The following is a 56,685-nucleotide window of genomic DNA, read 5'->3' on the forward strand; positions in this document are numbered from 1 at the left end:
ACACGCGGGCCGAATCCACCAACAAGAGGAATGTATTTTTCACGCTTAACTTAGCGGCATTGCGATGTGGTGTGCGGTGCAGCGCGGCACCGGCATGTCACAGCCCGGGAACGCGCAGCCACCGTCGCGGAGGGTCAACGTATACTTCTGAGCCAGGGACACGGTGCGTTTCGACCGGCCGATGTCCAAGGGTTCGCCCGCGGTGCCGAGGACTCCGGGCCGGACCCGGGCATCGCAGGCGAGGATGCGGGCATCGGTCGCGCTGATCGGCCCGACCAGATCCAGATGCGCTTCACCGATGTCCCGGATCAAATCCTCATACGACATGGTCACCAGGATGTGAGTGGCTTCCCCGGCTTGCCCGGGGAGATTCCGACTCGTCGTCTTGAGACGCACATAGTCGGTGAAGGCATCGCCGTAGCGTTCGTTCTGGGTCCGCGAGTCCCGGACTCCATCGATGGCTTTGTGGGGTTTGGCCATCGGGTCGAGGTCGGACTTCAGGCGTGCATAGGTTTCCAGGTCCAACGTGGCTTTGAGGCCGAGGGTGCCGTCACGGTGTTTGACGAACCGCAACTCCGGCCGCACATCCTTCGGATCCTCGTTCCGCGGCTCCTTCCCGTCCGGGTCCAGCTCGTCCAGCAGACGACGGCCGGCCCGGGCGAGCTGCCGGGGACCCGCCCGGCGGGCCAGATCGACCAGGATCTTCTCCCCACCCCGCACCTTCTCCTCGGGGACGGTGGACGGGATCCTGGCGAGGATGCGGATGATCGCGTCGACCTGCGCACCCCCGATCGCGCCTTCGGCGGCGGCGTCGGCGGTCAAGGGCGCCAGAGGCGGTACGACCTCACCACCCACCACCACGTTGGGATACAACGCCAGCACCCGATCGGCACGAGCAGACGCTTCCTTGTCCGTGACCAGGAAGTCCTCAAAAATCATCGCCGCCAACGTCGAATGACCACTACATCCACGAACACCCCGGTTATTGATTTCCGCCAGAATCGCATTCTGCTCCGCATCCAACCGACGCTGCAGAACTTCCAATTCCTGCTTGCGAGCATGCAGCGTCGCCGTATCCACACGCCACCACTCGTAGCGCATCGTCTCGGGTCTGTTATCGCTGGCCACGACCTCAACGCTACCCGCGTTCGAACACTTGTGCTAGCCCCATTTGCGTAGCGAACCCGGTCCGGAAATTCACCCGATAGGAGAGCGCGACAACCATCACGCGAATACGCAGAGAAACGAAATCCCGCCAACTTCCGCATTTAGCCGACTGAATGCGGTGGCGCCGCATGGAGGGCGCCACCGCGTGAACAAAGGGGATCAGACGGCCGCAGGCTGGATGACGATGTCGTCGCGCCGTGTGCGGGCGAAAACCCTGGTACCGCCCACGCCATCCGTACCGAAGGAGTTCCGCACCGAACCCTTCGTGCTCTCGGCGTCCACCGTCGCGGCATCCCTGCCGATGCCGACCTCGATGCCGCCGGACGCGTTCACCAGGTAGGCCTCCTTGCCCGACAGTCGTCCGATCCGGATCGGGCAGTCGGCCGCCTTCGCGACAACGTCGCCGTCGGCGTGGTCGATGTCGAAGGTCCCGCTCGCGCTGGAGAGGTCGACGGCGGACCGGGCGTGCCCGATCCAGACCTTCCCGGTCGAACCCGCGCACCTGACAGAGCCCTCGGCCTCGCCGATCCGCACGACGGCCGCGCCGCTTTCGACGTCCACGGTCCCGGCGACGTGCCCGATCTCGACGTCGCCGGCCGCCACGTTCCCTCGCACCGCCGTGACGCGCTCGACCTGGACGCGGCCCGAGGCCACCTCCAGTACGCAGTCACCGAACCGGCCGTCGGCGTTGACGTCCGACCAAGCCGTGTTCAGGACCAGTTCCGAACCGGTGGGCACCTGGATCGTGATCGCGACCGAGCCGGCCTTGGCACCCGCCTTCTTCGTCTCGATCGTCAGCACGCCGCCGGTGAGGTCGACCTTGGTGTTCTCGGCGACCTTCACGTCCGACTTGCTCGTGCCGTCGATCGGTTCGACCAGCACCACCGTGTCCGGGCGTTCGCTCGCGGAGACGCGCACCCGCGCTCCCGCGGTGGTCAGGGTGGCGGTGATCGGCTTCGGCGTGGTGAAGACGGACATTTCGTTCTCCCTCGTGGTGGTGATCTCTCGGTGTTGAGAGCAACGATCGCCGACCGGACTGACACGGCACCGCCACCGCGCTGACACGCCGGAGACATCCACAAAGGACGGACGCCCGCCGGCCACCGCAGTTAGCCGACTAAACGCGACCTGCGGGACAGGGCACCCCGCTGACACCGCGTTTAGCCCGCTAAACGCGGTGGAGTGGGACGGGACACCTCGCCGCGTTTAGCCGACTAAACGCGACGTGTGTGACGGCACGCGGCCGGCACCGCAGTTAGCCGACTAAACGCGACGGGGTGGGGCGGGGCACCCCGCCGACACCCGCATTTAGCCGACTAAACGCGATGAGGGGCACCCTTCGGGCAGGCGTTTAGCTGGCTAATGCCGTGGGTGGGGCGGGTTAATTCGGGGACGGGAGTACGACGTCCTCGGGTGCCTTGTCCGCCCGCAACCCCCGCCACGTCGTATGCCGCAGCCGCCCGTCCGGGGTCCAGTTCCGGTGCACGACCTCGCCGACCAGCTCCGGCGACACCCAGCGCACGCCCCGGGCCCGGTCGCGCGGGACCTCCGAGTCGAACGGCGGCTTCTTCCTGGCCAGCGGGGCGAGCCGGGTGTGCAGGTCTTCGAGGACCTTTTCGCTGAACCCGGTCCCCACGTCGCCGATGTACCGCAGCTCGCCGGATTCGTCGTGCGCCCCCAGCAACAGGGCCCCGAGCGTCCCCGAACGACGTCCTTCGCCGGGCCGCCAGCCGCCGATCACGACCTCTTGGGTGTGCCACAGCGCCCGTTTGATCCATTGCCGCGTGCGCTTACCGGGGTAATAACGGCTGTCGAGCTTCTTCGCGACCAGCCCTTCGAGGCCGTGCTGCCGGACGACTTCGAGGAGCTGATCAGGCGAGATGTCGTCGTCGGTGTAGCCCGGTGGGATGACCAGACGGCCACCCGGCGTCACGGAGGCGAGCAGTTCCCGCCGGGCACTGTAAGGCTCGTCGAGGAGGACGGTGCCGTCGAGAAGCAGCACGTCGAAAGCGAAGAAATGCACCGGGCTGCGCTCCAGCAGCGACGCGTCCGGCGTGCGGAGGTGCCGTGTCTGCAGCAACGGGAAACTCGGCCGTCCCTGGTCGTCGAGGACCACTATCTCGCCGTCGAGGACGGCTTCGCGGCCGTCGAGGGCGTCGCCGGTGACGTCCGGGTACGTCGCGGTGATGTCGAGGCCGCGACGGCTGGTCAGGCGCGTCTCACCGTCGCGGGCGACGCGCAGGCAGCAGCGGTAGCCGTCCCATTTGTATTCGTACCCCCACCCGCCGGTGGGCAGGTCACCGTCGGTCGCCAGCATCGGGGCGATCGCGTCCGGCACGGTACTCATGCCTCACGGTACCCCGGAAACGCCGCCGGTGATCTATCGTCGAGGGGTGCCTGAAGAGCGGATAACGGTCGAGGTCGAGGGACGGCGGCTGGGGCTGTCCAATCTGGACAAGGTGCTCTACCCGGCGCACGGTTTCACCAAACGCGAGGTCCTCGACTACTACCGTCGCATCGCCCCCGCCATGCTCCCGCATCTACGCGACCGCGCCGCCACGTTCCGCCGGTTCCCGGACGGCGTCGACGGCGAACCGTTCTACGAGAAGAACGTTTCCCGGCACGCGCCCGAGTGGGTGCGCACCGCGCGGCTGACCAACCGCGGCCGCCGGGGCGGGGAGGAGACGCTCGACTACCCGGTGGTCGGCGACCTCCCGACACTGATGTGGGCGGCCAATCTCGCCGCGCTGGAGCTGCATGTTCCACAGTGGACGGTCGGCCCGCGCGGCGCTCGGAAATCACCCGATCTGCTGGTGTTCGATCTCGACCCCGGTCCGCCCGCGGACGTCGTCGACTGCTGCCGGGTCGCCGAGACGCTCAGCGAACTGCTCACCGACGACGGCTTGACGGTGTACGCGAAGACCAGTGGCAACAAGGGAATGCAGCTGTACTGCCCGGTGCGCACCCGGTCCGACGAACGCACTTCCGAGTACGCCAAGGCGGTCGCGGAGGAACTCGCGCGCCGGTCACCGGAAAGCGTGGTCGCCCGGATGACGAAGGCGATCCGCCCCGGCCGGGTGTTCATCGATTGGAGCCAGAACAACACCGCCAAGACCACCATCGCGCCCTATTCCCTGCGCGGGCGCGCCATCCCGACCGTGTCCACCCCGGTGACCTGGGAGGAGGTCGAGGCCTGCCGGAAGGCGGCCGATCTGTTGTTCACCGCCGAGCAGGTGATCGAACGTGTCGAGGAACTGGGTGACCTGTTCGGGGACATGGCCGAGCACCGCGCGCCCGTGCCCGTCCGGTGAGCGCCCCGAACGGCCGGTTGACGCGGTCGCGGCGCCGCTCCTAAGGTCGCGATCGACACCAGTTCAGTGCGGCTCCGGGTTCCGCCTCCCCGGCCCGTACGCGAGTCAAGGGACAGCACCCATCATGAGGCGTCGATCCGGCGGTGCGTTGTGCACCGTCTTTTCACTCGTGGCCGGTCTGGCCGTCGCGCTCCCGGCCGGAACGGCCGCCGCGGCCACTTTCAACGTCAAGGACTACGGGGCCAAGGGGAACGGCACGACCGTGGACTCCCCGGCCATCGACAAGGCGATCACCGCCGCCAGCGCGGCACGCGGCGGCGTCGTCGACTTCCGCCGGGGACCTACCTGGCCAGGACCATCCACCTCAAGAGCGACATCACGCTCAACCTGCGCGCCGGGGCGAAGATCATCGCCTCGGGCAGCGGGATGGACGCTCCCGAACCGAATCCGTACGACGCCTACCAGGACTTCGGCCACAGCCATTTCCGGAACGCGCTGATCGCCGGTGAGAACGTCGAGAACGTCGCGTTCACCGGCACGGGGACCATCGACGGCGACGACGAACTCGAGACGGGTGAGAACATCCCCGCCGGTGTCGCCGACAAGCTGATCTCGCTCAAGCTCTGCAAGAACGTCAGCCTCACCGACGTCACGCTCCGCCGCGGCGGCCACTTCGCGCTGATCGCCAACGGCTGCGACGGGCTGAAACTCAACCGGGTCAAGGTCTTCAGCACCGATGACCGGGACGGCATCAACTTCATCAACAGCTCGCGGGTCGAACTCGCCAATTCCCGGATCGAGGCCAGTGACGACGCCGTCGCCTTCAAGAGCGACTACGCGCTCGGCAGGACCTTCGTCAGCGAGAACAACATCGTCCGTGACTCCACGATCCTCTCGACCGAGAACAACGCCGTGCAGTTCGGTTCCGAGACCTGTGGCGGCTTCCGGAACACGCGGTTCCGGAACCTGACCATCACCGGCGCCGCCAAGGCCGGCCTGGGCATGGTGTCGATGGACGGCGCGGTCATCGAGGACATCAGTTTCACCGGTATCACGCTGAGGAAGACCGCCTCGCCGATCTTCCTGCACGTCGGCAAGCGATCCCGCTGCCCGGGGAATCCGCCGGCCGGCCGGATCCGAAACATCACCTACCGCGACATCAGCGGCACGGACCTGGTCGCGCCCCGCGACATCCCCGGTGACCCGGAGTACGCCAGCACCATCTCCGGCCGCGCGGACGCGCCGATCGAAAACGTCACCTTCGACAACGTGAAGCTCACCGTCCCCGGCGGGCATCCGGCCGCCGAGGCCGATCTCGTCCCGCCGGAGGCGTCGACCACCTATCCGCCGCGGATCTTCGGCAAGCGCCCGGCGTACGGCTTCTGGATCCGGCACGCGGCCGGGATCCGGTTCACCGGCGGTGAGTTCCGGTTCGCCAAGGCCGACGGTCGCCCGGCGTTCCTCACCGACGACGTCCGCGGCGTCGCGCTGGACGGGGTGCGGGTGGACCGCAGCAACGGCGGCTACGACGTCGTTTGGCGGAACACGAGCGGCCAGAGCATCACCGGCAGTACGACGACCGGAGGCCAGGCGCTGCGCGTCCGGACGCGGTGACCCCGGCCATGTTTCGACCCCCGGAAGACGGGAAATCCTCAGGTCAGAGGAGTGACCCCGAATGACTGAGAACACCAAGGACCCCGAAGGCTTGTCATACCGAGCCCAGGCGATGCTCAGAGCCGTGGCACAGGGCCGCGCTGAAATCACCGTCAGCCGGGAACCGGATCTCTACGTCGACGGCCTGCCGTGCAGCGACCAGATCACCGCCCATCTGCTCGCCCACGCCGGCCTGATCCGGCCGGCCAGGGACGGCACCCCCGGCGGCCGCGTCCCCGCGGAGTTGTCCGAAACAGGACAGGATCTGGTGGAGCCCTTGGTCGCCGCGGCCTGACGGCCCTCACCCGGCGAAGACCCCGGAAAAGACCACTGTGGACCCCGTCCCGTTCCGCCTACGATCGGCGGAACGGGCGCGCGGGGGTGCGCGCCACCGTACGGGTACCTCCGGGGCCGGTGAGGATGTGGCTGTTGACCGGGTATCACACTCTGGCCGAGACCGAAAACGCCGTGCGGGCCAAGCTGGGCGGGATCCCGTTGCTGTGGGAGCGGATGGAGGCGGTGGCCAACCTCCACCGCGCCGCCACGGCGGTGCGGCTGCACTTCGAGAACTCCGTCCTGCGCACCGCGGGCCTGACCTGGACCGCGTTCGTGGTGCTCTGGGTCGTGTGGATCTTCGGGGAGAAGGAGACCCGGCACGTCGCCGCGGAATCCGGGATCACCAAGGGGACCTTGACCGGGGTGATGAAGACGCTGGAGGCGCACGGGCTGGTCACCCGGCGCAAACACCCCGTCGACGGACGGCTGGTGCTGCTCGCGCTGACCCCGGAGGGTGAGCGGCTCATGCGGGAGCTCTTCCCGGAGTTCAACCAGGAGGAGGCCTTCGTCACCGACAGGCTCACGCCCGCGGAGTGCACCCAGCTGGCCGCTTCGCTGCGGGAGATCGTCAAGCAACTGGAGGAGAAGGGCGAGGAACGGCGCCAGGCGGCGGCGACCCGGGAGGGCTGACCCCTACCGAAGACGGTTGCGCGAGTACTCCGGCGACTCCTACGTTTTTTGGAGCCGAACGATCGAAGGGCGCCCCGATGGACTTCCGGTACTGGCTCGGTCAGGCGTTGACGTCGAACGAGGCGTGGGCGGAGACGTTCACCCCCGTCCGGCCGCATCCCTCCCTGGACATCCCCGACGGGCGGTTCGAGACCGCGTTCGAGGAACTCACCGAGCGGCTGAAGGACAACTACCCGTTCTTCCACCCGTCCTACGCCGGCCAGATGCTCAAACCGCCGCATCCGGCCGCGGTGGTCGGCTACCTCACCGCGATGCTGGTCAATCCCAACAACCACGCGCTCGACGGCGGCCCCGCGACCGCCGAGATGGAACGCGAGGTCGTCCGTCAGCTGGCCACGATGTTCGGCTACCAGGAGCATCTCGGGCATCTGACCACCAGCGGCACCGTGGCGAACCTCGAAGCGCTGTTCGTGGCGCGGGAGTCCCATCCGGGCAAGGGGATCGCCTACAGCGCCGAGGCGCACTACACGCACGGCCGGATGTGCGGCGTGCTCGGCGTCGAGGGACATACGGTCCCGGTCGACGGCCGGGGCGCGATGGACCTCGACGCGCTCGAAGACCTGGTGCGCACCGGGAAGATCGGCACCGTGGTGCTCACCGCGGGCACGACCGCGCTCGGCACGGTGGAACCGGTCCACGAGGCGCTGGCCCTGCGCGAACGGTACGGCGTCCGCGTGCACGTCGACGCGGCCTACGGCGGGTTCTTCCGTCTCCTGTCCGGTTTGGACGGTCCGGAAGGGCTGCCCGAGGCCCCGTGGCTCGCCATCGCCGAGGCCGATTCGATCGTCATCGATCCGCACAAGCACGGCCTCCAGCCCTATGGCTGCGGCGCGGTGCTGTTCAAGGATCCCGACGTGGGCCGGTTCTACCTGCACGATTCGCCGTACACCTACTTCACCTCGGACGATCTGCACCTCGGCGAGATCAGCCTCGAATGCTCCCGCGCCGGTGCGGCCGCCGCCGCGTTGTGGCTCACCTTCCGGGTGCTGCCGCCCACTCCCGACGGGTTGGGCCGGGTGCTCGCGGCCGGTCGCCGCGCGGCGTTGCGGTGGGCGAAACTGCTGGAGGACTCCGAGCGCTTTGACCTGTACCAGCGGCCGGAACTCGACATCGTCACCTACTTTCCGCGCACGGAACCGTTTTCCCTGTCGAAGATCGACGCCGACAGCGCGCGGATCCTGCGCAACGGCATGGCCGCGGCCAAGGATCCGGTGTTCCTCAGCACGCTGCGGGTGAGTGACCGGCAGTTCGGTCTGCGTCACACCGGCGCCGAGGCGGACGCGGACGGCGCGAGGATCCTGCGTAGCGTGCTGATGAAGCCCGAAAGCGAGGACCACGTCGACCGGCTCCACGAGCGGCTGGAAGAGTTGTCCCGCGGTTGAGCGCCGCGTACCGCCGCAGACGAATGGATCCGCCATGCCCGCACCAGGTCCCGCCACTCCCGTGACCGCACTGGAGACCCGGTCGCTCGGCACCGGATTCCGGCGGCGGCACGTCACCATGCTGGCCATCAGCGGGGCGATCGGCGCCGGCCTGTTCGTCGGCACCGGCGCGGGGATCAAGACCGCCGGACCCGGCATCCTGCTGTCCTATGTGGTCGCCGGGCTGCTCATGGTGCTGGTCATGCGCATGCTGGGCGAGATGGCGGCCGCCGAGCCGAGCAGCGGCTCGTTCTCGGTGTACGCGGAGAAGGCGCTCGGCCGCTGGGCGGGGTTCACCGTCGGCTGGCTGTACTGGTCGCTGCTGGTGGTCGTGGTGGCCGCCGAGGCGACCGCGGCGGCGGGGATCGCGAACGGGCTCCTGCCGGTGATTCCACAGTGGACCTGGGTGCTGCTGTTCATGGCCGTGCTCACCGTGGTGAACCTGTTCGCCGTGCGCTCGTTCGGCGAGTTCGAGTTCTGGTTCGGCGCGATCAAGGTGACCGCGGTGGTCGCCTTCCTGGTGCTCGGCACGCTGGCGGTGTTCGGGATCCTGCCGGGGACGTCTCCGGTCGGCCTGAGCAACCTCACCGGGCACGGCGGGTTCCTGCCCAACGGCCTGCAAGGAGTGCTGACCGGGCTGCTCGCGGTCGCGTTCTCCTTCGGTGGCATGGAACTGGTCACCATCGCCGCGGCGGAGTCCGAAGACCCGGCGGATTCGATCCGCCGCACCACGCGGACGGTGATCGTCCGGCTGCTGCTGTTCTACGTCGGTTCGGTCGCGCTGATGGTGCTGTTGCTGCCGTGGGAATCCGCTTCGGCCAACACCAGCCCGTTCGTGACCGTCCTGGAGCAGGTCGGGGTGCCGTCGGCGGCGTTGCTGATGAGCTTCGTCGTGCTGACGTCGCTGCTCTCGGCGCTGAACGCGAACCTTTACGGTGCCTCGCGAATGGTGTTCTCCTTGGCCTCGCGGGGTGAGGCGCCGCGCGCGATGCTGCGGCTGTCCGGCGCCGGGGTCCCCCGGACGGCGGTGCTGGCGTCGGTCACCTTCGGCTTCGTGGCCGTCCTGCTGAACTTCCTCGCGCCGGACCGGGTCCTGCCGTTCCTGTTGAACGCCATCGGGGCGAACATCCTGCTGGTCTGGATCTTCGTCGCCGTCTCCCAGTTGCGGCTGCGGAAAGCGGCGGAACGCGACGGCACGGCCGCCGAGCTGCCCGTGCGGATGTGGGGTTTCCCGTGGCTCAGCTGGGTCGCGCTGCTCGCGATGGCGGGCGTGCTCATTCTCATGTGGACGGACGCCGACGCGCGTACGCAGCTGTTCACCAGTGGCGCGGTCGCCGTGCTGATCGTGGTGATCAGCCTGCTCAGGCGACGTCCGCGACGCTGAACAACTCGTGCTCGACGCGGCTGAGCGCCAGCCGCACCGCCCCGAGGGCCACCGAGTCGTCGCCGAGCGCCGAGGTCTCCACCCGCACCGGGAACAGGCAGAGCCTGGCCAGTTCTGCCCGCAGCGGCGTCGTCAGCAGGTCATCCGCCCCGCCGATCACCACCAGTTGCGGGTCGACGGTGAGCACGGTGGCGGCGACGAGTTCGACGAACCTGTCGGGGAACGCGTACCGGCCTGCCCGCCGCAGGACCCCGATCTCGCCCGCCGCGTCGTGGTGCCCCGAGTGCAGCTTCCCGCCGAGCAGCAGGCCCAGCGACACGGTCCGGCCGGCCTGCACGTAGACCATGTCGTCGATGCCGCGCGCGGCCCCGCGCCAGTGCTCGGCCAGCGTCGCGAGCTTGGTGTCGCCGGCCGCCAGCACCGGGCAACCGCCGCCGAACTCCGCGGGCAGGTCGAGACCGGTCCAGCCGGGAAGGCGTGCGCCGCGGACGACCTTGCCGCCGGACACCACCCCGATGGTGCCGACACCGAGGACCCGCAGATTCGTGCGGCCATCGAGGGCGGCACCGAGCACCCGGTGCGCGACGCCGAGCCGATCGGGGGCGGGCATGTCCGGGGTGAGGTCTGCCCCGGCCCGGCCGACGACGTCGCCGCGCAGGTCGGCGACCAGGCACAACGCCTTGTGCGGGCCGACCTCGAGCCCGGCGACGTGCCCGGCCTCGGGCCGGAACCGGTACCGCTTGGCCGGCCTGCCCACGGGCCGCGGCGCGCCGGGGGAGAGCGGGACCTCCTCGACCAGCCCCTGCTCGCCGAGGTCGGCGGCGATCTCCTCGACCGTCGGCCGGGAGACCTCGCTCGCCTTGACCAGTTCGGCGAGCGTGAGTTCTTCGGCCGCGTACAACGCCCGCAGGACCGCTATGGCGTTGAGCCGCCGCAGCAGTGACGGATCCCCGCCCGACAGCCTGGCCATGCGGCTCCTCAGGCGCCGACGCGCCGGTCGTACCGGGCGCGCGCGACGGCGATCTCGTTCTGGTGTTCCTCGGTCCAGGTGACCAGCGACCGGATCGTCTTGTGCAGCGTCATGCCCAGCGGCGTCAGCGCGTACTCGACCCGGGGCGGCACGACCGGGTAGACGGTCCGCTCGACGAGCCCGTCGCGTTCGAGGTGCCGCAGCGTGGTGGTGAGCATGCGCTGGCTGATGCCGTCGATCTTGTCCTTCAGCTCGGTGAACCGGAGGGTGTTCCGGTCGAGCAGCGCGATGACCAGCAGTGACCACTTGTCCGCCACCCGGTCCAGGATCTGGCGGACCTCACAGTCCTCGCGGGTGTCCCACTGGAAGGCCTCGTAGTCCGCCTCGGTGAGTTCACAACGACTGGGTGAGTTCAAAGTGCCTTCTTCCATGGTCATCGATGGTGACGGAAGATCCCCTTGGTTACAAGAGGGAACTGACCGGCCGATGAGTAACCGTCGGTCGTGTGTCCACTGAGGGAGATCCGACTTGATCACAACGCGAACACCGCCGCGCGCCGCCGACCGGATGAGCGGGCGGGCCTGGGGTGTGCTTCTGGTGCTGTGCGGCGCCATCTTCCTGGAGGGCATCGACGTCGCGATGCTGAACGTGGCGCTGCCGTCCATCCGGGCCGAACTCGGCCTGTCGACCGCGACACTGAGCGGCGTGGTGAGCGCCTATGTGCTCGGTTACGGCGGGTTCATGCTCCTGGGTGGCCGGGCCGCCGACCTGTACGGCCGCCGCCGCATGTTCCTGCTGTGGCTGGTGGTGTTCCTCGTCTTCTCGGGGCTGGGCGGATTCGCGACCGAGGGCTGGATGCTCCTGCTCGCGCGGTTCGCCACCGGGGTCGCGGCGGCCTTCATGACCCCGGCGGGTCTGTCGATCATCACCACGAGCTTCGAAGAGGGGCCGAAGCGGAACAAGGCGCTGCTCTTCTACGCCGGTACGGCCGCGGGTGGGTTCTCGCTGGGCCTGGTCATCGGCGGGTTGCTGGCCAGGATCGACTGGCGGTGGGTGTTCTTCACGCCGGTCATCCTCTCGGCCTTCATCCTGCTCGCCGCGCTCTGGCTCATCAAGGAACCCGCCGGACGGGATCGCGTGCCGCGGCGCCTGGACCTCGCCGGAGCGGCCACCGTGACCACGGCGATGCTGCTGATCGCCTACGCCGTGGTCCGGCTGGAACATCCCGGACAGGGCTGGGGCTGGACGATCGTGTCCTTCGCCGGGGGAGTGGCCGCGCTCGCGGCCTTCGTCGCCATCGAACGCCGCTCACCCGCGCCGCTGGTGCGGCTGGGCATCCTGAAGTCGGGACGGCTGGTGCGGGCGAACGCCGCGGCGCTGCTCTTCGCGGGCTCGTTCTTCGGGTTCCAGTTCTTGGTCACGCTGTACCTGCAGGAACTGCGGGGCTGGACGACGCTCGAAACGAGCCTGGCGCTGCTGGTGGTGGGGATCGACGCCGTGCTCGCACCGACGCTGACCCCGCGGCTGGTGGCCAGATTCGGGAACACGCGGGTGATCTTCGGCGGCCTCGTGCTCGCCACCGTGGCGTACGCGCTCTTCACGCCGTTGGGCCTCGACTGGACGTACGCGGCGATGTTCCCGTCGATGATCATCCTCGGGCTCGGGTTCGCGCTGGCCTACGGTCCGCTGACGATCGTCGCCACCGACGGGATCGCCGAGGACGAACAGGGACTGGCGGGCGGCCTGCTGTACACGGCCTTCCAGTTCGGCGCGGCGCTCGGGCTGTCCGCGGTGACCGCGGTGAACGTCGCCGTCCTCGGCGCGGGTGATTCCCCGGAGGCCGCGCTCGGTGGTTTCCGCGCGGCGCTGACCGTGCCGCTGACGTTGGCCGCCGTCGCCGCGGCGATCATCGCCGCCGGGTGGAGGTCCGGTTCGCCTGGGAGGGAGCGGGACCGTGTGGCGCGGGCGTGAGAAAAGGGACCATGGTGACGACCGCGCTGTTGATCAGCAGGCAAGTGTCCACTGTGTACTTGTCTCGGTGGAGGTCGTGGGCTGGGCCCCGGCTCACCTGGCTTCGACGTAGGCGGCCAGGTTGGCCAGCGAGGACGCGATCCCGGCCTCGTGGTCGGCTTGGCCGATGCCCGGCGGGACATCCGTGGCGGTGACGGTCACCTCGGTGCCGTCACCCGCCGCGGCGAGGTCCCAGACCATCGTCATGGTTCCCGCGAAAGCCGGGTCCTCGGCCTCGAACACCGCCCGCTGCACCACGCGCTTGGGCGGCACCAGTTCGGCGAAGGCGACCTCGACGACGTCGGTGGCGTCCGAGGATTTGCCGGGGCTTTCGGAGGCGTCGAGATAGGTGAGGGTCATCCGGAAACCGCCGCCAGGACGGGGATCCCACCGGCCGATCCGGCCGCGCATCCCTTGCGGCGGCAACCACGACCGCAGGGCTTCGCGGTCGAGCAGGGCGTTGTAGACGGTCTCGGGTGCCGCGTCCATCACCCGGCTGCCGCGGTCGATCCTGTCCATGGTCCCGAGTCTAGGCGCGGCCCGCGGTCGGTCGTGAGTGGTAATGACGGTTCTAACCGTCATTACCACTCACGAGCCGCTTCACACATCGCGGGGAATACGCCTCACCGTGCTGATCCCGGGTGACGAGGACTGATCGTGTCGCGGGTGATCGACTCGACCTTTTCCTGCGCCTTCTTCGCGTCGGTCACCCAGAGCTTGTAGAAGTCGAACGGGCAGTCCGCGACTCCCTTGTCGCCCTCGTCCGCGTCCTGAACGCCGGTGTAACCGCGGTGCAGCAGCTTGAAAATGTGGTTCTGCGACTGGTCGTAGGTCCGTGCGTCCCGGATCGCCGAAACGGACAGCTGCGCGTACTGGATCCCGTATTCCTCCTCGCCGGTCTCGCCGAGTGTGCGGCCGTCGAAGCCGATGATCGCGGAATGGCCGAAGTACGAGTACACGCCGTCGAATCCGGCGGCGTTCGCCACGGCGACGTAACAGTTGTTGGCCCACGCCATCGCCTTGGCCATCAGCACCTGCTGCTCCTTGGCCGGGTACATGTACCCCTGGCAGCGGACGATCAGCTCGGCGCCCTTCATCGCGCAATCCCGCCAGATCTCCGGATAGTTCCCGTCGTCGCAGATGATCAGCGAGATCTTCATGCCCTTGGGCCCGTCGCTGACGTAGGTCTCGTCGCCGGGGTACCAGCCCTCGATCGGGCACCACGGCAGGATCTTGCGGTATTTCTGGACGATCTCGCCCGCGTCGTTGATGAGCACGAGGGTGTTGTACGGCGGCTTGTGGGGATGATCCTCGTGCCGCTCGCCGGTGATGGAGAAGACGCCCCACGTCCGCGCCTCCCGGCAGGCGGCGGCGAAGATCTCGGTCTCCTCGCCGGGAATGGTCGCCGCGGTCTCGTACATCTCCTCGGGGTCGTACATGATGCCCTGGGTCGAATACTCCGGGAACACCACCAGATCCATCCCGGGAAGACCGGTTTTCATGCCCACCACCATTTCGGCGATCTTGCGGGCGTTGGCGAGGACCTCGGCCTTGGTGTGCAGCCGCGGCATCTTGTAGTTGACCACCGCGACGCCGACCGTGTCCGGGCTCGCGGAAATATCACCGTGTCGCATGAGAACTCCTTATCTCGGTGGGATTCGAGGACGGCGGCGGCCGCCGTGAGGTGAGCACCACGCTCGCGGCGACCAGTGCCGCCAGGATCGCGGCCGCCAGCAGCGCGGTGCCGCCGTCGCTGCGGTAGGCGCCGGTGAGGCCGAGGAAGGCGGGCACCGAACAGGTCGGCTGGCTGAGCAGGAGGACGGTCCAGCCGGTGAACCGCGTCAGCCGTTCCATGCCGAGGCCGAGCACCAGGAAGAACAACGTCCACAACAGCGCCCAGGACAGCCAGATGACGCCGAACACCGGATCGTGGTCGTGCCAGAACGCGATTCCCGCGTACACCATGGCGGCGCCCGCCACGAAGAGCGAAAACCAGCCGATGCCTTCGGGGGAGAGGCCCGCCAGGTTCGCTATGCCGACGTACAGGTAGGTGAAGCCGAACAGGTACAGGCCGGACGCCGCGAGGATCGCGTCCGGATTCCCGCCTGCCTGGACGATCAGCACGGTCGGGGTGAGGCATTGCAGCGCGCCCACGAACAGGTTCAGCACCGCCGCCGACCGCGGCGGTATCCGCCCGAGCAGCATCAGGCCGTTGATCATCAAGGCGGCGCCGACGTAGAGCAGGCCCACATCGCCCATGCTCACCTCCGGGTAATCGACGTCACTTGGAATAATTTCAAATGAAAGTATGTGGTGTGCCGTGCCGAGTCAAGAGTGCGGATTTCAGAGCCGGGTGAGGACTTCGAAGTCGTAGCCATCGGCGACCGCCAGGTGGACGTGCTGGTCGGCCTGCCGCCCGCGGAATTCGATCGTGCCGCGCGGCCCGTGGTAGGCGACGCCGTCGATCGCCGCGTTGAGCGCGGGCAACTCCGGTGTACCCGCCCGGCGGACGAGTTCCGCCAGCGTGTGCAGCCCCTCGTAACAGGATTCGGCGGCGTTGTTCAACGCCGGGGCGCCCGGCCCGTTCCGGTCGACGTACCGGCCGAGCAGGTCCATCGCGTCGGCGGTGACCATGGACCGGAAGTAGGCGGCGGAGACGTAGAGGTCGCGGGTGGCGTTCGCGCCGCTCGCGAGGAGCATGTTCTCCTCCATCAGCGGGCTGAACCGGACCAGTCGTTCGCTGAGCCCGCGCGCGGCGAAGGCGCGGTTGAAGCGCACCGCGTCCTGCCCGACCAGCAACATGAGCACACCGTCGCTTGTGGACTGTTCCACCGCGCGGACCACTGTGGACATATCACCCGAGCCGAGCCCGACGAACGCTTCGCCCGTGATGTTCAGGTCGAGTTCCTTGGCGTACTGCCGGATCGCCAGCGCCGACCGGCGCGGCCAGACGTAATCGTCGCCCACGACGAACCATCTCCGGAGGCCGAGCTGGTCGCGCAGCCAGCGCAACGCCGGTTCGATCTGGCAGCGCGGTGTCTCGCCCGTGCAGAAGATGCCCGAGCGGCGCTCACCGCCTTCGTAGAGCGAGGTGTACACGTACGGCACCCTGTCGGCCACGACCGGCGCGAGCGCGTGCCGCACCGACGAGATGTGCCAGCCGCTCACCGCGTCGACCCGGCCGTCCTCGACGAGCCGCCGCAGATCGCCCGCGACTTGGGCCGGCGTGCCGCCGCCGTCGACCACCTCGGCCTCGACCTGCCTGCCGAGGATGCCGCCCGCTTCGTTGAGTTCGTGGACGGCCAGCTCGGTGATCGCCTCGCAGGACGGGCCGAACAGCCCGGCGGGCCCCCGCAACGGGACCACCATGGCCACCCGCCAGGTGTCGTCGCGGGTCCGCGTGGCGAGGCGTGGGGGCATGGCGCTCCGTGCGGTGGCCCGGTAAGGTCAAAATGCTTTCACCTGGAAGTATTACGAGGGTGTCCGGTTTTGGCAAGGGGACGGGATATGGGGACACGCGGCGTCGCGACCACCGGACTGTCGCTGACCGGCTCGCTCACCCGTGCCGCGCGCGCCGTCGCCGCCAGGGTGGAGGAGGTGCTGGCCAAGGAAGGCCTTACCCTCGACCAATGGCTGGTGCTGGACGTGCTGAGCGGGAAGGGCGGCCTCGCCATGGCTGATCTCGCCGACCGGACGCTGGCCACCGGGCCGACTCTGACCAGGGTGGTCGACAAGCTGGTGACCACCGCGCAGGCCTATCGCGAGGTCGACGCCGCCGACAGGCGCCGGGTGCTCGTCCACCTCAGTGCCCGCGGCCGGGCCACGCACCGGCGCGTGGCCGCGAAGGTGTCCGAGGTGGAAGCCCGGCTCGAGGTCGCTGACGAAGTACTCGTGGCGTTACGGAGCCTCGGCGACTGAAGCGCGAACGCCGTCGGCCGCCTTGCCCGCCAGTTTCAGAAGTTCGCCGAACACTTCGTCCGTGAGGTCGGCGAGCGATCTTTCCTCGCTTTCACGAAGCCACAGGCCGAACGAGATCCCGAATACGGTGATGCCCGACTCCGCCGCCAGCTTCGCCTCGATTTCGCCGGCGCCTCGCGTGCGGAGTGCGTCGGCGACCGTCGTGGCCAGGGTGGTCATCTTGTGCCGCTCCCGTTCTCGCAGCGCGGGATGCCGGTCGATCACGGACTGGCGGGTGCGGGAGTGCGGGCGGCGCTCGTCCGGGAAGAGGAGCGACGCCGACCGCAGGGCGAAGGCGACCACCTCGAGCGGCGACGCCTCCGGTGGAGCGGCGGCCACGCCGTCGACGAACGCCTGGACCAGCAGCTGCTGACCGTGGAAGAGCACCTCGCGCTTGTCGCTGAAGTGGCGGAAGAAGGTGCGCTCGGTCAGTCCGACCGCCTGCGCGATCTCCGCCGCGGTCGTCTGTTCGAACCCACGGGTCGTGAACAGTTCGAGCGCGGCCTTCTGCAGCCGCTCCGGGGCTCCCGGTTGCCAGCGCGCCATGGGACGAGTCTAGTGATGACAGTGGCTGACATGTAGGCGTACGGTGGTGATGTCAGTGACTGACGTCTGTTGCTGACATCACCACTACGCTGAAGGAGAGCGCGTCATGCGTGTATTCGTCACCGGGGCCTCCGGCTGGATCGGCTCCGCCGTCGTCGACGAACTGCTGACCACCGGGCACGAGGTCAGCGGGCTGGCCAGGTCGGCCGCGTCCGCCGGGAAACTCGAAGCGAAGGGTGTCCGCGTCCGCAGGGGAGACCTCGACGACCTCGACGGCATCCGCGCCGGTGCGGAGGAGGCCGAGGCCGTCATCCACCTGGCGAACAAGCACGACTTCGCCAACCCGGCCGTGTCGAACGCGGCCGAGCGGGCCGCTGTCCAGACCATCGGCGACGCGCTCGCGGGCAGCGGCCGACCGTTCCTGCTGGCGTCGGGAATCGCCGGAGTCACGCAGGGAAGGCCGGTTACCGAAGCCGACCCCTCTCCGGCCCACGGTCCGGACTCACCGCGCGGCGGCAGCGAGAACCTCGCGCTCGAGTTCGCCGCCCGCGGCGTGCACCCGGTGAGCCTGCGGTTCTCGCCGACCGTGCACGGCACCCACGACCACGGGTTCATCGCGATCCTCGCCGGGATCGCCCGGCAGAAGGGCGTCTCCGGTTATCCCGGCGACGGAACCAACCGCTGGGCCGCCGTGCACGTCACCGACGCCGCCCGCATGGTCGGGCTCGGCCTCGCGAAAGCACCCGCGGGCGCGCGTCTGCACGCCGTCGCGGAGGAGGGAGTGCCGACCCGGGAGATCGCGGAGGCGATCGGCCGCGCGTTCGACCTGCCCGTCGCCTCGATCCCGGCGGACGACGTCCAGCAGCACTTCGGATGGATCGGCACCTTCTTCGCCCTGGACCTCGCGGCGACCAGCGCCGGCACGCGGGAGCTGCTCGGCTGGACCCCGACCGGACCGACCCTCGTCGAGGACCTGGCCGGGGGCGCGTACTCGACGGTTCGGTAGCCGACCCGGCGTGGAATTCCGCCGCCACAACGGATACCGGGCCACGACGGCGGAAATCCGCGTGCCGTCCCCAAAGTAAGTACGGTCAATGAGCAACCGAATCCGGCTTTGCTTGAGTACTTGCCCACCGATGCGGTTGTATGCGGGATCACACTGAGTGGGGACGCTTCGGTGATGACCGGGGATGGTGGCGTCGCGGCACGTCTCGATGGAAACGTCTTCGCGGGTGGAGGGGCCTGTGCGGCCCCTCCCATCCCGTTCCCCTCTGCGACGTGCCCCCGGCAGGACTTGAACCTGCGACCTAGAGATTAGAAGGCTCTTGCTCTATCCAGCTGAGCTACGAGGGCCGACGTCGGCGACGTTGGGTGTCGCCCAGCATCGGCAGCTTAGCCGTCGCCAACCTGTCGATCGTTCGACACCGCCAGATCGTTTCAGGTAGAGCCCACCGTTTTTTGGAACGCCCGTGAGCGCGTCACGGCGCGGGGTGACGCGCTCACGGGCCGGGGCCGCCTCGGGGGAGCGGCCCCTGGGTTCGCGCAGGTCGCGAGTCGACTCGTCTGCAAGCGACCGGCGCGAACCGCCGGGGTGGTCAGTCCCAGATCTTGAGGGCGCGGATCACGAACGGTCCCTGGGGTACGTAGGTGCCGCCACCCGGATAGGTGATGAAATCTCCTTCGGTCGTGCACTCTTCACTCTGGTAAATGGTCACGTCGCGGCTCAGCCGGTTGACGAACGAATGCCCGTCGAAGCCCGCGGGCAGGGGAATGCATTCCTCGGGATTGGAAGTGCGAAGGTCGAATTTGTGCACGGTGCCGGTGAAGGATTCTTCGCCCCATACGCAGAACTCGCCCTTCTGGCAGGGGGGTTCGGGCGGCGCGGTGGTGGCGCTCGCGACTCCGGTGCTGGTCAGCAGGCCGAACATGGCCAGCAGGAGCACGTGCGGAAGGCGTGCGCGCAGGTTCGTCAAACGTCGCATGGCTGGGTTCTCCCCCGTGAATCGGCGGCTCGATCGCCGCCGGTGGATGTGTGATTCCACGATGACCCGAGGGGAAGACTTTGTCTGCCCGCATTTCTACTTCTGTGGATAAGTAGATGTGCGCCGCTCGATCGGGGTGAGTTGTCCACAGATCGCCGGACGGTCTTGAGTTGGCCGGAAACCGCCGCTACGCGGGCGCGGTGGACTCCCGGACGACCAGTTCGGCGGGTACCTCCGCGGGTGCGGGTGCCTTCTCCCCGCGCAGCAGGCGCAGCACCAGATCGCCTGCCGCCCGGCCCTTCGCGGCGAGATCCTGCCGGACCGTCGTCAGCGGTGGTTCGGACCACTGGGCAGGCGGGACGTCGTCGAACCCCACGACGGAAAGATCACCCGGGACCGACAGCCCGAGGTGTCTCGCCGCCGAGATCGCCGCCAGCGCCAGCAGATCCGACATGCACAGCAGCGCTGTCGGCCGTGGATGCCGGTCGAGCAGGCCGAACGCGCTCGGCAGGGCCCCCTCGACCGAGAGCCCGGACGCCTCCCAGATCGGCACGTCCTCCAGGGCGATACCCGCCTCGGCCAGCGTCTCCAGGTAACCGGCCATCCGCTCGCGGTTGTCGTGGAACCGGCTCTTCCCGGCCTCCGCCGCGCTCAGTTCGCCCCCGCGCGGCGCCGAAAGGCACTGCGCCGAGAAGATCCCGATCCGCCGGTGCCCGAGTTCGAGCAGATGCCGGGCCGCCGCGGCCGCCCCCGCCCGGTCCGCCACCCCGATCCTGGCCGAACCGCGGAGATGCGGCTGGTCGATCACCACCAGCGGCATACCCCGATCGCGGACCGCGTTCAGCGCGGGCGCGCCGTCCGCCAGCGAATACGCCACCGCGATGTCGGCTTGGGCGGTCAGGATCCGCTCCGCGCGCGGGCCGCCGCTCTCGCCGTCGCCGGGGAGCAGCAGCAGGGCGTGGCCCTCGGGGTCGACGACGGTCGAAAGCGCGTCGAGGGTGAGCGACAGCGCGGGATCCGAGAACGCCGTCGAAAGATTCGTGTCGAGCAGGACGGCGATCGCGCCGGTGCGGCTGGTGGCGAGGCTGCGCGCGGTCGGGTTCGGCCCCGCGTACCCGATCTTCTTGGCCGCGCGCAGCACCTCTTCGCGCAGCTGGACGGACAGCTGATCGGGCCGGTTGTAGGCGTTGGAAACGGTCGCCCGCGACACCCCGACGGCGTCGGCGACATCGTCCAACGTCGGCCTTCGCCGTCGCGTGCTGGTCACCGCCGCAGTCTAGACCGAGCGGCTGCGCCTGGACTTTCTGAAGCGCTTAAGTCATTCTGGGGGAACAGGAATCGGAAGGAGACTGGGGTCTATGCGTGACCGTACGGCCGTTTTCGTCGTGTTCGCGCTCAACGGGGTCGCGCTCGGCTCTTGGGCGCCGCGGACACCGGCGCTGTCGGAAAGGGTGAACGCCTCACCGGGTGTTCTCGGCCTCGCCCTGCTGGGGGCCAGTGTCGGCATGCTGCTCGCGGCATCGGTGTCGGGGCGGCTGATCGAGCGGCACGGCGCTCGCGCGGTGGTCGCCGGCAGCGCCATCATCGCCTGCGCCTCGCTGCCGATGATCGGTTTCTCGACGTCGGTGCCCTTGCTGGCCGGGGCGCTGTTCGTCCTCGGGGTGAGCAACGGCGCGCTGGACGTCGCGATGAACGTCGCGGGCGTCGAGGTGGAGCGTCGTACCGGGCGCGCCATCATGCCCACCCTGCACGCCGGATTCAGTTTCGGCGCGCTGGCGGGCTCCGTCGCCGCCGGCCTCGCCGCTTCCCATCAGTGGTCGCCCGGAAGGCATCTGACCGTCGCCGCCCTGGTCGCGCTGGTCGTGCTCGCCTTCGTCATCGCGGCCGTGCCCGGCGCCCGGCCCGTGCGCGCCGAGATCGTCGAGAAGCCGCGGACAGCGCCGGTCAAACGTCCCGTGCTCTGGCTGCTCGCCGCCATCGCGCTGTTCTCGGCGATCGCGGAAGGCGCGAGTTCGGACTGGTCCGCGCTGCTGATGACGTCCGTACACGGCGTCGGCGAGGGCGCCGCGGCCTTCGCGTACGCCGGGTTCGCCCTGTCCATGGCGCTGGCCAGGCTCGCGGGTGCCTGGCTTCAAAACCGGTTCGGCGCGACCCGCGCGCTGGCCGTCGGGGCCGGGTTCGCCGCGGCCGGGCTCGTGCTCGCCGCGCTGGCCCCGCTGCCGGTGTACGGATTCGTCGGCTTCGCGCTGGCGGGTGCCGGGCTGGCCGCGGCCTTCCCGATCGCGCTGAGCCTCGCGGGGGCGGCGGGCAAACGCGCGGACGGCACCGGAGGCGAGCGGGAACTGGCGTTCGTCACCGCGATCGCCTACACCGGTTTCCTCGCCGGACCGCCGCTGGTGGGCGGAATCGCGCAGGTGACGTCGCTTTCGGTGTCGTTCCTGTTCGTCGGCCTGACCGCCGCGCTGATCGTCCCCTCCGCGCTGGCCGCGGCGCGGGCCCGGAAACGGGAGGAGGTCTCGGAACCCGTCACCCGTTGACATCCTCGCCACGCCGCGGGCAAGCTGACTGCTCGTAAACTGAAATGAATGCGACCTGTTCGCTGTTTCAGGAAGGCTGATCCGGGGAGGAGCGGCGTGAGGATTCTGATGCTCGGAGGCGTGGGGCTCCTGACCGGTCGTCACCAGGTCCCCGGGATCCCGGCCCGGCTGGTTCAGACCACCTTGCCCCGGCTCGTGCTGGTTCCGGTGGTGTTCCGGCTGGCGATGCTGGTGCAGGCGCTCTGGTCGGCCGGGCTCGGCGAGCCGTCGGTGCTGTGGACGATCGCGGTGCTGCATCTGGTGCCGAACGTCGCCGAAGCCGTCTGGATCTTCCGCTGGTCCGCCCGCGACGCCGCTGTCACGCGGCTCGTCCCGGTCGCCGACGCCGGATTCGCGGTGCTCCTGACGCTGGTGGCCGCGCTCGTCGTGGCACCGGCGCAGGACAGCGCGATCACGTCGATCACCTGGACCCATCTGATGGGCACGGTGATGATCTGGACCCTGCTGCGTGGCGCGCTGGCCGGCACGCTGGTCATCGGGGGCGCGGTGGTGCTGCACTTCACGCTGGACCCGGTCTCCCCGCTCGGTCTCTTCCTCACGCTCGGAACGGCGCTGGTGGCCTCGCTCGTGGTCGTCGGCCTGGTCGGCGCTTCGATGCGGTTCGCGCTCGGCTTCGGGGAGCAGCAGGGCAGGGCGGCGGAACGCGAACGGCACCGCCGCGACGTCCACGACACCGTCCTGCAGGTGATGGAGTCGTTCGCGATCCCCGCGCCCGCCGACGAACTCGATCCGGCGGCCAGCCTCGACCGGGTCCGCCGCACCGCCCGCGCCCAGGCGATGCGCATCCGGATCAGTCTCGAACACGAACCCTCGGGTCCGGTCGGACTGCACCAGCGGCTCCGGCTGCTCGCCGCCGAGATGGCCGCGGAAGGACTGCGGGCCGAGGTCGTCATCCAGGACGACTGTGGTCCGGACCTCTCGGAGGAGGCGGCCGTCGCCCTGCACGACGCGACGCGGGAAGCCCTGCGCAACACCCTGAAACACTCCGGGACGAGGCGGGCCGTCGTCAGCGTCGAGGAGATCGGGGGCGGGATCTCCCTGACCGTGCGGGATCACGGCGCCGGTTTCGACGTCGGTGACCGGCGTCGTGGCTTCGGCCTCGAGAACTCGATCATCGCGCGGATGGCGGAGGTCGGTGGCTTCGCGCGGATCGAATCCAGCCCCGGGCTGGGGACGCGAGTGGTGCTCCTCGCGCCTTCAGTCCTGAGTCTCCCCGTCGGGTGAGTCCCGCCACTGGCGGAACGGGCGGTCCAGCGTCCACTTGTCGCCTTCGCGCTCTACGACGCGGTATTCACAGGTCGTCGGATTGGACAGGGACTCGAACAGCTCGATGCTCCAGCCGAAGAGACGGCGGCACAGCAACCGGATGGTGAGGCCGTGTGAGACGACCAGGACGGTTTCGGGGTGATCTTCGCCGCACGCCGCCAGCTCACTGAGGAACGCCGCGACCCGGTCGTCGACGTCCGCCCCGGACTCGCCGAAAGGGAGCCGGTAGAAGAAGTGCCCGAACTCGTGACGGCGCTGCTTCTGGACCTCCTGCTCCAGCGGATCCTGGAGGTTGCCCCAGTCCTGTTCCCGCAGTCTCGGCTCCGGCACGACCCGCTCGCAGGCGTCCCGGATGTCCAGTAGCCGCAACGTTTCCCGCGTCCGCAGATACGGGCTGACGTAGACCGCCGCCCGCTGCCCGCCGAGGAGTTCCCGGATACCCGGGCCCGCCAGCTTCGCCTGCTCACGGCCGATATCGGTGAGCGGCAGGGCATGATCGGGGATCCGCGTGTAGGCGAGTTCGTCGACGTTGCCGAGCGACTCGGCGTGCCTCAGCAGGATGATCCGCACGCCGCCATCTTGCCCCTTGCGCGCCCGGCATACCCTCGTGACGTGCCTTCAGACCCCGAGACGAAACCGGCCCCGTCCGCGCGGAAGGCCGGTGTCCTGCCGCTGGTGTCGATCGGTGCGCTGCTGGCCGCGGTGGTGGCCGTCGGCCTGGTCGCGCTGACCGGTGGCGCCGGTTACGTCATCGCGGGATTGCCGGATCCGGGGCTGGTGACGCGGTACGGCATCACCGTCGTCCGGGTGCTGGCCGAGGCGGCTTCGGTGCTGTGCGTGGGGTCGCTGCTGCTCGCCGCGTTCCTCGTCCCGCCGCAGAAGTCCGGCACGCTCGCGGCGGACGGCTACGCGGCCATCCGGGTCGCGGGCGTCGCCGCGTGGGTGTGGTTCTTCGCCGCCGCCGCGTCGATCTTCTTCTCCGCGGCCGACGGCGCGGGGCGCCCGTTCACCGAGGTGCTCTCGCCGCAGGTGCTGATCGACCTCGTGGACGCCATCGAGCAGCCCAAGGCATGGCTGTTCACCGCGTTGATCGCGCTGCTGGTCGCGCTCGGCTGCCGTCTCGCGCTGACCTGGGGCTGGACGACGGTGGTCTTCTTCCTCTCCGTCGGCGGCCTGGTCCCGGTGGCGGTCACCGGGCATTCCGCGAGCGGCGGCTCGCACGACATGGCGACCAACAGCCTGCTGTTCCACCTGGTCGCCGCCGCGCTGTGGGTCGGCGGACTGGTGGCGCTGCTCGCGCTCGGCTGGCGCCGCGGCGAGAACCTGACGCTCGCCGCGACCCGGTTCTCCAAGCTGGCGCTGGTCTGCTGGATCGTGATGGCCGTCTCCGGCATCGTCAACGCGCTGGTGCGGATCAGGATCGCCGACCTGTTCACCACCGACTACGGCCTGCTCGTGCTCGCGAAGATCGTCGCGTTGCTGCTGCTCGGCGTCTTCGGGCACCAGCAACGGCAAAGGGGCGTCGCCGGGCTGGTGAACGGCGCGGGCGGCGGGCAGCTGCTGCGGCTCGCCGCGGTCGAGGTGCTGATCATGTTCGTCACGATCGGCATCGCCACCGGGCTCGCGAAGACCCCGCCGCCGCAGGAATCGTTCACCCAGCCGTCGACCACGGAACTGCTGATCGGCTACGACCTTTCCGGTCCGCCGACCGTCTTCCGGCTGCTCACGGACTGGCGGTTCGACCTCGTCTACGGCACCCTCGCGCTCGTGCTCGCCGGGCTGTACCTCGCCGGCGTGCGGCGGCTGCGGCGTCGCGGCGACACCTGGGCCACCGGCCGGATCGTCGCCTGGCTCGCGGGCTGTTTCGTGCTGCTGATCGCGACGTCGTCCGGCATCGGGCGGTACGCGCCCGCGATGTTCAGCGTGCACATGGGCAACCACATGCTGCTGTCCATGGTGGCGCCGGTGCTGTTCGTCCTCGGCGGGCCCGTGACGCTCGCCCTGCGCGCGCTGCCCGCGGCGGGCAAGGACGCCCCGCCCGGACCACGCGAATGGGTCCTCGCCTTCGTGCATTCGCCGCTTTCGCGGTTCCTGACGCATCCGATCGTGGCGCTGCTGCTGTTCGTCGGTTCCTTCTACGGCCTGTACTTCTCGGGCCTGTTCGACGCCGCGCTGAACTACCACTGGGCGCATCTGGCGATGAACGCGCACTTCCTGCTCGCCGGGTACGTCTTCTACTGGCCGGTGATCGGCGTCGACCCGGCGCCGCGCCGGATCCCGCATCTGGGGCGGCTGGGGATGATGTTCGCCGCCATGCCGTTCCACGCGTTCTTCGGTATCGCGCTGATGAGCATGCAGACCGTGCTCGGCCAGGACTTCTACCGTTCGCTGAAGCTGCCGTGGGTCACCGACCTGCTGACCGACCAGCGGCTCGGCGGCGGGATCGCGTGGGCGTCCGGGGAACTGCCGGTCCTGCTGGTGCTCGTCGCGCTGCTGGTGCAGTGGGCGCGGCAGGACGAGCGGGAGGCCCGCCGCCGGGACCGGCGCGAGGACGCCTCGGGCGACGCGGATCTGAACGCCTACAACGCGATGCTGAAGAAACTCGCCGATCAGGGCCGGGGTCCGGGCTCCGGTTCTTGACCGTCTTGGTCGCCTCTCGTGAGTGGTAATGACGGTTCTAACCGTCATTACCACTCACGAGAGGCGACCGTGCTGGCTTTACCACATCCTCGTGTCCGCGCGGCTTTTTCGCGCCGAGTTGTCCACAGGTAGCCCCCATCGCCCGGAGTTGTCCACAGATCCGGTTCTCGCCCGTTTCCGGCCCTTGCCCCGAGGCAGTCTGGTGATCGAGGGAAACACCGGGAACGGCCCGGACCAAGGAGAAAGGCGAGTGTGATGGCGATGGGCGAGACGTGGGTGACCATGATCGGCAACCTGACCAGTGAACCGGTCCACCACCCGGAGCGGGTGCACGGGCACGACGTCGTGTCGTTCGGCTTGCGGAGCGTCGAACGCCGGTACGACAAGGAACGAGGGGAGTGGGGCGAGGGGCGGCAGCTGGCGGTCAAGGTCACCTGCTGGCGGAAGCTTGCGATGGCCGCCTTTTCCTGCCTCAGCAAGGGGGATCCGGTGATCGTGGCCGGACGGCTGCGGGGCGCCGAGACCGCGGAGGAGATCCCGGCACCTCTCGGTCTACCTGAGCTTGAGGCCTTCTCGATCGGGCCCAACCTCGCGCGTTGTTCGGTGGAGATCCGGCGGCTCGGACGTGATCGGCCCAGGGCGATCCCGCTGGCGCCGCCGCCCGCGGGGAATCCCATGGTCACCGCGCTGGAGGAGGCATCCGTGGGCTGAGGATCCCGATGCTCCTCAGTGATGTGAGGCTGACTGTCGGTAGTTCCGTGGTGACCGCCGTCAAGGTCTCGATCGGCTCGCTCTACGATCGCTTGTATGGCCGAGTTCATCTACACCATGAAGAAGGTGCGCAAGACCGTCGGGGACAAGGTCATCCTCGACGACGTCAGCACCGCGTTCTACCCCGGCGCCAAGATCGGCGTGGTGGGGCCGAACGGCGCGGGTAAGTCCACCGTTCTGAAGATCATGGCGGGGATCGAGCAGGCCAGCAACGGCGAAGCCTTCCTCCAGCCTGGCGCCAGCGTCGGCATCCTCATGCAGGAGCCGGAGCTCAACGAGGAAAAGACCGTCCGCGAGAACGTCGAGGAGGGGCTGGGCGACATCAAGGTCAAGCTCAACCGCTTCAACGAGGTCGCCGAACTCATGGCGACCGACTACAGCGACGAGCTGATGGAGGAGATGGGCAAGCTCCAGGAGGACCTCGACCACGCCGACGCGTGGGAGATCGACTCCGCGGTGGAGCAGGCGATGGACGCCCTGCGCTGCCCGCCGCCGGACGAGCCGGTCACCCACCTCTCCGGTGGTGAGCGCCGCCGGGTCGCGTTGTGCAAGCTGCTCCTGTCCGCGCCCGACCTGCTGCTCCTCGACGAGCCCACCAACCATCTGGACGCCGAAAGCGTGCTGTGGCTGGAGCAGTTCCTCGCGAACTACGCCGGCGCCGTCCTCGCCGTCACCCACGACCGGTACTTCCTGGACAACGTCGCCGAGTGGATCATGGAGCTCGACCGCGGCCGCGTCGTCGGCTACGAGGGCAACTACTCGACGTACCTGGAGAAGAAGCGCGAGCGCCTCGAAGTCCAGGGCAAGAAGGACGCCAAGCTCGCCAAGCGGCTCAAGTCCGAACTCGAATGGGTCCGGTCCAACGCCAAGGCGCGCCAGACCAAGTCGCGGTCCCGGCTCGACCGCTACGAGGAGATGGCCGCGGAGGCGGACAAGCACCGCAAGCTCGACTTCGAAGAGATCCAGATCCCGCCGGGGCCCCGGCTGGGCAGCGTGGTCGTCGAGGTCGAGAAGCTGCGCAAGGGCTTCGACGACCGTGTGCTGATCGACGGGCTGTCGTTCGACCTGCCGCGCAACGGCATCGTCGGCGTGATCGGGCCGAACGGTGTCGGTAAGACGACCTTGTTCAAGACGATCGTCGGGCTCGAAGAGCCGGACGCGGGCCAGGTCAAGATCGGCGAGACGGTCAAACTGTCCTATGTGGACCAGAACCGCGGCGGGATCGACCCGAAGAAGACGGTATGGGAGGTGGTTTCGGACAAGCTGGACTACATCCACGTCGGGCAGACCGAAATGCCCTCGCGTGCCTACGTCAGCGCGTTCGGTTTCAAGGGCCCGGACCAGCAGAAGCCGGCGGGCGTGCTCTCCGGTGGTGAGCGCAACCGGTTGAACCTGGCGCTGACCCTCAAACAGGGCGGGAACCTGATCCTGCTCGACGAGCCGACGAACGACCTGGACGTCGAGACCCTGGGCTCGCTGGAGAACGCCCTCGAGCAGTTCCCCGGCTGCGCCGTGGTCATCTCGCACGACCGGTGGTTCCTCGACCGGGTCGCGACGCACATCCTCGCCTGGGAAGGCACCGACGAGAACCCCTCGCAATGGTTCTGGTTCGAAGGTAACTTCGAGGGCTACGAGAAGAACAAGGTCGAGCGCCTCGGTGCCGAGGCGGCTCGTCCGCACCGCGTCACCCATCGCAAGCTGACCCGCGACTGAGGGCCGGGGGTTCCCCGTGGAAGCCAGCAAGCGCCAACGGCCGGGCCCGCCCACCACCATGGTGGGTGGGCGGACGGCTGCCACCGGGGGAACCTTGTCCGCTGTCGGCAGGCTGATCGAACGAGCGGACGCCCTGCACCTGAGGGCGCCCGAACTCGCGCTGGTCCTCGGGGAGCGCGCGGCCGCGCTCGCCGAGGCGGCCGGTGCCGACGAGCAGTGGATCCGCGCGGAGAGCCTGGTGGTGACCGCACGGGTCCGGCTCGGTGGCCGTCCCCGGACGGTCGGCCGGGCGGTGGCCGCCCTGCGTGCCGCCGAACACGCGGGCTACGGCGACATCGCCGCCCGGTTGAGGATCGACCTCGCGGTCTGCGCGCGCAGCGTCGGCATCCCGTTGACGGGGCTGGCCGCGCTGCGTCCGCTGCTGGCGGATCCGGCGGTCTCGCCGGTGCACCGGGCCGAGGCGCTGTGCCATCTCGTGGGCTGCCTGGCGCAGTTCGGCCGGAAGGCGGAACTGGACAGGGTGCTCGCCGAGGCCGACAAACTCGTCGTCGGCGACGGCTCGATGACGGCGGATTCCCAGCTGCTGGTCCGGGCGTTGCTGCGGGTCGGGGTGTCGGCGCACCGTCGACGGCACGGCGATCTGACGGCGGCGGCCGACGCCGCGCGGACCGGGCTGGGCATGCTCGAAAAGCTCGGGAACCCCGAAGACGACGGCGGTCTCGTCCGGATCCGGCTGATCCTGCAACTCGTCTGCACGTTGCTCGACCGCGGTGCCACGGAGATGGCGCTGGAGGTCGCGCAGCCGGTCCTCGACGCGCCCGTCCGGGCCGCCGGGATCTCGCCCGCCGCGTGGCTGCGGCTGGCGGTGGCCACCCGTGTCCTGCTGCCCGCGGGATCCGGCGAAGCCGCGGGCATGCTCGTGCGCGAAGCGGTCGCCGGGACCGAAGACCACGGCCTGCACGCCGTCACGGCCCGGTTGTGGCTGGAACTCGCGCAGATCGAGGAACGGCTCGGCCGTCCCGAGGAGGCCATCGGCTGCCTGCACCGTTCGCGGGCCGCAGAGCACCTGCACGCCCGTGCGCGACGGCAGGCGTGCAATGTCCTGCTCGGCGAGTTCGGCGCGGCCGAGAACACCGCGGTCGACCTCGACGACGTCCTGCGGGCCGTCGCCACGCGATCGTCCGCCACCACCGCACCCGCGCCGGCGCCGGCCGAGGTGACCGCGTTGATGGCGCCGATCGACGTGACGCCGCCGAAGCGGGCGGCCGCCGAGCCGCCGGTCCGGCGGGAACCGCCGCGGCCCGCACGGCAGAGCAGGCAGGCGGAGCCCGCGCCGGTGCGGAACACACCCGCCGAGCCGCCGCGTCCTGCCGAGCCGCCGCGTCCCGTCGTGCCCGAGCCGCCGGCGGAGCCTCCCGTCGTGGAGAAGAAGACCGAAGCGCCGGTGCTGAAGCCGCCGTCCCGTCCGGACCCCGCTCGGGAAGCCGCGGCGTCCGACAGCGACTGGCGCCGCCGGGTACCGAAGAAATCCCCGGAACCCAAGCCGTCGATCAGGTTCGAACCCAAGGCCGAACCCGCCGCGCCGAAGCTGATGCCGCCGCCGAAACCCGCACCGCGACCGGAGCCGGAGCCCTCTCGGCGCGCTCGTCCGGAGGCGCCCGCGGCACGCGAGCGTGCCGTCCCGTCCACTTCCGACTCGACTTCCGACGCTATGGCCGGGCGGCACGAAACCCCGGCCCCGGCCGCACGGCGCCGTGTCGAGGAACCCGTGCGGTACGAGGAACCGATGCCGCCGCCCGTCCCGGAACCTTTGGTCCCGGAACTGCTTCTGGCCCCCGAGCCCGCCGCCGAACCCCGGCCGCGGATCGCGGAGACGGAAACGCCGCGTCCGCCGGGGACCGCCGCCCCGTTGTGGGAGAGCGACGAATGGGCGGCCGAGGAACGCGCCCGCCGGTCCACCGCCCCCGTTTCCCGCACCACCAGGCACGACGCCGAACACGGTTCCGTGGCGGCGAAATCGGTGCTGGACCGGCTCGGGATCTCGAGCACCGGCGGACACGGCGGTGGCCGCCGTCGCGCGGACTCCGCCACGGATACCGGACATCCCGACCCTTCCGCCGAGCACCACGCCGAAGCCGGGTACTCCCGCCGGGAGCAGGCGCCGGTGGAGTACTCCGAGCCCGCCGTCCCGCTGGCGCCACCGCCCCGGGAAGACCCGGCGCCGTCGTACGGCGCCGATTTCCAGGACAAACCCCAGCAGAGTGCCACGGACGAGGTCGTGGATCCGTGGCTGCCGCGGTTGCGGATGCCGCCCGCGCTCGACCCGCTGACCGACACCGGTTCCTGGCGGCCGATCACGCCGTTCCCGGAGAGCTACGCCCGCGCGATCGCGGAGGACGAGCCGCCGCCGGACGCCGGTCTCGCCGACCTGCTCGCCCGCGCCCTCGCCGAGCACCAGGCGGGCACCGCGAGCGCCGCCGCGCTCGTGAAACAACTCGGTTCCCAGGACTCGGGAAAGCGTCCGGTCAACGGCCGCGACCGCCACCGCGCCAACGGGAGCGACTGACCCGGCGATAGCAAAGGTCCCTTGCTCCACCTCGGTCGGAGCAGCGCAGGACTGGAACGATTCAGTCGACCGGGTGAGGCTCGCCGTCCTCCCCCTGAACGGGAATGGGCGCTGGTCACCCCCGGTGCGGCGGGGTGCGCGAAGGTCCGGACAGACCGCCTATGTGACCGGCCGGTAGCTGAACCGATCACGGCGATTCCGCTATCTGAGCAGGGAAATCTTCGACGGACGGGAATGACCCGGCCTTGTGGAGGCGTCAGTCCGGAGCTGTAGGTTGGGGTCTGGGCCGGGACAATGTCGTGCCGGTCGCGGTGTCAATCTCGCACAGTGGAGAGTTGCCTCAAATGAGCTCGACGGGAGTCTCGTCCCCGCCCGGAAAAGATGTCGGCACCGAAGACGGCGCCCGGCGCCGGTCGGTGAACCCGGAGCAGATCCGGGACGACCTGATCGACGCCGCCGCGGCGTACGCCCCGGAGATCGGCGACCTGATCCGCCTGTACTACCGGCACATCCCGGCCGAAGAGATTCTCGGTGACGATCCGGTCGACCTCGTCGGCGCCGTCCGCTCGCATCTCCAGCTGGCGAAGGACCGGATGCCCGGCCGTCCCGCGGTGCGCCTGCTGAACCCCACCGGTCCCGAAGACGGCTGGACGCGGGAAGCCACCGTCGTGCAGGTCGTCACGGACGACATGCCCTATCTCGTGGATTCCGTCGCGGCCGAGTTCGCCCGTGACGGCGTGCAGGTACAGCGCATCGTGCACCCGATCGTGGTGGTCAGCCGGGATCTGACCGGCGAGCTGCTGGCGGTCCACCCGGACGCCGACCCGGCCGAGCCGCCGTCGAATTCGGCCGCCGAGTCGTGGATGTACATCGAAATCGACCTGGTGACGGATCCGAACCGCGCCCGTGAGCTGGACAACCGGCTCTCGTCGGTGCTGGGCGATGTGCGCGAGGTCGTCGAGGACACCGACAAGATGGCGGAGACCGCGCGCCGTCTCGCTGACGAGCTGGACGAGAACCCGCCGCGGCTTTCCACGCACGAGGTCGCCGAGGGCGCCCGCCTGTTGCGCTGGCTCGCCGACGGCCACTTCACCTTCCTCGGTTACCGCCGCTACGAGCTGATCGACAATCCGCACCCCGAGAGCGACGAGCCCGCCTTGCGCGCGGTGCTCGCGACCGGGCTGGGTGTGCTGCGCCAGGACAGCCTCGCCGCGCGCAGCCTCACCGCCGGGCCCGACACGGCGGTGTCCGCGCTCGCGCCGACGCTGCTGGTGCTGACCCAGGCGAGCGCGCCGTCCACGGTGCACCGCCCGGTCTATCCGTACTACGTCGGCGTGAAAACCTTCGACGACAACGGAAAAGTCACCGGCGAACACCGCTTCCTCGGCATGTTCACCACCACGGCGCTGCATGAGAACGTGCTGGACATTCCCGTGGTGTGCAACAGGGTTCGCGAGGTCATCCACCGCGCGGGCTTCCCGATGGAGTCCTTCTCCGGCCAGCGGATGCTCGAAGTTCTGCAGAACTGGCCGCGCGCGGACCTGTTCTCGGCCGACACCGATTCGCTGTACTCCACGACGACCGGCGCGATCACGTTGTCGGATCGCCGCCGGCTGCGCCTGTTCCTGCGCCGCGACCCGTACGGCCGCTTCTACTCCTGCCTCGTGTACCTCCCGCGCGACCGCTACACGACCCGTTCGCGGCTCGCGATGCAGGAGGTCCTGCTCGAAGAACTCGAAGGCACGCAACTGGAATACAGTGCGCGCATCGGGGAGACCGTGCTCGCGCAGGTGCACTTCATCGTGCACACCGATCCGTCGCAGCGGTCCGAGCCGGACACCCTGCGCATCCAGGAACGGCTCAACGAAGCCGTCCGCAGCTGGGACGACCGGATGGTCGAGGCGATCCTCGCCGAGCGCCGCGAGCGTGCCGGGGACAGCGGCGTCGCGATCGGCCTGCTGGGCGAGGAGTCCGCGGGCGAGCAGGGGCAGCGGTTCGCCGCGGTGTTCCCCGAGGGCTACAAGGAGGACTTCAGCGCGCTCGAAGCGCTCGCGGACCTCCGCGCCCTGGAGTCGCTGACCGACGAGGGCGACCTGTCGATGTCGTTCTACCTGCCCGCCGACGCCGAGGCGGGGGAGCGGCGCTTCAAGCTGTACCTGCGCGGCGAGGGCGTCACCCTTTCGCAGGTGCTGCCGGTCCTGCAGCGGATGGGCGTGGAGGTCGTCGACGAACGGCCCTACGAACTGCGCCGTGAGGACGGCGGCCGGTCGTGGATCTACGACTTCGGACTGCGGATCGACCCGCAGGTCCTCGACCACGCCGACACCGACCTGCGCGTCCGCTTCCAGGACGCCTTCCACGCCGCCTGGCGCGGCGACTGCGAGGTCGACGGCTTCAACGGACTCGTCCTGCGTGCCGGACTCACCTGGCGCCAGGCGGCCATCCTGCGGGCCTATTCGCGGTATCTGCGCCAGACGAAGATCCCGTTCTCGCAGGAGTACATCGAGAACACCGTCCTCGCGCACACCGACATCGCCACCGCGCTGGTGCGGTTGTTCGAGACCCGGTTCGACCTCTCGATCGGCGACGAGGCCCGCGTTTCGCAGGCCGAACAGCTCACCGCCGAGATCGGCAAGCTGGTCGACGAGGTGACCAGCCTCGACGAGGACCGGATCCTGCGGCGGCTGATGGCGGTCATCCTCGCCACGCTGCGCACGAACTACCACGTCACCGACGAGGACGGGAAGCCCCGGCAGTACCTGGCGCTCAAGCTCGACCCGAGCGCGGTGCCGGAACTGCCCGAGCCGCGGCCGAAGTACGAGATCTTCGTGTACTCGCCGCGGGTCGAGGGTGTGCACCTGCGCTTCGGCGACGTCGCCCGCGGTGGCCTGCGGTGGTCCGACCGCCGGGAGGACTTCCGCACCGAGATCCTCGGCCTGGTCAAGGCACAGGCCGTCAAGAACGCGGTCATCGTGCCTGTCGGCGCGAAGGGCGGCTTCGTCGTGAAGCGCCCGCCGTCGCCGACCGGCGACCCCGGCCTGGACCGCGACGCCCAGACCAATGAGGGCATCGCCTGCTACCGGATGTTCATCTCCGGCCTGCTGGACATCACCGACAACCGTGTCGAGGGCAAGACCGTCCCGGCGCCGAACGTCGTCCGCCACGACGGCGACGACAGCTACCTCGTGGTCGCGGCGGACAAGGGCACCGCGAAGTTCTCCGACATCGCGAACGAGGTCTCGGCGAACTACGGGTTCTGGCTGGGCGACGCGTTCGCCTCCGGCGGCTCGGTCGGCTACGACCACAAGGCCATGGGCATCACCGCGAAGGGTGCCTGGGAGAGCGTCAAGCGCCACTTCCGCGAGCTGGGCAAGGACACCCAGACCGAGGACTTCACCGTCGTCGGCATCGGCGACATGATGGGCGACGTCTTCGGCAACGGGATGCTGCTCTCGGAGCACATCCGGCTGGTGGCCGCCTTCAACCACCTGCACATCTTCCTCGACCCGAACCCCGACTCGGCGACCTCGTTCGCCGAGCGCCGCAGGCTGTTCGACCTGCCGCGTTCGTCGTGGGAGGACTACGACCGCTCGCTGATCAGCGAGGGCGGCGGCATCTATTCGCGGTCGGCGAAGACGATCCCGATCAGCCCGCAGGTCCGCGAGGCGCTCGGGCTCGGCGAGGACGTCACGAAGCTGGCGCCGAACGACCTCATGCAGGCGATCCTGCTCGCGCCGGTCGAGTTGCTGTGGAACGGCGGCATCGGCACCTACGTCAAGGCCGAGAACGAGACCCACGCCGACGCGGGCGACAAGGCCAACGACGCCTTGCGCGTCAACGGGAACCAGCTGCGCGTAAAGGTCGTCGGCGAGGGCGGGAACCTGGGCCTGACCCAGCTGGGCCGGATCGAGTTCTCCCGTGCGGGCGGCAAGATCAACACCGACGCGCTCGACAACTCCGCGGGCGTCGACTGCTCCGACCACGAGGTCAACATCAAGATCCTGCTGGACCACCTGGTCTCGACCGGATCGCTGGGCGCGGAGCAGCGCAACGAACTGCTGGAGCAGATGACCGACGAGGTCGGCGAGCTGGTGCTGGCCGACAACTACCGGCAGAACGCCGTGCTCGGCGTCAGCCGGGCCCACGCCGGGCCGATGGTCTCGGTGCACCAGCGGCTCGTCGCGGCGCTGGTCGCGAAGGGCGCCTTCGACCGCAAGCTCGAAGCCCTGCCGAGTTCGGCGGAGTTCCGCGCGCTGGAGAAGGCGGGCGAAGGCCTGACGTCGCCGGAGCTGGCGACGCTGCTCGCGCACGTCAAGCTCGACCTCAAGGACGAGTTGCTGGCGAGCGAGCTGCCGGACTCCGAGGTGTTCTCGCGCCGTCTGCCCGAGTACTTCCCGAAGCCGCTTCGCGAGCAGTTCGGCGAAGCGATCTTCCAGCACCCGCTGAAGCGCGAGATCATCACCACGATGGTGGCCAACGAGGTCGTCGACGGTGCCGGGATCTCCTACGTCTTCCGGCTGATGGAGGAGATGAACGCGACCGCGACCGACGCCGTCCGCGCGTACGCCGTGGTCACCCACGTGTACGACCTGCCCTCGCTGTGGGCGCAGATCGACGCGCTGGACAACGTCGTGCCCACCGAGGTCGCGGACGAGATGATGCTGGAGACCCGCAGGCTGCTCGACCGGGCCGCCCGCTGGTTCCTCACCAACCGGCCGCAGCCGCTGGCCCCGCTCGCCGAGATCAACCGGTTCGGCCGGGTCGTCGGCGAACTGGCCCCGCGGGCGCATGAACTGCTCCGTGGTGTCGAGTGCGCGTCGGTCGACGCGAACACCGAGCGGCTGATCGACAAGGGCGTCCCGGCGGAGCTGGCCCAGCGGGTGGCGCTCCTGCTGCACACCTTCGGCCTCCTGGACATCACCGACGTGGCGGAGATGGCCGAACAGCAGGCGGGCATCGACGCGGTGCACACCCCGGCGGAGACCGCGGGCCTCTACTACGCGCTCTCCGATCACCTCGGCATCGACAAGATGCTGACGTCGATCAGCGGTCTCGAACGCGGCAACCGCTGGCACGCGCTCGCGCGGCTTGCCCTGCGGGACGACGTGTACGGTTCGCTGCGGACGATCACGCTGGACGCCTTGCGGCACAGCGATTCCGGTACCGATCCGGATGAGAAGATCGCCCACTGGGAGAAGACGAACGCCTCGCGGCTGCAGCGGGCCCGCGTCGCGCTGGACGAGATCAGCCAGTTCGGCAAGCTCGATCTGGCGACGCTGTCGGTCGCGGCGAGGCAGATCCGGAGCACGGTGAGGTAGTGAGCTACATTTCCCTGATCCGGCCGCGCTGGTCGGATATGGATGTCTACGGGCATGTCAACCACGCGAACATGGTGACCCTGCTCGAAGAAGCCCGGATCCCGCTGCTGTTCGGGGACGCGGTCCGGGCGGGGCTCACCGAACTGCCCAAGGGCATCGTGGTGGTGAAGCTGGCCGTCCATTACCGTTCGCCGATCGTGGTGTCCGACCAGGACATCCGGGTGGAGATCTCGTTGAAGGACCTGAAGAACGCCAGCTTCACCCTCGGCTACAAGGTGCACAACGGGCCCGCCGAGGCCGACAAGGTCGCGGTCACCGCGGAGACGGTGCTCGCGCCGTTCGACACGGCGTCGGAGCGGCCGCGGCGGCTGACCGAGGACGAACGCGCCTTCCTGGAGAAGGGGTTCGCGGATGCCTGAGCTCTTCATCCCGGACGCGGGCGACCGCGAAACGCTCGGCGCGTTCGTGGCCAGGGCGGTCCGGCTCGACCAGAACACGCTGGTGCGGCTGCGTCAGCGTGGTGACGGCGTCGTGGAGGCGTGGAGCGCGACCCCGTTCGAAGTCCTCGCCACCAGGGCCGTCGCGGGCGACATCACGCCTTCCGACATCACGGTGTCCGGGAACGAGCTGCTCGCCGCGCTGACCGTGGCCGGTGGCGAGCGCATGGACCCGGGCCCGGCCCGGGATCTGATGTGGCATTCGGAGCTGCCCGCCCCGGGGCGCTGGCAGCTGGTGGACGAACTCCCGGCGACGGTGATCTCGGAGCTGGCCGATCGCGGGGTGGCGCTCGCCCGCGACAACGTCGGTCCGCACGGCAACCCGCCCGCGTCGTTGATGGACCAGGCGGTGCTCACCGTCACCGGCGGTGAGCTGGAGATCAAGGTCCAGATGCGGTGCCTGTTCGCGTTGTCCGGGATGGGGTTCCTCGACTCGTCGATCAGCGACGACGTCGTCCGCGTGACCGCGACGGACTCGTGGATGCGCATCGACGCCCGCTACGGCGCCGTCCTCAAGCGCCGTCACGCGCTCCTGCCCCTGCTGTTCTGACGGGTTTCTTACCGCCGCGCGCCGCGGGTGGCTTCCGGCCGCCCGCGGTGTCAGGCTGTCCCCATGAGCGACAGGGACCCTGGTGACACCGGCAAGGACGGGGAGGACCCGACCGCGGATTTCCTCGCCGAGGTCCGGCCGGAGGAGACCCCCTGGCGGACCGAGCGGCCGCCGGGTGAGGAGGCGCCGGAACGCGCCGAACGCCCGGAGAAGTGGGGCCGGGCCAAGGCCGCCGGCCGGGCCGCCGCGCAGGCCGCGCCCTATGTCCAGGCCGCCGCACTGGCCACCTGGATCGTCTCGGGCACCCTCGACGACTCCGGCTCTGACTCCGGCTTCGGCGACATGGGCTCTTCCGGCGACGCCTGACCCCCCTCGCATTTCGTCCTCTGGATGCGGTAGTTGGCGATACGAACTACCGCATCCAGAGGACGAAATGCGAGGGAAAAAGGGGGATCAGAGTTTTGAGCGCATGGTCTTCATGCGTTCGATCTCGGCGGACTGGCCGGTGATGACCTCCTGCGCCATCTCCTGCGCCTTGATCTCCACGCCCTTGCCGAGCTGGGCTTCGGCCATGGTCAGCGCGCCCTGGTGATGCGCGATCATCAGGTCGAGGAACAGCTTCTCGAACGCCGTGCCGGAAGCCGCGCGCAGATCGGCCAGCTGGGCCTCCGTCGCCATCCCCGGCATGAGGGCGTGGTCGTGGTGACCCCCGTGCCCGTCGTGCCCCTGGCCCGGCACCGGCTTGCCCCGGTCGGAGAGCCACGTCTTCATCATCTTGATCTCGCCGTCCTGGGCGACCGAGATCCGGCCGGCGATCGCCCGGATCTGCTCGTTCGCGGTCTTGCCCGGCACCAGGTCGGTCATCACCTTCGCCTGCTCGTGATGGGGGATCATCATGGTGATGTACTCGACGTCCGCCTCGTTGGGCTGATCGCGGTTCACCGGACCGGGGGCGCTCGTGCCCGCCTGCTCACCCGGCTTCCCGGGGACGATCAGCGGAGCGCTGGACGCGGGCGCGGCGGGGGTTTCCTCGCCGGTGCAGCCCGAGACGAGGAACGCGGCGACGAAGAGTGCCGCTGTCAAACTCTTTTTCATCCCGGGAGATCCTCCATTGGTCGGTATCTGCTGAGCCTAAATAAGGAATAAGGTGCGCGTAAAGCTGGGTGGAAGGAGAGTCATATCGTGCTGCAGCCTGGGCTGAAACGCCGCTTGACCAGGGTCTTCGTGTCGGCGGCCGCAGTCGCCGCCCTCGGGGCCTCCAGCGCGTTCGCCGCGCCGGCCGTCATCGCCGAGCCGTCGGCGACCACGATCCCGGGTGTGGACGAGATCGTCCACAGCCCGAACCTCCGGTCGATCGCGAACGTCCCGCAGCAGGGACCGTTCACGAAGGACTCGACCGGAACGGACATCGCGTTCACCAAGGGACACGCGATCATCGGCACGTACGACGGCTTCAACGTCTTCGACGTCCGCAACCCGTACCGCCCGAAGATCGTCAGCCAGGTCCTGTGCCCCGGTGGGCAGAACGACGTGTCGATCTCCGGCGACCTGCTCTTCCTGTCGACGGACTCCTCGCGCAGCGACAACTCGTGCTCGAGTGTCTCGAAGCCCGCGTCGGACAAGACGGCGTGGGAAGGCATCAAGATCTTCGACATCTCGAACCTGGCGGCGCCGAAGTACGTCGCGGCGATCGAGACCGACTGCGGTTCGCACACCAACACGATGGTGCCGGACAAGGACGGCAAGAACGTCTACGTGTACGTCTCGTCGTACGCGCCGGCGGCCAACCTGCCCGACTGCCAGCCGCCGCACGACAAGATCTCCATCGTCAAGGTCCCGCTCAAGGACCCGGCGAAGGCCGCGCTCGTCGCGACCCCGGTGCTGTTCCCGGACGGCGGCAACGCCGGCGGCGACAACCCCGACGGCACCCGCCGCTCGGCGACCACCGGCTGCCACGACCTGACGGCGCTCCCGGAGAAGGACCTGATGGCCGGTGCCTGCATGGGTGACGGCGTCCTGTTCGACATCTCCGACCGCCTCAAGCCGCGGGTCCTCAGCCGTGTCCAGGACAACGTGAACTTCGCGTTCTGGCACAGCGCCACCTTCAACAACGAAGCCAACAAGGTCGTCTTCACCGACGAACTCGGCGGCGGTGGCATGGCGACCTGCCTGGAGAAGTTCGGCTCCACCCGCGGTGCCAACGGCATCTACGAGATCACCGGCCGCGGCGACAACCGCAAGCTGGAGTTCCGCAGCTACTACAAGATCCCGCGTCTCCAGTCCGAGACCGAGAACTGCGTGGCGCACAACGGTTCGCTCATCCCGGTGCCGGGCAAGGACATCATGGTCCAGTCCTGGTACCAGGGCGGCGTCTCGGTGTGGGACTTCACCGACTCGGCGAAGCCGAAGGAGATCGCGTACTGGGAGCGGGGCCCGCTCTCGAACGAGAAGCTCGTCGGCGGTGGCACGTGGTCGGCGTACTGGTACAACGGCCACATCTTCTCGTCCGACATCGTGAAGGGCCTGGACGTCCTGGAACTGAACGACTGGCGGACCTTCCCGGCGAAGCTCGTCCGGCAGAACCAGTTCAACGCCCAGACGCAGTACAAGCTGCACCCGGGCTTCAACAACTGATCTCCCAGCGCGCCCTTGGGGTTCAGAGGTGGGGGCTGAAGGGGCCCTTCGCCTCATCTCACGCGGCGAAGGGCGCTTTCCCCGCATGTGATGCGGGGAAAGCGCCCTTCAGCCCCGAGTCACGCTCAGACGAGCCAAGCGGCCGCGTCCGGCGGCAGTTTCCCGTTCACCAGCGGAACGCTGGAGAGCAGCACCTCACCCGGCGGCAGCGCGATCGGGCTCGCCGACGTGTTCAGCGCGCAGATCAGCCCGCCTCGCCGCCGGAACGCGAAACAGCCGGCCGGTGCGCCGTACCATTCGAGGTCGTCACCGCGGAAGGCCTGGTGCGACTTCCGGAGCTCGATCGCCTGCCGGTACAGCGAAAGCGTCGACGCGGGATCCTCCAGCTGGGCTTCCACGGTCACCGACGCCCACGAGGCGGGCATGGGCAGCCAGGTGCGCGGATTGCGCGAGAAACCGAACGGCGGCAGGTCGCCTTCCCACGGCAGCGGCACCCGCGCCGCGTCCCGGCCGAATTCGGCGCCGGAGGTCTTGGCGCGCGGGTCGGCGAGCGCCTCGGGCGGGAGGTCGACGTTGCCGAGCCCCAGTTCTTCGCCGTTGTACAGATAGATCGTCCCGGGCAGCGCGAGTTCGACGAGCGCCATCGCCCGCGCCCGCCGCACGCCCCGCTCACCCCCGCCGTACCGGCTGACCTGCCGCCAGACGTCGTGGTTGCTCAACGTCCAGGTGGCGGACGCCCCGGCGGACTTCGGCACCGCCAGGGACCGCTCGATGGCCGTCCGCAGCGCGTCCGCGTCGAAATGCGTGAGGACGAGCCGGAAGTTGAACGCCAGATGCAGTTCGTCCGGCCGCAGATACCGCGCGAGGCGTTCCTCGTCGGTCACCCAGATCTCGCCGACGGCCATGGTGCCCGGGTACTCGTCGAGGACCTTGCGGATCATCTGGTGGATCTCGTGGACCCGGTCGTGGTCGAACCGAGGGTCGTAGAAGTCGCTTGGGCCGATCGGGTTCACCCGGGGGTCCATGTCCGGCAGGCCCGGCGGTTTCGCCATGCCGTGCGCGACGTCGATGCGGAAACCGTCCACGCCGTGGTCCAGCCAGAAACGCAGGGTCCGCTCCAGATCGGCGGCGACCTCGTGGTTGGTCCAGTTCAGGTCGGGCTGCTGCGGCGAGAACAGGTGCAGGTACCACTGGCCGTCCGGCACCCGGGTCCACGCCGGGCCGCCGAACGCGCTGAGCCAGTTGTTCGGCGGCTGGTCGCCGCGCGGGCCGAGCCCGTCACGGAAGATGTAGCGATCCCGCTCCGGGCTGCCCGGCGGCGCCGCCATCGCCGATTTGAACCAGGCGTGGGTGTTGCTGGTGTGGTTGGGGACGACGTCGACGGTGACCTTGATGCCGCGTTTGTGCGCCTCGGTCAGCAGGACGTCGAAATCCCCGAGGGTCCCGAACATCGGGTCGACGTCGCGCGGGTCGGCGATGTCGTACCCGTGGTCGGCCATGGGGGAGCGGTAGAACGGCGTCAGCCACAGCGCGTCGACCCCGAGCAGCTCCAGGTACCCGAGCTTGCCGCGGATGCCTTCGAGGTCACCGACGCCGTCCCCGTCGGAATCGGCGAACGAGCGCACGTAGACCTGGTAGAAGACCGCCTGCTCCCACCAGGCCGCGCCCCCTGCCATCACACGAAGCTGTTCATCATGCTGTGGGCGGCCATTTCGAGATACGCCCACAGCTGCGAGCGGTAGGGCTCCTCGATGTTCTCCTCGTCGACGGCGATCTTGATGCAGCGCAGCCAGGCGTCGCGTTCGATCGGGCCGATCTTGAACGGCGCGTGCCGCATCCGCAGCCGCGGGTGGCCGCGCTGGTCCGAGTAGGTGTGCGGGCCGCCCCAGTACTGCATGAGGAACAGCCGGAAACGCTCCTCGGCCGGGCCGAGGTCCTCCTCGGGATACAGCGGCCGAAGCACCTCGTCGACCGCCACTTCGGCGTAGAACCGCGCGACGATCCGGGTGAACACCGGTTCACCGCCGATCGCCTCGTACAAGGTCGTGGGGTCTGGTTCGCTCACGGACACAGCTCCATTCTGCCCTTGCCCTACTGGCTCGCGGGGCCGGAGGACATAAAGCGACCCAGAGGTGGCTCGAAGCCTGCCTCGTCGAGCGCGGCGAGCAGGTGCGCCCGCAGCGCGCGCTGCACCGACCACTGCTTGCCGGGGCGGACCTTCACCGTCAGGCGGAGCTTGATGCCCTCGGGCGTGACGGTCTCCACACCGAGCATCTCGGGCGGCTCCAGGACGTTGGGCGCCAGTGCTTCGCTCTCCAGGAGCGTCTTCGACCTCTCGGCCATCAGTTCGGTGGCCTTCTCGACGTCGGCGGAGTAGCTGAGCGGGACGTCGACGACGGCCACCGCGAAGCCCTGGCTCGAGTTGCCGACCCGCAGCACCTCGCCGTTCCGGACGTACCAGACGGTGCCGTTGATGTCACGCAGGGTGGTGATCCGGAGGCCGACGGCCTCGACGGTGCCGGAGGCCTCACCGACGTCGACGACGTCACCCACGCCGTACTGGTCCTCGATCATCATGAAGATGCCGGAGAGGAAGTCCTTGACCAGGTTCTGCGCACCGAAACCGAGCGCGACACCGACGATGCCCGCGGAGGCGATGATCGGCGCCAGGTCGATGCCCAGTTCGCCCAGCACGAGGATGAACGCGAGGCCGTAGATCAGGAACGTCGCCATCGACTTGAGCACCGAGCCGATCGTGGCGGCGCGCTGGCGGCGCCGTTCCATCACGGCCGAGCCGAGCACTTCGGGGGCCCGCTCCCGCAGCGGTCTCAACAGCGACGGCAGTTTCGAGGAGCCGCCGGGCATCCGCGTCACACGGTTGATCACGCGCCGGACCAGGTACCGCAGCAGGAACGCCACGGCCACGATCATCAGGATCTTGATCGGCTTCGTGACCAGCCAGCCGGCCGACGCGGAGAGCCACTCGTTGTTTGTGACCTGGAACACCTGGCCGCACAGCGTGCTGGCGTCCTTCGTGCATGCCGGGGGTTCGGTGGGCAGCAGGTTCACGGAGAAGAAATGTCCTTTCCAGCTCGGCGGGGACCGTTCGCGCTGCTGAGCGCGTCAGGACTCCCCGCGGATTCGAAACACCCAACTTCATGTGGACGCGGGGTCGCGCGCATGTGACACGTCTTGTAACACACGTGCACTTTGGGGCTGATCTGTGGTCGACTATGCCTGCACCGGTGGAGGTGGTCGAGTGCCAGACCGACAACCCATCCCCCTCGGCGTCCCGAGCCAAGCCTTGGCCGGACAGGCGCCGGAGGTCGTGTTGCGCGCTCATCCGGGAGGTGCCCCCTCGCACGGGGCTCCACTCGGCGGGCCGGGAACGCGGCCAGGGGGTGTTGCCCGCCCGCCCGGACAGCGTAGAGGGCGGGACCCGTCGACTTCGGCGGTACCCACGGCGACTTCGTGGGGCCGCAGACGGGTATTGCTGTTGAACGCCACGTTCGAGCCGCTCACGGCGCTGCCGTTGCGGCGCGCGGTGGTCCTGGTGATGTGCGGCAAGGCCGAGGTGGTGCACGGCGACCCCGGAGGGCTCGAACTGCACGCCGCCACGGTCTCGCTGCCCGTGCCCTCGGTGATCCGGCTGAGCACCTACGTGCGCGTGCCCTACCGCGCGCAGGTGCCGCTGACCCGGGCCGGGCTGATGCACCGCGACCGGTACCGCTGCGCCTACTGCGGGGGGCGGGCCGAGACGATCGACCACGTCGTCCCGCGCAGCCGTGGTGGTCCCCACAGCTGGACGAACTGCGTGGCCTGCTGCGCCAAGTGCAACCACCGTAAGGCGGACAAGCTGCTGTCCGAGATCGGCTGGCGCCTGCGCGTCGTGCCGAGGGCCCCGCACGGCCCGCACTGGCGGCTGCTCGCCCATTCCAAGGAGGCCGACCCGTTGTGGCGGCCGTACCTGGGAACCGCGGCCTGACCGGGGTTCTGAACGCAGGTTTTCCGCGAACACGTCGGCGCCCCGGCTGCCTTTCGGCGGCCGGGGCGAGCCGATGATGCCGTGATACTGCTCGGTACCGCTACAAGTACGCAATCCCCTACTGCCGCGTCACTCGCCGTCCAGCCGGTAATACCCGGGCTCAGGCGGCCAGCGAGAAGTCGTTCTGGCAGGTGACGCGGGTGCCCCGGGTGACACGCGTGCCGCGGGTGACACGAGTGCCGCAGGTGACGCGGGTTCCGGCCGTCACGCGGGTGCCGCGAGTGACGCGCGTGCCACGGGTGACACGAGTGCCGGCGGTGACGCGGGTGCCCCGGGTCACCCGGGTGCCGCGCGTGACGCGGGTACCGGCGGTGACGCGGGTACCGCGAGTGACACGAGTACCGCGAGTAACCCGTGTGCCCGCCGTCACACGCGTACCGGGGATGAATTCAGTTTCGAAGAGTGACGAAATGTCGTCGATGATCGCCTGGCCGGGTGTCTGGGTGCTCTGCATGACATATCCTCCTGCGACCGGTGCGTTACCTGCTGGGGTGGGGGAGCTGGGCGCAAGGCCCGTACAGGTGAAAAAGCTACGAGGATTTCAAGGCGGCGACAAGACGACAGCGCCGGGTGCGGCCGCCCGTACGTTGAGTTGCAACCTTTCGGCCTTGCGGGCTTCGGCTCAACGTGGGAGCGCTTTCGCGGCAAGCGGCGGACGGCCCCCCTCGGACGGCGAGCGGTCGGTGGCGCGGACCACGTCACGCGACCGGGTGCGGCACGGCGTTCCGGACCCGGGTCGGATACGCTCACGCGCGTGAACCTTGTCGAGACGATCCTGGTCTTCGCGGTGATCCCCTTGGTCATCTACGCGCTTTGCGGGGTGGCCACGCTGCGGTCGAAGGGCGCGGGCGTCGCCCGGTACCGGCCGGGGCAGCCGTGGGAGTACCCGGCCATGTGGTGGAGCGCCAACCCCGACGGTGTCGGCGCCAGGCATTCGCACGCGAACGTGGGCGGCGCGACCGCCGTCGGTGCGACGGATGGAGCTTCGGTGACGGGAGGCGCTCGTGGCAACTGGTGAACTGACCCACGCGTCCGCAACTGTTGACGAAGAGCCCGGTTACGGCGCCGTCGTTACCTCCAGCGGCCGGATTTCCGCCGCCAAGATGTACGAACCGGCTGGGCCGATCAGCCCATTCTCGACCCAGCAGCTTGCTCGGCTGGACGAGGCACTGACGCTGGCCAGCCGCGAGACGGGCCTCGACTTCAGTGTGTATCTCGGTGAGCTCGGCGACGACAGCCGCGCGGCCGCCGAGGGCCTGCTGAACTCGACCGACAACCCGGCCGACTCCGTGGTCGTCGCCGTGTCGCCCGGCCAGCGCGTCATCGAGATCGTGACGGGCTCGCAGGCCCGGTACCGCCTGCCCGACCGCGGCGCGAAGCTCGCCGTGGCCAGCATGGTGGCCTCCTTCAAGGAAGGCGACCTCATCGGCGGTCTCGTGAACGCCCTGCGGATGCTCAGCGACCAGGCGGGCTCGCCCCAACACTGACGCTCGCTTCAAGCACTTCCGAGTGTTATGAACGGGACTTTCACTGCAAAATTTGCAATGAAAGTCCCGTTCATAACGTTTATGGCCTAGACCCCGGCCTGCGAGTCGAACTCACGGGCGGCCAGCGCCCGCACGATCCCGGCCCGGCCTTCGGAAACGAGACGGCGCAGCGCCGCCGGGTGCTCCCCGGCCAGCCACGCGTCCGACGCCTCCACGGTCGACGGCTCGACCGCCCACGACGGGTACAGCCCGACCACCGTCGGCTGCGCCCGCTCGCTGGAGCGCCGCTGCCACACCTCGTCGATGACGTCGAAGTAGCGCGTCACGTAGTCGCCGAGCAGGTGCTTCTGGCCGGGGTGGGAGAACCCGGTGATCAGCGAGTCGCTGACCGCGTTGGGCAGCTCGTCGTCGTACACCGCGCGCTGCCACGCGTCGGCCTTCGCCTCGCCGGTCGGCCGCAGCGCCCGCGAGCGCTCCGCCTGGCGTCGTCCGGCGGCGGTGTCGTCCTTGGCGAGTTCCGCGTCGATCTCGGGGTTCTCCGCCTTGCCGTGCGCGACCAGCGCCTGCAGCAGCCGCCAGCGCAGGTCGGTGTCGACGGTCAGGCCCTCCAGCGGCGCCGTCCCGTCGAGCCAGCCCGCGATGATCCGCAGCGTCTTGTCGTCGAGCACCGAGTGCGACAGCGAGTTCACGAAGGCGAGCTGGTGGTCCGAACCGGCCTCCGCGCTCTGCGCCAGCTCCAGCAGCCGTCCGGAGAACTCCGGCCAGCCCTTGTCCGCCGCCCACGCCTTGTTCGCGTACGAGTTCAGCGCCGTCTGCGCCTGCAGCAGCAGCCGCTGCACAACGCCGACCTCGGTCTCGGTGTGCACGCCGCGCTGGACCAGCGTGACGAAGTCGCGCGCCTTGAGTTCGGCTTCACGCGTCATCTCCCACGCCGCCGACCAGCACAGCGTGCGGGGCAGCGGGTCGGTGATGTCGGCGATGCGGTCGATCAGCGTCGTCAGCGACGTCGGGTCGAGCCGCATCGTGCAGTAGGTCAGGTCGTCGTCGTTGACCAGCACGAGCTTGCCGGCCGGGAGCCCGATCAGATCCGGCACCTCGGTGCGCTCGCCGTCGACGTCGAGTTCGACGCGGTGCTTGCGGACGATCTTGCCGTCGCCGTCCTCGTCGTAGACACCGACCGCGACACGGTGTGTCCGCAGCTCACCGGCACCCGGCTTGGCGCCGGTCTGCGTGACGGCGAACGCCGTGTACGTGCCGTCGGCGCCGACCTCGTAGCGCGGGCTCAGCGAGTTGAGACCGGTGGTCTCCAGCCACTGCGCGCTCCACCACGACAGATCCCGGCCGGAGGCCTTTTCCAGCGCGCCCAGCAGGTCCGCCAGGGTCGCGTTGCCCCAGGCGTGCTTGCCGAAGTAGACCTTCAGGCCTTCGAGGAAGTGGTCGAGCCCGACGTAGGCGACGAGCTGCTTGAGCACGCTCGCGCCCTTGGCGTAGGTGATGCCGTCGAAGTTCACCTCGACCGCGTGCAGATCGACGATGTCCGCGGCGATCGGATGCGTCGAGGGCAGCTGGTCCTGCCGGTACGCCCACGACTTCTCGATGTTCGCGAAGCTGGTCCACGCGTTCTTGTACTCGGTCGCCTCGGCCTGCGCGAGCACACTGGCGAAGGTCGCGAACGACTCGTTCAGCCACAGGTCGTCCCACCAGCGCATGGTGACCAGGTCGCCGAACCACATGTGCGCCATCTCGTGCAGCAGCGTCTCGGCGCGGCGCTCGTAGGCGTAGCGCGTGACACGGCTGCGGAAGACGTAGTCCTCCAGGAAGGTGACCGCGCCGGCGTTCTCCATCGCGCCCGCGTTGAACTCCGGCACGAACAGCTGGTCGTACTTGGAGAACGGGTACGGGGTGGCGAACTTCTCGTGGTAGAAGGCGAAACCCTGCTTGGTCTCGGTGAAGAGCCGGTCCGCGTCCATATGCTCGGCGAGCGACGCGCGGCAGTAGATGCCGAGCGGGATCGTGCGGTGGGAGTCGGAGTACTCGTCGCGCCACTCGCTGTACGGGCCCGCGATCAGCGCGACCAGATAGGTCGAAATCCGCTCGGACACGGCGAAGACGGTGCGGACGGCGCCTTCCGGGGTCTCTTCGGCCGACTCGACCAGCGCGTTCGAAATGACCTTCCAGTCCTTCGGCGCGAGCACGGTGAGCCGGTAGACCGACTTGAGGTCGGGCTGGTCGAAGCAGGCGAACATGCGCTTCGCGTCGGCGGTCTCGAACTGCGTGTAGAGGTAGACGCCGTCGTCGACCGGGTCGACGAACCGGTGCAGGCCTTCGCCGGTGTTCATGTACCGGCAGACCGCGTCCACGACGAGTTCGTTCGACCCCGCGAGGCCGGGCAGCTCGATGCCCTTGTCCTCGACGTACCCGCTGACGTCGAGTTCCGTCCCGTTGAGGACGGCCGACTCGATCCCCTCGGCGACGATGTCGACCCACGACGCCTCGCCGCTTCTGGCGCTCGCGAACTTGATCGTCGTCTTCGACGTGAAGGTCTTCTCACCGGGACCGCCGCGGCCGTCGGTCAGGTCCAGCTCGATGTCGTAGGACTCGACGTCGAGCAGATCCGCGCGCAGCTTGGCTTGGTCTCGGGTCAGGTTGGGGGCGGGCACTGGCACCTCTGGTCATCGGTATCGGTTTTGGTTTCCAACTACAGGCATCCAATCATGTCGAGCCCGGTGCTGACGACGGGAACAACACCGACGGCCGCGATGTTGGCTCGCTGTGTAGCACTCCGTAGGCACCCGCTCCACCAGACGATGGCATTGGGAGAAACTTGATGACCGCCCCGTCCGAGACGACCAAGGTCGACTTCTACTTCGATCCGATCTGTCCCTTCGCCTGGATCAGCTCGCGCTGGATCCTCGAAGTGGAGAAGCAGCGTTCGCTCGACCTGAACTTCAGGATCATGAGCCTGTCCGAACTCAACAGCGGCCGCGAGGACCTGCCTGAGCAGTACAAGGAGCTGTTGGACCGCGGCTGGGGCCCGGTCCGCGTCGCGACCGCGCTGGCGCAGAAGAACGGCGAGGAGGCCCTGCGCGACTTCTACACGGAGTTCGGCACGCGCCACCACAACCAGGGCAACAAGGACATCCCGCAGGTCATCAAGGAGGCCCTCGAGGCCATCGGTGCCCCGGCCGAACTGGCGGAGGCCGCGGAGTCGACCGAGTACGACGAGGCACTCAAGAAGAGTCACTACGAAGGTATGAATCCGGTCGGAATGGACGTCGGCACCCCGACCATCCACATCGACGGGGTCGCCTTCTTCGGCCCGGTGCTCAGCTCGATCCCGCGCGGCGAGGACGCCGTCAAGATCTTCGACGGCGCCCGCGCGCTGGCGAGCTACCCGGACTTCTTCGAGCTGAAGCGCACCCGGACCGGGGACCTGAACTTCGATTAAGGGGTCTCCAGCGCGGCCCTGGTGACATCGTCGGGGTAGGGGGACTTCGCGACGGCTTCGTCCGTCGTGAGCTCCCCTGCCTTGATCCGTGTTTTGAGCGCGACGAGTTCGCGCAACCCATCGCGGTGCTTCGCGATGAACGCGGTGTCGACCGGGTCTCCGTGCCCGGCGACGATGATCTTCGGTTCCAGCGTGAGGATCGCGTCCATCACGCCTGTCCACCCGGGCAGCGAGCTGCCGTCGTTGAAGGAGAACGCGCTGAAGCCTGCTTCGGCGTTCTCGACGGCGTCGCCCGCGTAGAGGACCCCGGCGTCGGGCACGTGCACGAAGAGGTCGTGATCGGTGTGAGCGTGGCCGAGGAACCGCAGCACGACCACGCGACCGCCGAGGTCGATCTCGGCCGTGTCGGTGACCAGGCGGTCCGGCATGGTGAGCACCGTGCGTTCCAGCGCCTTCGCCATTTCGGGCCGGTTCTCTTTGAGGTAGTGCTCGATCCACTTTTTACGGGCACCCTCGCCGTACGTGGTCAGCTCGGGCAGGCACGCTTCGTGCGCCCAGACGTCGCAGGGCAGGAACGCCGTGGTGCCGTAGGCGTGGTCGAAATGCGCGTGGGTGTAGACGACCGACCACGGCAGCGGGGTGATCTCCCGTACCGCCGCGGCGAGTTCGGCGCCCTGCTCGACGTCGCCGCGGACGTCGACGACCAGGCAGCGTTCACCGCCGACGACCAGGCCGACGGTCAGGTCCAGCTCCTCGTAGCGGCGGGCGTACACGCCGTCCGCGAGTTCGAGCCAAGTCACGAGTCCTCCAGAATTCCTTTGCGCAGCACCGGAACCGTGCTGCTCGTGTCGAGCCGTGCGGCGAGCGTCACGTCGTTCGCGTGCCCGGCCGCGGCCAGCTCCCGCCCTGAGGAACACTCTGCCAGCGCTTCGGGGATGTCGGTCGCCTCGGCCGCGATGGCCGCGAGGCGGGCTTCGGCGGACATACGGCCGTAATGGCTTAGCGCGGCGACGATCGCGCCGGCGCCGAGATGGTCTTCCACGCAGGGCCGCAGCGGCCCGAACGTGCCTTCGTCGCCGAGTACGTCGATACCCCAGCGTTCCCCGGCCGGGACGACGCCGATCGGACGGCCGTCCGCGAGTCCGGCCGCGCGTGCGGCGACGGCGGAGGCGTTGCGCAGGCAGCCCGCCAAAACGTGGGCCCCCGTCGTGGCCGCGGCGTCGCAGAGCGTGGCCCCATTGGGGGAGGGGAGGGCGAGGAGCGTGCCGGAAGGGATTTCCGTCACAGAACAAGGCCGCAGGGTCCATTCGCCTTCACCCGCCAGGATGGCTCCGGCGGCCTTCGCTTCTTCCCCGGCGCGACGATCGCGCCAGCGGACGGGCAGCACACGGCCGCCGTTGCCGAGGACGAGATCCGTTGTGGTGCAGAAGGAAAGCACGTCGACGATGATCAGAACGGCGCAGCCGTCCTTCAGTGCATCGATGCCCTCGGGTCCCCATTCGAGTCTGATGTCGGATTCCCGCTGTCCCCAGATGTCCACCCCCAGAGCATGCCCGAGGCGCGCGGTGATGGCAGACTCCGCGCTGTGCGTGTTTACCTTGGCTCTGACCATGCCGGTTTCGAACTGAAGAACCACCTCGTGGCCCACCTCAAGGAGCAGGGTCACGACGTCGAGGACGTCGGTCCCTTCGTCTACGACGCGGCCGACGACTACCCGGCCTTCTGCATCGAGGCGGCCCGCCGGGTCGTCGCCGACGAGGGCAGCCTCGGCATCGTCGTCGGCGGATCCGGCAACGGCGAGCAGATCGCGGCCAACAAGGTGAAGGGTGCCCGCGCCGGCCTCGCGTGGAGCGTCGAGACCGCGAAGCTCACCCGTGAGCACAACCACGCCCAGCTGATCGGCGTCGGCGCGCGGATGCACACGGCCGAGGAAGCGACCGAGATCGTCGACGCGTTCCTCGCGACCCCGCCGAGCCCGGACGAGCGGCACGGACGCCGGGTCCAGCAGATCCTCGACTACGAGAACACCGGCTGGCCGCCGCCGCTGCCCGAGCACTGACATGCCCGAGGGGCACACGCTCCATCGCCTGGCACGTCTGCACAAACGCCGTTTCGCCGGTCACCCGGTCGAAGTGAGCAGCCCGCAGGGACGGTTCGCCACCGAAGCGTCCCGTTTGGACGGCCGGGTGCTGGTGAAGGCCGAGGCGTACGGGAAGCACCTGTTCCACGACTACGGTCCACACGGGACGGTGCACATCCACCTCGGCCTCTACGGCACGTTCTCCGACGACGCCCTGCCGGTTTCGGAACCGGTGGGACAGGTGCGGATGCGGCTGATCGGTCCGACGCATTCGGCCGACCTGCGCGGCCCGAACCGGTGCGAACTCCTGGACGCGCCGCAGGTCGACGCGATCAAGGCCCGGCTGGGCCCGGATCCGCTGCGCCGAGACGCGAAACCGGACAAGGCGTGGGAGCGGATCTCGCGGTCGAAGACGTCGATCGCGGCACTGCTGATGGATCAGTCGGTGCTGGCGGGTGTCGGCAACGTGTATCGCGCCGAGGTGCTGTTCCGGCACGGTGTCGCCCCGCTCGTCCCGGGTCGCGCGCTCGATCGCGGGCTGTGGGACGACCTGTGGGCGGATCTCGTGACGCTCATGCGGCACGGTGTCCGGGTGGGACGGATCGACACGGTCGCGCCGGAGCATCTGCCCGAGGTCACCGGCCGCGCGCCGCGGCAGGACCGGCACGGGGGCGAGGTCTACGTCTACCGCCGCGAAGGGCTGCCGTGTCTCGTCTGCGGGACGGCGGTGCTGCGCAGCGACCTGGCCGCGCGGAACCTCTTCTGGTGCCCCACCTGCCAGCCGGGCTGACGGCCGCGGACCTCGGTCCCGGATGCCACGTGGTCTCGTGAGTGGTAATGACGGTTAGAACCGTCATTACCACTCACGACCGGGATTCGGCAGGTATGCGGGGCTGAAGGGCGCCTTCCCCGCATCTCACGCGGCGAAGGGCGCTTTCCCTGCATGCGACGCGGGGAAGGCGCCCTTCAGCCCCAAACCGCAGCCGAGCCCGACATCGCAGTAGTCGACTACTTGCGAGGTATGGCCTGGTCGTGAGTGGTAAGTGTCGTTAGAACGACACTCACCACTCACGACCACCTGCACCGACGAATCACCGCGGCCTGGGTCCCGAACGCTATGAAAGGTCCTTTCCTCGCAAATTTTGCAAGGAAAGGACCTTTCATAGCGCTTGAAAAGAGCGAAGCGGGCTAGAAGTCGAACCCGCCGCCGTCGAAGCCACCGCCGTCAAAACCGCCACCGTCGAAGCCGCCGCCATCGAAGCCACCGGCGTCCCCGCCCATGTCACCACCGGCGTCGCCGCCCGCGTCCGCGGCCGCGTCCTCCTGCCCGGCGTCGTACCCCGACTCCCAGGCCGAAGCGCTCGCGACGCCCGCCATGCCGGAGAACATCGCGCTGAACAGCAGCATCGAACCGAGACCCCAGGCACCGGCGACGAGCGCGGGCTTCCACCACGGCTCGCTGTACCAGCCCTGCGGCACCGGACGGCCCGCCACGCGCCCACCGGGGTAGTAGTGCGGCGTTCGCTGGCTCGGGTCCGGCGAAGCCTCGTAGTGCTCGCCTTCGACGTCGACCGAGCGGTACTCGGTGACCTTGCCGGCCCGGTCGCGCTCTTCGCTGCCGGGCAATTCCGGACCGGGGTCCATGCCCATCGCGACGCGGGCCGCGCGGACGTAGTAAAGACCCTCGATGGCGGTCTCACGCACCAGACGAGCCTGTTCGACGGTCTGCGCCTGCTCCATCTGGGAGCCCGCCGCGGTGAAGCGTTCGGACGCGTCCGCCATGGCCTGCTGGGAGGCGGTGTCCGTGCCGGTGATGTTCATGACCTGACCGCCGAGCCGCTCGACGAGGCGCCGTGCGTCCGCCTTCGCGTCGTCCAGCTGGCGCTTCTTGGCCGCCGCCTGGGATTTCGCGAAGTAGATGCCGCCGCCGACCACGACGGCGAGGAGCACGATCAGGAAGATCGCGGTGCCCATGGGTTCACTCCAGGAATCGTTCGGCCTTTGCCCGGACAACGCGGGGTGGGTGCCGGGGGTTCCCGGCGAGTGCTCCCGGTCACCGCGGGCACTGGCGGGAGAAACTAGAACACGTTATAGTTCGGCTCCATGAAGTTCACCCTGTCGATCGCGATGAATCCGCTCGATCAGCTGGGCGAGCTCGCCCGCGCCGCCGAAGAGGCGGGGTTCTCCTCGATCGCGCTCCCGGATTCCCTGTTCTATTCCGAAACCGTCTCGGCCGACTATCCGTACACGCCCGACGGCAGTCGTTTCTGGACCGAGGAGACGCCCTGGGCCGATCCGCTGATCGCGGCCGCCTCGATGGGCGCGGTCACCGAACGGCTCACCTTCTACACCTCCGTGCTCAAACTCGGCTCCCGCAACCCGGTCCTGCTGGCGCGTCAGGTCAACTCGGTCGCGGCGCTGACCGGCGGCCGGTTCGGGCTCGGGCTCGGCGTCGGCTGGTCGCCGGAGGAGTTCCGCTGGTGCGGAGCGCCGTACGAGAAGCGCGGCAAACGCGTGGACGAGGCGATCGACGTCCTGCGGCTGATCCTCGACGGCGGGATGGTCGAGTTCCACGGCGAGTTCTTCGACTTCGACAAGCTCCGGATGAGCCCGACGCCGCCGTCACGGGTGCCGTTCTACATCGGCGGCCACACCGAGGTCGCGCTGCGCCGGGCCGCCCGCGTCGGGGACGGCTGGTCCTCGGCGATGATGAAGTTCGACGACCTGCGCGACACCATCACCCGGCTGCGCGCCCTGCTGGCCGAACAGGGCCGCGCCGACGTCCCCTTCGAGTATCAGGCCGTCTGCATCGACAAGTTCGGCCTCGACGGCTACCGCGAGCAGGGCGACATCGGCGTCACCGACATCATCACCATGCCGTGGGTCTTCGACGGTCTCGGCTTCGACGCCGAAGTCGGCCCGAAACTCGATTCCATCAAGAAGTTCGGCGACGAGATCATCGCGAAGATCGGAGACTGAGCATGGGTGTCGACGTCTGCTGGGATCCGGCCACAACTCAGCCGCCCGCGCGCCAGGCCGCGTACCGCTCGATGACCGCCGTGACCGCCGGGGACAAGGCCGCCTGGCTCGCGCTCTTCGCCGGGGACGCCGTCGTCGAGGACCCCGTCGGCCGGTCGATGTTCGACGAAGAGGGCAAGGGGCACCACGGTCACGACGGGATCAGCGCCTTCTGGGACAAGACGATCGGATGCGTCGAGCGGTTCCAGTTCACCGTCCGCGACTCCCACGCGGCCGGTGACGAGGTCGCGAACGTCGGCACGATCACCACGTACCTCCCCGGCGGCTATCGCGTCGACACCGACGGCGTGTTCGTCTACCGGGTGCGCGAGGACGGGCTGATCGTGTCGATGCGCGCGTTCTGGGAAACCGAACGCGCCATGGCCACCGCTCGCAAGGCCGAGGAGTGACCGCCGTCCGTTTCCGGAGAACGTGGTGCACGGTGGCCGGGAAACCGCGCACACCCGGGCTTGACCCCGCTTCGTAAGCACTCTTTACTCAAGATTCGTTCTACGAGTGCTCCTCCGCCGCGTACTCGTCGGATGCCTTCCCCGAGCGCGTCCAAGGAGAGAGCATGTCGGCATCCACTTTCGCGCGGCGGTGCGCCGCCCTCGCCGTCGCGGCCTTCGCACTGACCCCGGTCCTGTCGGTCCCCGAACCCGCGCTGGCGCTGGAAAACGGCCTCGCCAGAACCCCGCCGATGGGGTTCAACAACTGGAACACCACACAGTGCCGCGCGGAGTTCGACGAGGCGATGATCAAGGGCATCGCGGACATCTTCGTCTCGCAGGGCTTGAAGGACGCCGGTTACCGGTACGTCAACATCGACGACTGCTGGGCGCTGCCCACCCGGAACGCGCGAGGGGACCTGCAACCGGATCCGAAGCGCTTTCCCGGCGGCATCAAGGCACTCGCCGACTATGTGCACTCGAAGGGCCTCAAGTTCGGCATCTACACCAGTGCCGGAACCAAGACCTGCAACACCGCGGGTTTTCCGGGCGGGCTCGGGCACGAGCAGCAGGACGCGAACCTGTTCGCCTCGTGGGGCGTCGACTACCTGAAATACGACAACTGCAACAACCAGGGCGTCGACGCGCGGAAGCGGTACACGGCGATGCGTGACGCGCTCGCGAAGACCGGCCGCCCGATCGTCTACTCGATCTGCGAATGGGGGCGGACCGACCCCAAGGTGTGGACCTGGGGTGAGCCGGTCGGGAACCTGTGGCGCACCACCGGCGACATCTCCGACAACTGGACGAGCATGATCGGCAAGGCCAAGGCCAACCGGGTGCTCGCGCGCTACGCCGGCCCCGGTCACTGGAACGACCCGGACATGCTCGAAGTCGGCAACGGCGGCATGACCGCCACCGAGTACCGCACCCATTTCAGCCTGTGGGCGATGATGGCCGCGCCGCTCCTCATCGGCGCGGATCTGCGCAAGGCCGGGGCGGAGACGCTCGCCATCCTCAAGAACACCGACGTCATCGCCCTGGACCAGGACCCGCTGGGCAAGCAGGCGACCGTCGTGAGTTCCGACGGCGGTCTGGTCGTCTACAACAAGGTGCTGGCCAATGGCGACCGCGCGGTCGCACTGTCCAATGAGAACACTTCCGCCGTGACGATCGCCACCACCGCGTCGGCGCTCGGCATCGGCGGCGCGCCCTCGTACGAGCTGAAGGACCTTTGGTCGAAGGCGACGCGGACGACCACCGGGACGATCAGCGCATCCGTTCCGGCGCACGGGACCGTGGTCTACCGCGTCTCCAAGGGAGCAGGCGGGCCGGCGGCGAGGTTCGAGGCCGAGGCGGGCACGATGTCCAGCGGCGGGACGATCGACACGAACCACGCGGGCTACTCCGGGACCGGATTCGTCAACGGTGCCAACGCCGTCGGCAGCCATGTCGAGTGGAAGGTCGACGCCGCGGGTGGTCCGGTGCGGCTGAGCTTCGGCTATGCCAACGGTTCCACCGCGAGCCGTCCCGTCGACCTCTCGGTGAACGGCACGGTCGTGGCCACCGGCGTCCTGTTCCCCGGAACGGGGGCGTGGACGAACTGGAGCACGGTCACCCGGGCGCTGACCCTGGCGGCGGGCACGAACACGATCCGGCTGACCGCGACGTCGGCCGGCGGTCCGGCCAATCTGGACTACCTGGACGTCGTAACCGGGTAGGTTCACCGCCATGCGAGGGTGGCTTCGCGCGGCCAAGGTCGTGCTCCTGGTAGCGGGGTTCTACGTCCTGGCCGCGCTGGTCTTCGTCCTGCTGGCCTTCGGTGGCGGACTCCTGCTGGGCACGATCGACAACGGCCTGGTGTTCCTCGTCGCCGCGCTCGGACTGGGCCTGCTGCTCGGCGCCGGAGTCGCGGCCCTGCTCCCGTTCCGGGAGAAACCCTTCGTGCCGAACGGAATTCCGCTCTACCGCGACGACGCCCCGGAGCTGTGGGCCACCCTCACCGAACTGGCGGAGACGATCGGGACCAGGCCGCCGGACCAGGTGTGGCTCGCGGCGGCACCGGGGGCGTCGGTCGTCGAGCAGGCGGGCCTGTTCGGCCTGAAGCCCGGCCGCCGATTCCTCATGATCGGCTATCCGGTGCTCCAGGCGTTCACCCGCGCGCAGGTGCGCGCGGTGC

53 protein-coding genes and 1 tRNA gene (1 of these 54 only partly in view) are annotated in these 56,685 nt (G+C 69.0%); 31 read left to right on the forward strand and 23 right to left on the reverse strand.

The window, feature by feature from the left end; genetic code table 11:
- Window positions 1-45 precede the first annotated feature (45 nt).
- The 3 genes from L324_RS35595 to ligD (L324_RS35605) form a co-directional block, all read right to left on the reverse strand.
- Entirely contained in the window at window positions 46-1,101 is a 1,056-nt protein-coding gene (locus L324_RS35595; protein WP_438938477.1) for a DUF222 domain-containing protein, read from the reverse strand.
- A 225-nt stretch (window positions 1,102-1,326) separates the two neighbouring features.
- Entirely contained in the window at window positions 1,327-2,145 is an 819-nt protein-coding gene (locus tag L324_RS35600; RefSeq protein WP_037319411.1) for a DUF4097 family beta strand repeat-containing protein, read from the reverse strand.
- Between the two features lie 403 nt (window positions 2,146-2,548).
- Window positions 2,549-3,514 (reverse strand): non-homologous end-joining DNA ligase, encoded by a 966-nt coding sequence (gene ligD, locus L324_RS35605; RefSeq protein ID WP_037319413.1) that lies wholly within the window; start codon window positions 3,512-3,514, stop codon window positions 2,549-2,551.
- A gap of 46 nt (window positions 3,515-3,560) precedes the next feature.
- Between ligD (L324_RS35605) and ligD (L324_RS35610) the strand changes: the two genes are divergently transcribed.
- The 7 genes from ligD (L324_RS35610) (at window position 3,561) to L324_RS35635 (ending at window position 9,962) form a co-directional block, all read left to right on the forward strand.
- The gene (gene ligD / locus L324_RS35610; RefSeq protein ID WP_037319415.1) at window positions 3,561-4,478 is read left to right on the forward strand and encodes a non-homologous end-joining DNA ligase; all 918 of its coding nucleotides are present in this window, start codon (window positions 3,561-3,563) and stop codon (window positions 4,476-4,478) included.
- Between the two features lie 124 nt (window positions 4,479-4,602).
- Entirely contained in the window at window positions 4,603-4,977 is a 375-nt protein-coding gene (locus L324_RS44165) for a glycosyl hydrolase family 28-related protein (RefSeq protein ID WP_152547102.1), read from the forward strand.
- Window positions 4,905-6,092: a glycoside hydrolase family 28 protein gene (locus L324_RS35615; RefSeq protein ID WP_051174287.1), complete on the forward strand. Its 1,188-nt coding sequence runs from the start codon at window positions 4,905-4,907 to the stop codon at window positions 6,090-6,092. Before L324_RS44165 ends, L324_RS35615 begins: the two co-directional genes overlap by 73 nt.
- A 61-nt stretch (window positions 6,093-6,153) precedes the next feature.
- Window positions 6,154-6,426, forward strand: coding sequence for a hypothetical protein (locus L324_RS35620; RefSeq protein ID WP_037319417.1), 273 nt, complete (start codon window positions 6,154-6,156; stop codon window positions 6,424-6,426).
- A gap of 125 nt (window positions 6,427-6,551) precedes the next feature.
- Entirely contained in the window at window positions 6,552-7,097 is a 546-nt protein-coding gene (locus L324_RS35625; RefSeq protein WP_152547104.1) for a MarR family winged helix-turn-helix transcriptional regulator, read from the forward strand.
- Window positions 7,098-7,174: 77 nt separating this feature from the next.
- Window positions 7,175-8,539 carry a pyridoxal phosphate-dependent decarboxylase family protein gene (locus tag L324_RS35630; RefSeq protein WP_037319419.1) on the forward strand — a complete coding sequence of 455 codons (1,365 nt, stop codon included), beginning with the start codon at window positions 7,175-7,177 and terminating at the stop codon, window positions 8,537-8,539.
- Between the two features lie 34 nt (window positions 8,540-8,573).
- Window positions 8,574-9,962, forward strand: coding sequence for an amino acid permease (locus tag L324_RS35635; RefSeq protein ID WP_037319422.1), 1,389 nt, complete (start codon window positions 8,574-8,576; stop codon window positions 9,960-9,962).
- Here L324_RS35635 and L324_RS35640 read toward each other — a convergent pair.
- The gene (locus L324_RS35640; RefSeq protein ID WP_037319424.1) at window positions 9,940-10,932 is read right to left on the reverse strand and encodes an ROK family transcriptional regulator; all 993 of its coding nucleotides are present in this window, start codon (window positions 10,930-10,932) and stop codon (window positions 9,940-9,942) included. The two genes, L324_RS35635 and L324_RS35640, sit on opposite strands and share 23 nt — an antisense overlap.
- Before the next feature lie 8 nt (window positions 10,933-10,940).
- On the reverse strand, window positions 10,941-11,369 hold the full coding sequence (locus L324_RS35645; protein WP_081736578.1) for a winged helix-turn-helix transcriptional regulator: 429 nt from the start codon (window positions 11,367-11,369) through the stop codon (window positions 10,941-10,943).
- Between the two features lie 130 nt (window positions 11,370-11,499).
- Here L324_RS35645 and L324_RS35650 point away from each other — a divergent pair, with 130 nt between their 5' ends.
- Window positions 11,500-12,903, forward strand: a complete 1,404-nt coding sequence (locus tag L324_RS35650) for an MFS transporter (protein ID WP_037319427.1) — start codon at window positions 11,500-11,502, stop codon at window positions 12,901-12,903.
- 93 nt (window positions 12,904-12,996) lie between these two features.
- On the opposite strand, the gene L324_RS35655 is transcribed toward L324_RS35650, so the two are convergent.
- The 4 genes from L324_RS35655 to L324_RS35670 all read right to left on the reverse strand — a co-directional run bounded on the left by L324_RS35655 (window position 12,997) and on the right by L324_RS35670 (window position 16,362).
- The gene (locus L324_RS35655; protein WP_037319430.1) at window positions 12,997-13,461 is read right to left on the reverse strand and encodes an SRPBCC family protein; all 465 of its coding nucleotides are present in this window, start codon (window positions 13,459-13,461) and stop codon (window positions 12,997-12,999) included.
- Between the two features lie 104 nt (window positions 13,462-13,565).
- Window positions 13,566-14,576, reverse strand: a complete 1,011-nt coding sequence (locus tag L324_RS35660; protein WP_037319432.1) for an aliphatic amidase — start codon at window positions 14,574-14,576, stop codon at window positions 13,566-13,568.
- Entirely contained in the window at window positions 14,563-15,201 is a 639-nt protein-coding gene (locus tag L324_RS35665) for an AmiS/UreI family transporter (protein WP_037319434.1), read from the reverse strand. Before L324_RS35665 ends, L324_RS35660 begins: the two co-directional genes overlap by 14 nt.
- 84 nt (window positions 15,202-15,285) lie before the next feature.
- On the reverse strand, window positions 15,286-16,362 hold the full coding sequence (locus tag L324_RS35670) for a substrate-binding domain-containing protein (protein ID WP_268871969.1): 1,077 nt from the start codon (window positions 16,360-16,362) through the stop codon (window positions 15,286-15,288).
- An 87-nt stretch (window positions 16,363-16,449) separates the two neighbouring features.
- Here L324_RS35670 and L324_RS35675 point away from each other — a divergent pair, with 87 nt between their 5' ends.
- Window positions 16,450-16,860, forward strand: coding sequence for a MarR family transcriptional regulator (locus L324_RS35675; protein WP_037319436.1), 411 nt, complete (start codon window positions 16,450-16,452; stop codon window positions 16,858-16,860).
- On the opposite strand, the gene L324_RS35680 is transcribed toward L324_RS35675, so the two are convergent.
- Complete coding sequence (locus L324_RS35680; RefSeq protein ID WP_037319438.1) at window positions 16,840-17,445, reverse strand: TetR family transcriptional regulator; 606 nt, start codon at window positions 17,443-17,445, stop codon at window positions 16,840-16,842. The genes L324_RS35675 and L324_RS35680 overlap by 21 nt on opposite strands.
- Before the next feature lie 106 nt (window positions 17,446-17,551).
- Between L324_RS35680 and L324_RS35685 the strand changes: the two genes are divergently transcribed.
- Window positions 17,552-18,451, forward strand: a complete 900-nt coding sequence (locus tag L324_RS35685; RefSeq protein ID WP_037319440.1) for an SDR family oxidoreductase — start codon at window positions 17,552-17,554, stop codon at window positions 18,449-18,451.
- Between the two features lie 273 nt (window positions 18,452-18,724).
- Here L324_RS35685 and L324_RS35690 read toward each other — a convergent pair.
- From L324_RS35690 to L324_RS35700, 3 genes are all read right to left on the reverse strand, one after another.
- A tRNA-Arg gene (locus L324_RS35690) sits at window positions 18,725-18,798 on the reverse strand.
- 242 nt (window positions 18,799-19,040) lie between these two features.
- Window positions 19,041-19,427 carry a peptidase inhibitor family I36 protein gene (locus tag L324_RS35695; protein ID WP_037319441.1) on the reverse strand — a complete coding sequence of 129 codons (387 nt, stop codon included), beginning with the start codon at window positions 19,425-19,427 and terminating at the stop codon, window positions 19,041-19,043.
- A gap of 187 nt (window positions 19,428-19,614) precedes the next feature.
- Window positions 19,615-20,664, reverse strand: a complete 1,050-nt coding sequence (locus L324_RS35700; RefSeq protein ID WP_037319443.1) for a LacI family DNA-binding transcriptional regulator — start codon at window positions 20,662-20,664, stop codon at window positions 19,615-19,617.
- Between the two features lie 121 nt (window positions 20,665-20,785).
- On the opposite strand from L324_RS35700, the gene L324_RS35705 reads away from it, so the two are divergent.
- Both L324_RS35705 and L324_RS35710 read left to right on the forward strand, forming a co-directional pair.
- Window positions 20,786-21,964 (forward strand): MFS transporter, encoded by a 1,179-nt coding sequence (locus L324_RS35705; RefSeq protein WP_037319444.1) that lies wholly within the window; start codon window positions 20,786-20,788, stop codon window positions 21,962-21,964.
- A 108-nt stretch (window positions 21,965-22,072) separates the two neighbouring features.
- Complete coding sequence (locus L324_RS35710; protein ID WP_152547105.1) at window positions 22,073-23,248, forward strand: sensor histidine kinase; 1,176 nt, start codon at window positions 22,073-22,075, stop codon at window positions 23,246-23,248.
- Here L324_RS35710 and L324_RS35715 read toward each other — a convergent pair.
- Window positions 23,222-23,860 carry a histidine phosphatase family protein gene (locus tag L324_RS35715; protein WP_037319447.1) on the reverse strand — a complete coding sequence of 213 codons (639 nt, stop codon included), beginning with the start codon at window positions 23,858-23,860 and terminating at the stop codon, window positions 23,222-23,224. The two genes, L324_RS35710 and L324_RS35715, sit on opposite strands and share 27 nt — an antisense overlap.
- A 42-nt stretch (window positions 23,861-23,902) precedes the next feature.
- Between L324_RS35715 and L324_RS35720 the strand changes: the two genes are divergently transcribed.
- From L324_RS35720 to L324_RS35755, 8 genes are all read left to right on the forward strand, one after another.
- Window positions 23,903-25,930 (forward strand): bifunctional copper resistance protein CopD/cytochrome c oxidase assembly protein, encoded by a 2,028-nt coding sequence (locus L324_RS35720; RefSeq protein WP_037319451.1) that lies wholly within the window; start codon window positions 23,903-23,905, stop codon window positions 25,928-25,930.
- Window positions 25,931-26,191: 261 nt separating this feature from the next.
- On the forward strand, window positions 26,192-26,641 hold the full coding sequence (locus tag L324_RS35725; protein ID WP_235783745.1) for a single-stranded DNA-binding protein: 450 nt from the start codon (window positions 26,192-26,194) through the stop codon (window positions 26,639-26,641).
- A gap of 96 nt (window positions 26,642-26,737) precedes the next feature.
- Complete coding sequence (ettA, locus tag L324_RS35730; protein WP_037319456.1) at window positions 26,738-28,414, forward strand: energy-dependent translational throttle protein EttA; 1,677 nt, start codon at window positions 26,738-26,740, stop codon at window positions 28,412-28,414.
- 16 nt (window positions 28,415-28,430) lie between these two features.
- Entirely contained in the window at window positions 28,431-30,980 is a 2,550-nt protein-coding gene (locus tag L324_RS35735; RefSeq protein WP_037319457.1) for a hypothetical protein, read from the forward strand.
- A gap of 344 nt (window positions 30,981-31,324) precedes the next feature.
- Window positions 31,325-36,298, forward strand: a complete 4,974-nt coding sequence (locus L324_RS35740; RefSeq protein WP_037319460.1) for an NAD-glutamate dehydrogenase — start codon at window positions 31,325-31,327, stop codon at window positions 36,296-36,298.
- Window positions 36,298-36,717, forward strand: coding sequence for an acyl-CoA thioesterase (locus L324_RS35745; RefSeq protein WP_037319462.1), 420 nt, complete (start codon window positions 36,298-36,300; stop codon window positions 36,715-36,717). The genes L324_RS35740 and L324_RS35745 overlap by 1 nt, the downstream gene beginning before the upstream one ends.
- A complete protein-coding gene (locus L324_RS35750) occupies window positions 36,710-37,345 on the forward strand; it encodes a DUF8010 domain-containing protein (RefSeq protein WP_037319465.1) in 636 nt (211 codons plus the stop codon). The genes L324_RS35745 and L324_RS35750 overlap by 8 nt, the downstream gene beginning before the upstream one ends.
- Before the next feature lie 63 nt (window positions 37,346-37,408).
- On the forward strand, window positions 37,409-37,711 hold the full coding sequence (locus tag L324_RS35755) for a hypothetical protein (RefSeq protein WP_037319468.1): 303 nt from the start codon (window positions 37,409-37,411) through the stop codon (window positions 37,709-37,711).
- An 87-nt stretch (window positions 37,712-37,798) separates the two neighbouring features.
- On the opposite strand, the gene L324_RS35760 is transcribed toward L324_RS35755, so the two are convergent.
- Window positions 37,799-38,440 carry a DUF305 domain-containing protein gene (locus tag L324_RS35760; protein ID WP_037319471.1) on the reverse strand — a complete coding sequence of 214 codons (642 nt, stop codon included), beginning with the start codon at window positions 38,438-38,440 and terminating at the stop codon, window positions 37,799-37,801.
- Between the two features lie 87 nt (window positions 38,441-38,527).
- Here L324_RS35760 and L324_RS35765 point away from each other — a divergent pair, with 87 nt between their 5' ends.
- Window positions 38,528-39,979, forward strand: coding sequence for an LVIVD repeat-containing protein (locus tag L324_RS35765; protein WP_037319473.1), 1,452 nt, complete (start codon window positions 38,528-38,530; stop codon window positions 39,977-39,979).
- A 125-nt stretch (window positions 39,980-40,104) separates the two neighbouring features.
- Here the strand turns inward: L324_RS35765 and L324_RS35770 are convergent, their stop codons facing one another.
- From L324_RS35770 to L324_RS35780, 3 genes are read right to left on the reverse strand one after another with little or no spacing between them, the layout of a single operon-like run.
- Window positions 40,105-41,655, reverse strand: a complete 1,551-nt coding sequence (locus L324_RS35770) for a glycoside hydrolase family 13 protein (protein ID WP_037319475.1) — start codon at window positions 41,653-41,655, stop codon at window positions 40,105-40,107.
- Window positions 41,655-42,050: a globin gene (locus L324_RS35775; protein WP_037319477.1), complete on the reverse strand. Its 396-nt coding sequence runs from the start codon at window positions 42,048-42,050 to the stop codon at window positions 41,655-41,657. Before L324_RS35775 ends, L324_RS35770 begins: the two co-directional genes overlap by 1 nt.
- 20 nt (window positions 42,051-42,070) lie before the next feature.
- Window positions 42,071-43,048, reverse strand: a complete 978-nt coding sequence (locus L324_RS35780; RefSeq protein ID WP_037319479.1) for a mechanosensitive ion channel family protein — start codon at window positions 43,046-43,048, stop codon at window positions 42,071-42,073.
- A 421-nt stretch (window positions 43,049-43,469) separates the two neighbouring features.
- On the opposite strand from L324_RS35780, the gene L324_RS35785 reads away from it, so the two are divergent.
- Window positions 43,470-43,964 (forward strand): HNH endonuclease, encoded by a 495-nt coding sequence (locus L324_RS35785; RefSeq protein WP_037319481.1) that lies wholly within the window; start codon window positions 43,470-43,472, stop codon window positions 43,962-43,964.
- Window positions 43,965-44,124: 160 nt separating this feature from the next.
- Here L324_RS35785 and L324_RS35790 read toward each other — a convergent pair whose 3' ends face one another.
- The gene (locus tag L324_RS35790; protein ID WP_037319484.1) at window positions 44,125-44,478 is read right to left on the reverse strand and encodes a hypothetical protein; all 354 of its coding nucleotides are present in this window, start codon (window positions 44,476-44,478) and stop codon (window positions 44,125-44,127) included.
- 300 nt (window positions 44,479-44,778) lie between these two features.
- On the opposite strand from L324_RS35790, the gene ctaJ reads away from it, so the two are divergent.
- Window positions 44,779-45,042, forward strand: a complete 264-nt coding sequence (gene ctaJ / locus L324_RS35795; RefSeq protein WP_037319486.1) for an aa3-type cytochrome oxidase subunit CtaJ — start codon at window positions 44,779-44,781, stop codon at window positions 45,040-45,042.
- Complete coding sequence (locus L324_RS35800) at window positions 45,029-45,511, forward strand: DUF5130 family protein (protein WP_037319489.1); 483 nt, start codon at window positions 45,029-45,031, stop codon at window positions 45,509-45,511. Before ctaJ ends, L324_RS35800 begins: the two co-directional genes overlap by 14 nt.
- Before the next feature lie 86 nt (window positions 45,512-45,597).
- Here L324_RS35800 and pepN read toward each other — a convergent pair whose 3' ends face one another.
- The gene (gene pepN, locus L324_RS35805) at window positions 45,598-48,171 is read right to left on the reverse strand and encodes an aminopeptidase N (protein WP_037319491.1); all 2,574 of its coding nucleotides are present in this window, start codon (window positions 48,169-48,171) and stop codon (window positions 45,598-45,600) included.
- A gap of 167 nt (window positions 48,172-48,338) precedes the next feature.
- Between pepN and L324_RS35810 the strand changes: the two genes are divergently transcribed.
- Window positions 48,339-48,959 carry a mycothiol-dependent nitroreductase Rv2466c family protein gene (locus L324_RS35810; protein ID WP_037319494.1) on the forward strand — a complete coding sequence of 207 codons (621 nt, stop codon included), beginning with the start codon at window positions 48,339-48,341 and terminating at the stop codon, window positions 48,957-48,959.
- Here L324_RS35810 and L324_RS35815 read toward each other — a convergent pair.
- Window positions 48,956-49,759 (reverse strand): MBL fold metallo-hydrolase, encoded by an 804-nt coding sequence (locus L324_RS35815; RefSeq protein WP_037319497.1) that lies wholly within the window; start codon window positions 49,757-49,759, stop codon window positions 48,956-48,958. The two genes, L324_RS35810 and L324_RS35815, sit on opposite strands and share 4 nt — an antisense overlap.
- Window positions 49,756-50,499, reverse strand: a complete 744-nt coding sequence (locus tag L324_RS35820; RefSeq protein WP_037319500.1) for a 2-phosphosulfolactate phosphatase — start codon at window positions 50,497-50,499, stop codon at window positions 49,756-49,758. Before L324_RS35820 ends, L324_RS35815 begins: the two co-directional genes overlap by 4 nt.
- 45 nt (window positions 50,500-50,544) lie before the next feature.
- On the opposite strand from L324_RS35820, the gene L324_RS35825 reads away from it, so the two are divergent.
- Together L324_RS35825 and L324_RS35830 are read left to right on the forward strand one after the other, a co-directional pair.
- Entirely contained in the window at window positions 50,545-51,018 is a 474-nt protein-coding gene (locus L324_RS35825) for a ribose-5-phosphate isomerase (RefSeq protein WP_037319502.1), read from the forward strand.
- 1 nt (window position 51,019) lies between these two features.
- Window positions 51,020-51,829 (forward strand): Fpg/Nei family DNA glycosylase, encoded by an 810-nt coding sequence (locus tag L324_RS35830; protein ID WP_037319505.1) that lies wholly within the window; start codon window positions 51,020-51,022, stop codon window positions 51,827-51,829.
- A gap of 398 nt (window positions 51,830-52,227) precedes the next feature.
- Here L324_RS35830 and L324_RS35835 read toward each other — a convergent pair whose 3' ends face one another.
- Entirely contained in the window at window positions 52,228-53,013 is a 786-nt protein-coding gene (locus tag L324_RS35835) for a hypothetical protein (protein ID WP_037319506.1), read from the reverse strand.
- Between the two features lie 129 nt (window positions 53,014-53,142).
- On the opposite strand from L324_RS35835, the gene L324_RS35840 reads away from it, so the two are divergent.
- From L324_RS35840 to L324_RS35855, 4 genes are all read left to right on the forward strand, one after another.
- The gene (locus L324_RS35840; RefSeq protein WP_037319508.1) at window positions 53,143-54,018 is read left to right on the forward strand and encodes an LLM class F420-dependent oxidoreductase; all 876 of its coding nucleotides are present in this window, start codon (window positions 53,143-53,145) and stop codon (window positions 54,016-54,018) included.
- 2 nt (window positions 54,019-54,020) lie between these two features.
- The gene (locus L324_RS35845; RefSeq protein WP_037319510.1) at window positions 54,021-54,467 is read left to right on the forward strand and encodes a nuclear transport factor 2 family protein; all 447 of its coding nucleotides are present in this window, start codon (window positions 54,021-54,023) and stop codon (window positions 54,465-54,467) included.
- 164 nt (window positions 54,468-54,631) lie between these two features.
- Entirely contained in the window at window positions 54,632-56,227 is a 1,596-nt protein-coding gene (locus tag L324_RS35850; protein WP_037319512.1) for a carbohydrate-binding protein, read from the forward strand.
- 10 nt (window positions 56,228-56,237) lie between these two features.
- A protein-coding gene (locus tag L324_RS35855; RefSeq protein WP_037319515.1) for a M48 family metalloprotease crosses the window boundary here: on the forward strand, window positions 56,238-56,685 show its beginning. Its footprint extends 1,328 nt past the window's final position; the window shows 448 of its 1,776 coding nt (coding positions 1-448); it begins with the start codon at window positions 56,238-56,240; the stop codon falls past the right edge of the window.

Origin of the sequence: Amycolatopsis orientalis DSM 40040 = KCTC 9412 (assembly GCF_000478275.1) — a bacterium.
Taxonomy (GTDB): domain Bacteria; phylum Actinomycetota; class Actinomycetes; order Mycobacteriales; family Pseudonocardiaceae; genus Amycolatopsis; species Amycolatopsis orientalis.

Excerpts from the sequence above, each read along its gene's own strand:
- L324_RS35595 (WP_438938477.1), bottom strand. The coding sequence starts at position 1,101 with ATGCGCTACGAGTGGTGGCGTGTGGATACGGCGACGCTGCATGCTCGC.
- L324_RS35600 (WP_037319411.1), bottom strand. The coding sequence starts at position 2,145 with ATGTCCGTCTTCACCACGCCGAAGCCGATCACCGCCACCCTGACCACC.
- ligD (WP_037319413.1), bottom strand. The coding sequence starts at position 3,514 with ATGAGTACCGTGCCGGACGCGATCGCCCCGATGCTGGCGACCGACGGT.
- L324_RS44165 (WP_152547102.1), top strand. The coding sequence starts at position 4,603 with ATGAGGCGTCGATCCGGCGGTGCGTTGTGCACCGTCTTTTCACTCGTG.
- L324_RS35615 (WP_051174287.1), top strand. The coding sequence starts at position 4,905 with ATGGACGCTCCCGAACCGAATCCGTACGACGCCTACCAGGACTTCGGC.
- L324_RS35620 (WP_037319417.1), top strand. The coding sequence starts at position 6,154 with ATGACTGAGAACACCAAGGACCCCGAAGGCTTGTCATACCGAGCCCAG.
- L324_RS35625 (WP_152547104.1), top strand. The coding sequence starts at position 6,552 with ATGTGGCTGTTGACCGGGTATCACACTCTGGCCGAGACCGAAAACGCC.
- L324_RS35630 (WP_037319419.1), top strand. The coding sequence starts at position 7,175 with ATGGACTTCCGGTACTGGCTCGGTCAGGCGTTGACGTCGAACGAGGCG.
- L324_RS35635 (WP_037319422.1), top strand. The coding sequence starts at position 8,574 with ATGCCCGCACCAGGTCCCGCCACTCCCGTGACCGCACTGGAGACCCGG.
- L324_RS35640 (WP_037319424.1), bottom strand. The coding sequence starts at position 10,932 with ATGGCCAGGCTGTCGGGCGGGGATCCGTCACTGCTGCGGCGGCTCAAC.
- L324_RS35645 (WP_081736578.1), bottom strand. The coding sequence starts at position 11,369 with ATGACCATGGAAGAAGGCACTTTGAACTCACCCAGTCGTTGTGAACTC.
- L324_RS35650 (WP_037319427.1), top strand. The coding sequence starts at position 11,500 with ATGAGCGGGCGGGCCTGGGGTGTGCTTCTGGTGCTGTGCGGCGCCATC.
- L324_RS35655 (WP_037319430.1), bottom strand. The coding sequence starts at position 13,461 with ATGGACAGGATCGACCGCGGCAGCCGGGTGATGGACGCGGCACCCGAG.
- L324_RS35660 (WP_037319432.1), bottom strand. The coding sequence starts at position 14,576 with ATGCGACACGGTGATATTTCCGCGAGCCCGGACACGGTCGGCGTCGCG.
- L324_RS35665 (WP_037319434.1), bottom strand. The coding sequence starts at position 15,201 with ATGGGCGATGTGGGCCTGCTCTACGTCGGCGCCGCCTTGATGATCAAC.
- L324_RS35670 (WP_268871969.1), bottom strand. The coding sequence starts at position 16,362 with ATGCCCCCACGCCTCGCCACGCGGACCCGCGACGACACCTGGCGGGTG.
- L324_RS35675 (WP_037319436.1), top strand. The coding sequence starts at position 16,450 with ATGGGGACACGCGGCGTCGCGACCACCGGACTGTCGCTGACCGGCTCG.
- L324_RS35680 (WP_037319438.1), bottom strand. The coding sequence starts at position 17,445 with ATGGCGCGCTGGCAACCGGGAGCCCCGGAGCGGCTGCAGAAGGCCGCG.
- L324_RS35685 (WP_037319440.1), top strand. The coding sequence starts at position 17,552 with ATGCGTGTATTCGTCACCGGGGCCTCCGGCTGGATCGGCTCCGCCGTC.
- L324_RS35695 (WP_037319441.1), bottom strand. The coding sequence starts at position 19,427 with ATGCGACGTTTGACGAACCTGCGCGCACGCCTTCCGCACGTGCTCCTG.
- L324_RS35705 (WP_037319444.1), top strand. The coding sequence starts at position 20,786 with ATGCGTGACCGTACGGCCGTTTTCGTCGTGTTCGCGCTCAACGGGGTC.
- L324_RS35710 (WP_152547105.1), top strand. The coding sequence starts at position 22,073 with ATGCTCGGAGGCGTGGGGCTCCTGACCGGTCGTCACCAGGTCCCCGGG.
- L324_RS35725 (WP_235783745.1), top strand. The coding sequence starts at position 26,192 with ATGGGCGAGACGTGGGTGACCATGATCGGCAACCTGACCAGTGAACCG.
- ettA (WP_037319456.1), top strand. The coding sequence starts at position 26,738 with ATGGCCGAGTTCATCTACACCATGAAGAAGGTGCGCAAGACCGTCGGG.
- L324_RS35740 (WP_037319460.1), top strand. The coding sequence starts at position 31,325 with ATGAGCTCGACGGGAGTCTCGTCCCCGCCCGGAAAAGATGTCGGCACC.
- L324_RS35750 (WP_037319465.1), top strand. The coding sequence starts at position 36,710 with ATGCCTGAGCTCTTCATCCCGGACGCGGGCGACCGCGAAACGCTCGGC.
- L324_RS35755 (WP_037319468.1), top strand. The coding sequence starts at position 37,409 with ATGAGCGACAGGGACCCTGGTGACACCGGCAAGGACGGGGAGGACCCG.
- L324_RS35760 (WP_037319471.1), bottom strand. The coding sequence starts at position 38,440 with ATGAAAAAGAGTTTGACAGCGGCACTCTTCGTCGCCGCGTTCCTCGTC.
- L324_RS35770 (WP_037319475.1), bottom strand. The coding sequence starts at position 41,655 with ATGGCAGGGGGCGCGGCCTGGTGGGAGCAGGCGGTCTTCTACCAGGTC.
- L324_RS35790 (WP_037319484.1), bottom strand. The coding sequence starts at position 44,478 with ATGCAGAGCACCCAGACACCCGGCCAGGCGATCATCGACGACATTTCG.
- L324_RS35810 (WP_037319494.1), top strand. The coding sequence starts at position 48,339 with ATGACCGCCCCGTCCGAGACGACCAAGGTCGACTTCTACTTCGATCCG.
- L324_RS35830 (WP_037319505.1), top strand. The coding sequence starts at position 51,020 with ATGCCCGAGGGGCACACGCTCCATCGCCTGGCACGTCTGCACAAACGC.
- L324_RS35835 (WP_037319506.1), bottom strand. The coding sequence starts at position 53,013 with ATGGGCACCGCGATCTTCCTGATCGTGCTCCTCGCCGTCGTGGTCGGC.
- L324_RS35840 (WP_037319508.1), top strand. The coding sequence starts at position 53,143 with ATGAAGTTCACCCTGTCGATCGCGATGAATCCGCTCGATCAGCTGGGC.
- L324_RS35845 (WP_037319510.1), top strand. The coding sequence starts at position 54,021 with ATGGGTGTCGACGTCTGCTGGGATCCGGCCACAACTCAGCCGCCCGCG.
- L324_RS35850 (WP_037319512.1), top strand. The coding sequence starts at position 54,632 with ATGTCGGCATCCACTTTCGCGCGGCGGTGCGCCGCCCTCGCCGTCGCG.